Origin of the sequence: Leifsonia sp. EB34 (assembly GCF_041260585.1) — a bacterium.
In the GTDB taxonomy this organism is placed as follows: domain Bacteria; phylum Actinomycetota; class Actinomycetes; order Actinomycetales; family Microbacteriaceae; genus Leifsonia.
The window spans coordinates 786,840-842,616 of sequence record NZ_JBGCCV010000001.1 but is presented as its reverse complement, the minus strand read 5'-3'; the positions used below and the strand labels follow the sequence as shown (position 1 = coordinate 842,616).

Below are 55,777 nucleotides of genomic sequence, written 5' to 3'. Positions count from 1 at the left end.
GAGCCCGCTCGCGAAAGGCCGGCTGACCAGGCCGTGGGGCGAGCAGACGCTGCGCGCGGAGACCGACCCGCTGCAGGCGCGCTACACCGAGGAGCACGACCGGCCCATCGCCGAGGCCGTGCAGCGCGTGGCCGAGGCGCGCGGCGTCCCGATGGCGCAGGTCGCGCTGGCCTGGGTGCTGCGCAACCCCGTCGTGGACGCGCCGATCGTCGGAGCGACGAAGCCGCACCACCTCCCGGACGCGGTCGCGGCCGTGCACCTGGAACTGACCGACGACGAGGTGCGCGCGCTCGAGGAGCCGTACAGGGTGACGATGCCGACGGGGTTCTGAGCGGAGTCATCCACCTGGCAGAACACGCCGTCTCGCTCATGCGCGAGACGGCGTGTTCTGTCAGTTCGTCGGGGCTTACGCCTCCGGGGCGGGCTCGGCGGCCTTGGCCTCGGCGATCGACGCGCGCACCGCGTCCATGTCGAGGGACTTCACCTGGCCGATGAGGTCTTCGAAGGTCGGCGCGGGCAGTGCGCCGGGCTGGGAGAACACCAGGATGCCGTCGCGGAACGCCATCAGCGTCGGGATGGAGGTGATGCCGGCCGAGGCCGCGAGGGCCTGCTCGGCCTCGGTGTCGACCTTGCCGAACACGACGTCGGTGTGCTCCTGCGACGCCTTCTCGAAGACCGGGCCGAACATGCGGCACGGGCCGCACCATTCCGCCCAGAAGTCGACGAAGACGATGTCGTTCTCGGTGATCTGGGACTCGATGTTCTGAGCGGTGAGCTCGACGGTTGCCATGATGTCTCCTGCGGGTCGAGGGAAGTGCTGGGGGCGGGTCTCCGGGAGACACCGCCTTCAGTTGAACGGTACGCCCGCCTCCCGCATTCCGCTCGCCCGGCGGGGATTGGCGGCGGATTCGCGATCGCTGGCCGCCGATGGGCGGCAGACGTCGGCGGTCCGCGCCAGGATGGTCCCGTGACCGATAGCCTGCCCGCCGCCACACGTGTGCCCGCCGCGGGTGCCGGCACGGCGGAGCCCGCCGAGCACCGCGGCCAACTCGGCGTCGCCGGTGGCACGGCGCTCTACGTCGCGGCCGTCCTCGGCACCGGCATCCTCGTCCTCCCCGCGCTCGCCGCGGCGGCGGCCGGCCCGGGTGCGATCCTCGCGGTGGGTGCCCTCGCGCTCATCTCGGTGCCGCTGGCCGCGACGTTCGCCGCGCTGGCCCGCCGCCACCCCGACGCGGGCGGCGTCGCGACGTTCGCCCGCCGCGCCTTCGGCCCGACCTCCGCCCGGATCGTGAGCTACTGGTTCTTCTTCGGCACCCCGATCGGCGCCCCCATCGCCGCGCTGATGACCGCACGCTACGTCGTGGCGGTGACCGGCGGCGACGGCGCGCGGACGATCGTCATCGCGATCGCGCTGATGGTCGTGCCCGTCGCGGTGACCGCGTTCGGCGTCCGGTTCGCCGCGTCCGTCCAGCTCGTGCTCTCCGGGGCGCTCATCGCGGTGCTCGTCTTCGTCCTCGCCGCCGCCGCACCGCACGCGAGCGCCGCGAACCTGCAGCCGATGCTCCCGCACGGCTGGTCGGGCGTCGGACTCGCGATGAGCCTCTACATCTGGGCGTTCGCCGGCTGGGAGGCCGTGGCCGGGATCGGCGGCGAGTTCCGCAACCCGCGCCGCGACATCCCGCGCGCGACCGCCCTGGCGCTGGTGATCGTGTCGGTCGCCTACCTGGCGATCCAGACCGTCACGGTCGCCGTGCTGGGCGGTCGGGCCGCCACGTCGGCGGTGCCGCTGCTCGACCTGGTCTCGGTCGCGACCGGTTCCGGCGGCGGGATCGTGGTCGCGGTCATCGCCGCCATCGTGGTCACGGGCGTCTTCAACGCCTACCTCGCCGCCTTCAGCAAGCTGGGCGCCGCGATGGGCCGCGACGGCGACCTGCCGGCCTGGTTCGGCCGCGGCGCCGAGAACGGCGCCGTCGCCCGGCGCGGGCTGCTGCTGTCGGCGGTCGTCATGGCGCTGTACTCGGTGGTGGTGCTGGCCAGCGGCGACCTCCAGCCGTTCATCCTCGTGCACACCAGCATCGCGGCCGCGGTCTACGGCCTGGGCGTCGCCAGCGCGATCGTCCTGCTGCCGACGCGCTCGCTCGGCTGGTGGATGGCGGTGCTGTCGGTCGTGTTCGCGGCGGGGCTGCTGGTGCTGGCGGGCTGGCACCTGGTGTTCCCGGTCGGGATCGCGGTCGTCGCGGTGCTGGTGGGAGCGGTCGGCCGGTGGAGGTCGCGCCGGAAGACGGCCGCTCCGGCCTCCGCGAACTGAGGCCGCCCTGCGCGCCGGACGCACCCCGTCCCGGATAATAGGCGCGTGACCCACGACCCAGCAGCGCGCGCCGCGAGCATCCGCGACGTCGCGCAGCTCGCCGGCGTCTCGCACCAGACCGTCTCCCGGGTCATCAACGGCCACCCCAGCCTCCGGGAGTCCACGCGGCAGCGGGTCCTCGACGCGATGGAGCAGCTCCAGTACCGGCCGAACCGCGCCGCGCGAGCCCTCGTCACCGCGCGCTCCCGCACCCTCGGCGTGCTCTCCACGACCGCCGCGGCGCTCTACGGGCCGGTGTCGAGCATCAACGCGGTGCAGGGCGCCGCGCGGGAGGCCGGCTACTACCTCGCGGTCGCCCAGATCCCCGAGCTGACCGACGCGGGGATCGCGGCTGCGCTCGACCACCTGCTCGCCCAGGCGGTCGAAGGCATCATCGTGATCGCCCCGCAAGAACTGGTGCTGGCGCACATCTCGAGCGCTCGCCTCGCCGTCCCCTACGTGACGCTGCAGGGCGGACCCGAGTACGTGGCGCGCGAGCTCACCGTCGACCAGGCGGCCGGCGCCCGCGCCGCGACCGCCCACCTGATCGGCCTCGGCCACCGCGGGATCGTCCACGTGACCGGGCCGCTGGCGTGGTTCGAGGCCCAGGCGCGCGCGGCGGGCTACGCGGGCGAACTGGAGGCCGCCGGCCTCCCGGTGCCCGCCCTGCTGGAGGGCGACTGGTCGGCCGAGTCCGGCTACCGCGCCGCGCAGTCGTTCGTCCGCGACGCGGGGACGACCGCCGTCTTCGCGTCCAACGACCAGATGGCGCTCGGGGTGTACCACGCCGCGCGGGAGGCCGGCCGCCGCATCCCGGAGGACCTGAGCGTCGTCGGCTTCGACGACATCCCGGAGGCGGCCCACTTCTGGCCGCCGCTGACGACCGTCCTGCAAGACTTCACCGAGCTCGGCCGCCGCAGCGTCGACCGCCTCGTCGCGGAGATCGAGGGCGGCGAGGAGCCGGTGCCCGCCAGCCTCCTGCCCGAGCTCGTCGTCCGCGACTCCACCGCCCCCGCCCCCGCCTGACAGCCAGCCCCCACAACCGCCGAGTACGCCGAAAATCCGCTCTCAACCGTCGAGTGCGCGGAGAATCTGCGTACTCGGCGGTCGCTCGGCCGCGGAGGTCCGCAGGTCGTAGGCTCGGAGGATGAGCACGGACGGGGGACCGACGGTCGCGGCCGGGCGCCTCGCCAAGCCGGAGGGGGTGCTGGCGCCGCGCTACCGCTGGGTGAGCATCGGGATGTGCCTGCTCGTCACGCTGGCGGCCTTCGAGGCGCTGGCGGTGACGACGATCATGCCCACCGTCAGCCGGCAGCTCGACGGAGCAGGGCTGTACGCCTTCGCGTTCGCGGGGCCGCTCGCCGTCGGCGTCGTCGGCATGGTCGTCGCCGGGACCTGGTGCGACCGGGGCAACCCCCGCACCGTCCTGTTCGCATCCGTCGGGCTGTTCGCCACCGGCCTCATCCTGGCCGGCCTCGCCCCGACGATGGAACTGTTCGTCACCGGCCGGCTCGTCCACGGGCTCGGCGGCGGCGCGCTCACCGTCGCGCTGTACGTGATCGTCGCGCGCGTGTACCCGCCGCGGCTGCACGCCCGCATCTTCGCCGGCTTCGCCGCCGCCTGGGTGATCCCGTCGCTGATCGGACCGGTGATCGCGGGCGCCGTCGCCGAGACGGTCGGCTGGCGCTGGGTGTTCCTCGGCGTCGTGGCGCTGGTGGTCTTGGCGATGCTGATGGTCGTGCCGGCGATGCGCGGCCTGCACGGGCCCGACCATCGAACGACAGGAGGCCGGCGCGAGCTGGCGCGCGCCGGGCTGGCCACGCTCGTGGCGGTCGCCGTCCTCGCGCTCACGCTCGCCGCCGAGGCGCGTGGACCCGTCCAGTGGCTGGTCCCGGTCTTCGCCGCCGTCGGCGCGATCGCCGCGCTCCGGCCGCTGATCCCGGCGGGCACGCTGCTCGCGCGCCGCGGCCTGCCGAGCGTTGTCCTGCTGCGAGCGATCGTCGCAGGGACGTTCTTCTCGGCGGAGGTCTACGTCCCGCTGCTGATGGTCACCCAGTACGGCGCGTCGCCGGCCGTCGCGGGCCTCGCGCTGACCGCGGCCGGGCTGAGCTGGGCCGCGGCCTCCTGGGCGCAGGGCCGCTTCCCTGCGATCGGCCACCGCCTGGCCGCCCGACTCGGCGCGCTCGGCCTGACCATCGCGATCGCGTCGCTGCTCGTGACGGCGCTGACCGGCGCCTCCCCGGTGCTCGTGGTGGTCGGCTGGGCGTTCGCCGGCGGCGGGATGGGAATCCTCTACCCACGCCTCGGCGTCCTCACCCTGGAGTACTCGACGCCCGCCGACCAGGGCTTCAACAGCTCGGCCCTCTCGATCGCGGACTCCACCGGCTCGGCCATCGCCCTGGCGACGACGGCGATCGCGTTCTCGGCGCTCGGCGGGGCGGCGTCGCCGGTCGCGTTCGCGGGGGTGTTCGCCGTGAACGGCGTGCTCTGCCTCGCTGCCTGGGTGTGCGGCGGCCGGATCGTGCGGGGCTGACGCCCGTCCTCCCACCGCGACCGCGCTACAGGGGTCGCAACGCGCCGCTACGGCCTGCGCATAGCGGCGTGTTGCGACCCCGCTGCGGGACGCCGTGGAGGGGACGGTGCTCTGGGGACGGTCGTCAGGGGGTGCTGGGCGCGGGGGCGCCGGCCTCCCCGGGCACCCCCGCGGAGTCCGCGGGGTCGTGCTGCCGCCGGCTCGCCAGCAGGAACGGGATCCCGATGAGCTCGATGGCCCCGCCGATGACCAGCGACGTCCCGTACCCCCACAGGTCGGCCGCGCGTCCGAGCGCAGGCTGGAAGACCACGCCGCCGAGGCTCCCGAACAGCGAGTCGAACGACAGCACGGTGGCGCGCTGCTTCGAGGGGATCATGTCGTTCAGGTAGGCCTGTCGCACCGGGCCGGCCACCGCGAAGACGACGCCCCAGATCACCAGCAGCACCACCGCGAACCAGAACAACGTCGTCAGTCCCATGACCACCAGCACGACCACGCTGCCCAGCGAGGCGCCGACGATCGTCGTCGTCCGCTTGGCGAACAGGCGCCGGAGCCGCGGCGCCAGGATGCCGCCCGCCACCTGCGCGAGCGACAGGACGGCCGCGGCGAGCCCGGCGACCGAGTACGCCTTCGGGTCCCCGTACAGTTCGAGCAGGTAGGGCTGGAGGGCGTAGAAGGCGTAGATCCCGACGCCGGACGCGAACGGCGCCGAGAGGATGACGTAGCGCACCGAGCGCTTCCGCATCCCGTGCTCGATCGACTGGGTGAGGACGTTCCTGGTCGCCCGCCAGGGGCCCATCGACCTGTCGGGAGTGAAGCCGACGTCGCGCATCGCGATGAAGGCGAACACGAACATGAACACGAGGATCCCGGCGCGCAACAGGAACGGCACCCCCAGGTTCGTCACCTGAGCGATCACCCCGCCCAGCACCGACCCGGCGAACATCGCCGCCCCGGTGACGACGAGCGCGCGACCGAAGACGGACTCCAGGCTCCCCGAGTACCCGGTCACCGCGAGCGCGTCGACCAGCCACGCGTCGGTCGCGCCGGAGAAGAAGGTGAAGCCGAGCCCGAGCAGCATGGAGGCCACCGCCCACCAGAAGAACGGCGCATGCCACAGCCAGAGCAGCCAGTACAGCACGGTCGACAGCGACAGGGTGACCGTGCCGAGCAGATACGAGGCGCGGCGCCCGATGGTGTCGGCAACGACGCCGGTGGGGATCTCGAAGAGGACCATCCCGGCGGTGAAAAACGCGTTCGCGGCGAACGCCTCGAAGTTGGTCAGCCCGGCGTCGAGCAGGAAGAGCGTGTTGATGCCCCAGATGAACGACGCGGCCAGGGTGTTGCCGAGAAGGAGGGTGAAGTAGACGACCTGGACCCGGCGGGGTGACGGGTTCATGGTCGGGGGCCGAGTGGTGCGTTCATGGGGGACATGATCGTCCGGTCGGGGGCGTGGTGCCAGTGCGGAGTGGGGTGCGGTGCAGGGGTGGGGCGGTTGGGTCAGGTCGGGTAGGTGCGGGGCCGGGCCGGGGTGGGTGTGCGGTCGGGCCCGGTCGGGCCGGGTTGGGTGTGGTGTCGGGTCGGCCCGGGCTGGGTGTGGGGCCGGATCGCGCCGGGTCGAGTGTGCTGCCGGGCCGGGCCGGGCCGGCTCGTCCGCGAGCGGCGGCCCGCTGCGATCTGTGCCAGCCTGTGGGGATGAGCACCGTCGTCTTCGCCCCCGACTCCTTCAAGGGCTCCGCGACGGCGGCGGAGGTCGCGGCGGCGCTCGCCGCGGGCTGGTCGTCGGTGCGTCCGGACGACCGCGTCGTCCTCGCGCCGATGGCGGACGGGGGCGAGGGCACGCTCGACGCATTCGAGGTCGCCGTGCCTGGATCCACCCGCCGGCCCGTCCGCGTGACCGGACCGGACGGCGTCCCGCGCGACGCGAGCTGGCTGCTGCTGCCCGACGGGACCGCCGTCGTCGAGCTGGCCGAGACCAGCGGGATCGGGCTGATGCGGGCGCTCGCTCCTTTCGACGCGCAGACGACCGGGTTCGGCGAGGCGATCGCGGCCGCGCTCGACGCGGGCGCGACGGGGCTGCTGCTCGCGATCGGCGGCAGCGCCTCCACGGACGGGGGAGCGGGGATGCTGACCGCGCTCGGGGCGCGGCTGCTCGACGCGGATGGGCGCGCCGTCGTCCCGGGGAACCGCGGGCTGGCCGGCATCGACCGCGCCGAGCTTGCGCTTCGGGCGCTCCCCGCACGCGGCGCGCGCGTTCTGAGCGACGTGACGAGCCCGCTGCTCGGACCGGCCGGCGCTGCCGCGGTCTTCGGGCCGCAGAAGGGCGCCGCCCCGGCGGATGTGCCCGTGCTGGAGGCCGGACTCGCCCGGTTCGCGGACGCGCTGCGCGAGGCCGGCGTGGAGGTCGACCCCGCGACGCCGGGCGCCGGCGCGGCGGGCGGGACCGGGTTCGGACTGCTCGCCTGGGGCGCGACCATCGCGCCCGGCTCGGCCGCGGTCGGGGAGTCGCTGGGTCTGCCCGTGGTGGTCGCCTCCGCCAATGCCGTGGTGACGGGTGAGGGCCGCTACGACGACCAGTCGGCGGCGGGAAAGGTCCCGGAGTACGTTGCCGGCCTGGCGCGGGCGGCCGGGATCCCCGCGCTGCTGGCCGCCGGGTCGATCGCTGCGGAGCCGCGTGGCTTCGCCGGCGCGGCATCGCTGTCGGAGCTCGCGGGCGGCTCTGCGGCCGCCATCGCGGACCCGCTCCATTGGGCGTCGGCCGCCGGCGCTGCGCTCGCCCGCGGCTTCGGCCCGGCCTGAGCGCTGTCGGCAACGGAGGCGACCGGGGCGCTTTGCGCGCCGATCTCCTCCGGTGACTGACTTTTCGTGCCGGAGGGGGACGGATGTCCTCCGTGGGCGACGACCTACAGGTACTGCGTCCGCTGCTCCCGGATCACCCCGCGCGTGTCCACCGCCAGCGGCGGCGCCGCCTCCACGGTCCACGCCGGCCGCTCACCCGTCAGCGCCCACGCCGCCTGCACGGCTCCGCCGTCGGCGACGTACTCGCCCGGCGCCGGCACGACGACCGGCGCGTCGAAGACCTGCGCGGCGATGGCCGCTACCGCCCGGTTCTGCGCTGCCCCGCCGATCAGCAGGATGCGCTTCTCGCGCACGCCGACCGCGCGCACGGCGTCGAGTCCGTCGGCGAGTCCGCACAGCATCCCCTCGATGGCCGCGCGCGCGAACGTCGCCGGGCGGGTGGTCGCGATGGTGAGCCCGTGGAGGCTGGCCTTCGCGTCGGGGAGGTTCGGCGTGCGCTCGCCCTCGAAGTACGGGACGAGCACGACGCCCTCCGCGCCGGGCTCCACCGACAGGGCGAGCTCGGCGAGGGCGTCGAAGTCCACCGAGAGCAGGTCGGCGATGGAGCTCAGGACGCGGGCCGCGTTCAGCGTCGCGATGAGTGGGAGGTTGAGGCCGCCTGCGTCGGCGAAGCCGGCGACGGTGCCTGTCGCGTCCGCGACGGGCGCGTCGGTCACGGCGAAGACGGTTCCGCTGGTGCCGATGGACACGACCACGTCGCCGTCCGCGGCGCCGAGGCCGAGCGCCGCGCCCGCGTTGTCGCCGGCGCCGGGTCCGACGAGCACGCCGTCCGGGGTGCGGCCGGCGGCGTCCGCCGGGCCGAGCACGCGGGGGAGGACCACCGCGTCGGCCGACGAGCCCGGAGTCCCGGCCTCCCGGCCCGCACGCCCCAGCGCCCGCTCGAACAGCTCGAAGTCGTACGCCCCGGTCCCAGCGCTCCAGTACGCCGTCCCGCTCGCGTCCGACCGGTCGGTGGTCAGGGCCTCCAGGTCGGGCCCGAGCGGGCTCTCGTCCGCCGGGCCGTAGCCGAGCAGCCGCCAGGTCAGCCAGTCGTGGGGGAGCGCGACGGCCGCGACGCGGGCGGCGTTCGCGGGCTCGGCATCCCGCAGCCAGCGCAGCTTGGTCGCGGTGAAGGAGGCCACCGGCACCACTCCGACGCGCTGGGCGTACGCCTCCGCGCCGACCTCATCGATCAGGTCGCGCGCCGCCTGGGCGCTGCGGGTGTCGTTCCAGAGCAGGGCGTCACGGATGATGCGGCCGTCGGCGTCCAGCACCACCATGCCATGCTGCTGGCCGGCGATGGAGATCGCGGCCACATCGGAGAGGCCGCCCGCGGCCTCCAGCGCCGACTGAAGCGCGCTCCACCAGGCGGCCGGGTCGACCTCCGTGCCGTCCGGGTGCGCGGCCCGGCCGGAGCGCACCAGCGCACCGGTCTCCAGGTCGCGCACGACCACCTTGCAGCTCTGCGTCGACGAGTCGACTCCGGCGACCAGCGTCACGTGCGGTCCTCACTTCTCAGATCGTTGCGAAGGGGCGCGCGGACGACCAGTCGTCCGCGCGCCCCGGGAACAGCACAGGTCAGCCGCGGGCCCCGATGAGGTGCTCCAGGGCGAGCTGCTGCAGGCGGACGAAGCCGAAGCCCTTGCCGCCGAAGTAGGCGCTCGGGTCGAAGTCCTCGTAGGCGCTGCGGTCGGCCAGCAGGTCGTCGTAGCTCTCGCCCGCGCCGAGCGTCGGCTGGGACAGCTCGGTGACGCGCGACGCCCGCAGCGCCTCCTGCACCTCGGGGTCGGCGCGGAACGCGGCCGCGCGCTCCTTCAGCAGCAGGTAGGTGCGCATGTTGGCGGCGGCCGAGTCCCACACGCCGGTGATGTCCTCGGTGCGCGACGGCTTGTAGTCGAAGTGGCGGGGGCCGTCGTAGGCCTGGCCGCCGTTCGGGCCGCCGTTCTCGAGCAGGTCGACGAGGGCGAAGGCGTTCTGGAGGTCGCCGTGGCCGAACACGAGGTCCTGGTCGTACTTGATGCCGCGCTGGCCGTTGAGGTCGATGTGGTAGAGCTTGCCGTGGTAGAGCGCCTGGGCGATGCCGGCGGCGAAGTTCAGGCCCGCCATCTGCTCGTGGCCGACCTCGGGGTTGAGGCCGACGAGCTCCGGGCGCTCCAGCGAGTTGATGAACGCGAGGGCGTGGCCCACGGTCGGCAGCAGGATGTCGCCGCGCGGCTCGTTCGGCTTCGGCTCGATCGCGAAGCGGATGTCGTAGCCCTTGTCGGTGACGTAGTCGCCGAGCAGGTTGACGGCCTCCCGGTAGCGCTCGAGCGCCGCCTGGATGTTCTTGGCCGAGTCGTACTCTGCGCCCTCGCGGCCGCCCCACATGACGAACGTCTTGGCGCCGAGCTCGGCGGCCAGGTCGAGGTTGCGGAGCACCTTGCGCAGCGCGAAGCGGCGGACGGCGCGGTCGTTGGAGGTGAAGCCGCCGTCCTTGAAGACCGGGGCGCTGAACAGGTTAGTGGTGACCATCGGCACGATGACGCCGGTGTCGGCGAGCACCTGCTTGAGGCGGTCGATCTGCTTCTGGCGCTCGGCGTCGGTCGAGCCGAACGCGAACAGGTCGTCGTCGTGGAAGGTGAGGCCGTAGGCGCCGAGCTCGCTGAGCTTGGTCACCGCCTCCACCACGTCGAGCTGGGGGCGGGTCGGGCCGCCGAACGGGTCGGTGCCGTTGTAGCCGATGGTCCACAGACCGAACGAGAACTTGTCGGCGCGGGTGGGGGTGAGGCTCATGGAAGGTTCCTTCAGCGTCGTCGGTGATTTGTTGTTTTGATAAACTTATACCAGCCGAAACGCCCGAGCGCCACTCCGGAAGGGCACTCCCAGACTCCGATCTGCTCCGACTCAGATCGGCGCAGCCTCAGATCCGCTCCGCCAGCCACGCCGCCTGCTTGTGCCAGTGCGCCGCCTGCCCGCCCTCGTGGTCGTTGAACGGGTACACCTCGATCGCGCGGTCCGCCGCGGCCAGGTGGTTGTACGCCGCGAACGTCGTGGACGGCGGGACCACCGAGTCCATCAGCGCCACCGAGAACAGCGACGGCGCGTGGATGCGGCGGGCGAAGTTCACCCCGTCGAGGTAGGAGAGCGTGCGGAAGGCCGTGTCCACCTCGTCGCGGTGCACCGACAGGTAGGTGGCCAGCTCCTGGAACGGTCCGCCGCCGGCGACCTCCGTGCCGCGGCGGTACGCGCACAGGAACGCGACGTCCGGCAGCACCGCCTGGACGTCCGCCAGTGCGCCGGCGGCCAGCGCGATCCCGCCGCCCTGGCTGCCGCCGGTCACGGCGATCCGCGACGGGTCGACGAACGGCAGCGCGCGGGCCGCGTCCACCGCGCGCACCGCGTCGGTGAACACCCGGCGGTAGTAGTGCTCGCGCGGGTCGTGGATGCCGCGGGTCATGAAGCCGGGAGTCGCAGGTCCCGAGCCGTGCGGGTCGGCCGTGTCGCCTCCGGTGCCCCAGCCGCTGCCCTGGCCGCGGGTGTCCATGAAGACGTGCACGTAGCCGGCGAGCGCCCAGTCGACGTTCTCGCCGGCGAGGCCGCGGCCGCCGCCGTAGCCCTGGTACTGCACGACCGCGGGCAGCGGCCCGTCGGCGTGCAGCGGGCGGGACACCCAGGCGCGCACCGGCTCTCCCCCGAAGCCGGGGAAGGTCAGGTCCTCCACGATGAGCTGCGTGACCGGTGTGGTCGCGGGTGCGAGCACGACGTCGCCGCCGGCGGCGCGGGACTCCGCGAGGGTCGCCTCCCAGAAGGCGTCGAAGTCGGCGGGCTCCTCGACCTCCGGGCGGAAGTCGGTCAGTTCGGCGAGGGTGAGGTCGGTGAGCGGCATTGGTCTCCTCGTGCTGGCGGGTATTGCGGGCGGGTACGGCGGGCGGGTAGGGAGGGCGGGTTCGGAAGTTTCGCGGAACGGCGCGAAAGCCTGGCCGACATTGTGGCACAGTGTCTGCATGTCCGAACCGACCGCGGGGCCGAGCCGTCCGACGCTGGAGGCGATTGCGCAGCAGGCCGCGGTGTCGCTCTCCACGGTGTCGAAGGTCCTCAACGGGCGCCCCGGCGTTTCGGCGCCGACCCGGGCACGGGTCGAGGAGCTGCTGCGCGACTCCGGCTACGCGCGCCGCGGTCCGGAACCGGAGCGCGGCGGCCTGGTCGAGCTCGTGGTGACCGACCTGGTGAGCGAGTGGTCGGTGGAGATCATCCGCGGCGTCGAGCGGATCACGCGCGAAGCCGGCTTCGTGCTCGCGCTCTCCACGCTGGACGACGGCCACGAGCCGGGACGCGACTGGATCACCGGCGTGCTCAGCCGGAAGCCGGTCGCGGTCATCCTGCAGTTCTCGAACCTGACCGCCGAGCACCGGCAGAAGCTCCGCACCCGCAACATCCCGTTCGTGGTCGTGGACCCGGCAGGGGATCCGCCGCCGGACGTCCCGGCGATCGGGGCGACCAACTGGGCGGGCGGCGTCGCGGCGACCCGGCACCTGCTCGAGCTCGGCCACACCCGGATCGCAGTCGTCTCCGGGCCGCCCGACCTGATGTGCTCGCGCGCCCGCGTCGCCGGCTACCAGTCGGCGCTGGCGGAGGCCGGCCTCCCGTTCGACAAGCGGCTGGTCGGCGTCGGCGACTTCCGCCGTGCCGACGGGGAGCGCGAGGCACGCCGGCTGCTCGAGCGGGCCGACCGCCCCACCGCGATCGTCTGCGGCAACGACCTGCAGGCGCTGGGGGCTATGGACGCGGTGTTCGCGCTCGGGCTGGACGTGCCGCGGGATGTGTCGATCGTCGGCTTCGACGACGTCGCGCCCGCCTCCTGGGCGCGGCCGGCCCTCACGACCGTCCGCCAGCCGCTGCTGGAGATGGCGGAGGTCGCGACGCTGACCGCGCTGCGCCTGCGCGCCGGGTCCGTCGAGAACACCCGCCTGGAGCTGGCGACCTCCCTCGTCGTGCGCGACTCCACGGCAGCGCCCGCCGCGCGCTGACGCACCGAATCCACGAAAGTTTTCCAAGCTCGACGAGAAACTTGCGCGCTCGAAAACCGTCCCGTTAGCGTCCTGCCCAGGCAGCAACATCACGGCGACACGCGAAGGAGCGGGACGGATGACTTCAGCGGCACGCGAGCTGCGGGTGGCGATGGTCGGCTACGGATTCATGGGCGCGGCACACTCCCAGGGCTGGCGGGTCGCTCCGCGGTTCTTCGACCTGGCCGCCGAGCCGGTCATGGCCACCATCGTCGGCCGCGACGCCGACCGCGTGGAGGCCGCCCGCGCGAAGTTCGGCTGGCAGCGCGCCGAGACCGACTGGCGCCGCGTCGTCGAAGACCCGGACATCGACATCGTCGACATCTGCTCGCCCGGCGCCTCGCACGCCGAGATCGCCATCGCCGCCCTGGACGCGGGCAAGCACGTACTCTGCGAGAAGCCGCTCGCCAACACCGTCGCGGAGGCGGAGGCGATGGTCGCCGCCGCCGAGCGCGCGGCCGCCCGCGGCATCCGCTCGATGGTGGGCTTCAGCTACCGCCGCGTCCCGGCGATCGGCTACGCGCGCCGCCTGGTGCAGGAGGGCCGCCTCGGCGCGATCCGCCAGGTGTGCGCGCTCTACCTGCAGGACTGGTTGAGCGACGAGAACGGCCCGATGACGTGGCGGCTCGACAAGGAGGCCGCCGGCTCCGGCTCGCTCGGCGACATCGGCGCGCACGCCATCGACCTGGTCGAGCACTTGACCGGCTCCCGGCTGGAGTCCGTCTCCGGCACGCTCGCCACCTTCGTGGAGGAGCGGCCGCTGCTCGGCGAGACGGTCGGGCTGTCCGGCACGGCCTCCACCGAGCGCGGCCGGGTGACCGTGGACGACGCCGCCTGGTTCACCGCGCGCCTCTCCGGGGGAGCGGCGGCGGGCGCCATCGGCGCGTTCGAGGCGACCCGCTACGCGACCGGCCGCAAGAACGCCCTGCGGATCGAGCTGAGCGGGTCCCGCGGCGCGATCGCGTTCGACCTGGAGGCGATGAACGAGCTCCAGTTCTACGACGCCACCGCGCCGGCCGGGGAGCAGGGCTTCACCCGGATCATCGTGACCGAGCCCGAGCACCCGTACATGGCCAATTGGTGGCCGACCGGGCACGCGATCGGCTACGAGCACGCCTTCAGCCACCAGATCACCGACTTCGTCGACGCCGTCACGAGCGGCCACGACCCCGAGCCGTCCTTCGCGGACGGTCTGCACATCCAGCGCGTGCTGGCCGCTGTCGAACACAGCGCCGCCGCCGGCAGTGCGTGGACGGCCTCCGCCTAGCGCGCCCCCACGCCTTTCATCACCAGTCCCACCACCTACCGAGGAGAAAGACCGCAATGACGCACCCTTCGCCCTCCCGCCGTCGCGCCCGGCTCGCCGCCGTCGCGCTCGGCGTCGCCGCCCTGCTGCTCGGGGCCACCGCCTGCTCGTCCGGCTCCGGAAGCTCCGGCGACAAGGCCACCCTCTGGGGCCTCTCCAGCACCGACCAGGACACCGTGATCGGCCCGTCGCTGAAGGAGTGGAACGCCGCCAACGCCAAGGACCAGGTGGCGCCCACCTATTTCCAGAACGACGCCTACAAGACCAAGATCCGCACCGCGATCGGGGCCGGCTCCGCGCCGACCATCCTCTACAGCTGGGCCGGCGGCACGCTCGACCAGTACGTCAAAGCGGGCAAGGTCGCCGACCTGACCGCCGACACCGCCGACGCCAAGTCCAAGTACCTCGACTCGGTCTGGAACCAGGGTGTGGTCGACGGCAAGGTGTACGCGGTGCCGATGAACGCGACGACGCCGATCATGTTCTATTACAACAAGGACGTCCTGAAGAAGGCGGGCGTCGCCGTCCCGAAGACCTGGGACGAGATCCTCGCCGCCGTGCCCAAGCTGAAGGCCGCGGGCGTCGCGCCGTTCTCCCTCGCCGGCGCCTCCAAGTGGCCGTCGCTGATGTGGGAGGAGTACCTGGTCGACCGCGTCGCCGGACCCGGCGCGTTCGCGAAGGTCATGTCCGGTGAGAAGGACGCCTGGAGCGACCCGGGGATCATCAAGGCCAACGAGATGATCCAGCAGCTCGTGGACGCCGGCGCGTTCGTCGACGGCTTCTCATCCGTCACCGCCGACTCCAATGCCGACGTCGCCCTCCTCTACACCGGCAAGGCCGCGATGATGCTGCAGGGCGCCTGGGTGATGACCACCTTCCGGCAGCAGGCACCGGACTTCGTGAAGTCGGGCCTCGGCTTCGGCACGTTCCCGTCGGTCCCCGGCGGCAAGGGCGACCCCTCCGACATCGTGGGCAACCCCTCCGGCTACTTCTCCGTCTCGGCCAACGCCTCGGCGGCGCAGAAGGCCTCGGCGGTCAAGTACCTGACGCAGGGCGTCTTCGACACGGCCTACACCGACCGGATGGTGAAGAACGGCCAGGTGCCGCCGATCAAGGACATCGACGCGAAGATCCAGGCGAGCGGAGGCGACTTCGGCTCGACCGTCTACGGGATGACGAAGAACGCGAAGAGCTTCCAGCAGTCCTGGGACCAGGCCCTCCCGCCGGCGCAGGCGACCGCGCTGCTGACGAACCTCGACCAGTTGTTCAACAAGCAGATCACGCCCAAGCAGTTCAGCGACAACATGAACAAGACGATCGGGCAGTAGCGATGACCACCGCCATCCGCGATGCGGGTGCCACGGTCCGCCCGGCCCGCAACGGGCCGGGCGGGTGGATGGTTCTGCCCGCGCTGCTGTTCTTCGTCGTGTTCGCGATCGTGCCGCTCGCCGTCGCGCTCTGGCTGAGCTTCACCCGCTGGGACGCCATCAGCGATCCGGTCTGGGTCGGGCTGACCAACTGGACGAGCGTCCTGGCCGACCCGGTGACGATCGACGCGCTGCTGCTGAGCCTGAAGGTGATCGTCATCTCCTGGATCGTGCAGACCCCGATCAGCCTGCTGCTCGGCGCCTGGACCGCAGGACGTCAGCGCAATCGCGCCGTGCTCGCGGCGATCTTCTTCCTGCCGCTGATCCTCTCGTCGGCGGCCATCGCGATCGCGTTCAAGGCCATCCTCGATCCGAACTTCGGCCTGGCCGCCTCGACCGGGATCCCGTTCCTCAAGCAGGACTGGCTGGGCAACCAGCAGCTCATCCTCTACGTGGTGATCTTCATCATCGCGTGGCAGTTCGTGCCGTTCCACACGCTGCTCTACCAGGGCGGCGTGCGGCAGATCCCGGCGTCGCTGTACGAGGCGGCGGAGATCGACGGCGCCGGCCGGGTGAAGCAGTTCTTCCACATCACGGTGCCGCAGCTCCGCTACACGATCGTCACCTCGTCCACGCTGATGGTGGTGGGCTCGCTGACCTACTTCGATGTGGTGTTCGTGCTGACGGGCGGCGTGCCGAGCTCCGGCGTGCGCATCCTGCCGATCCTGATGTACGTCACCGGCTTCTCGGGCAACCAGTTCGGTCAGGCCAGCGTGATGGCGATGATCCTGGTCGTGATCGGCCTGGTGATCGCGATGCTGATGACGAAGCTCAGCGGCTTCACGAAGATGACGAGCCAGCAGGAGGGCGTGTGATGACGCAGCTCATCGACGAGGTGGAGCGGGATGTCGCAGTCGCGCTCCACGAGCGGCCTCCGGCATCGCGCCGGCGCGGCTCCGGCCGCCCTTCCCGTCGTCCGGGGAGCCGACCCAACTGGCTCGGCGGCCTCGGAGCCTGGATCTGGCTGGCCGTGATCGTGGTCCCGATCTACTACATCGTGATCACGAGCGTGCGCCCGCAGGCCGGGTTCTTCGCCAGCAACCAGCTCCTCCCGCCGGCCGATCCCACGCTCGAGGGCTACGCGCTGGTGCTGCAGAGCGACTTCTTCCGCTACCTCGCGAACTCGGTGATCGTCACCGTGGCGAGTGTGGTGGTGACCGTTTTCGTCTGCGTCATGGCGGCGTACGCGATCGTGCGGACCAACTCCCGGTTCACGCGCGCGACGTTCTCGTTCTTCCTGCTCGGGCTCGCCATCCCGCTGCAGGCGACGATCATCCCGCTGTTCTACATGCTCTCGAAGGCCGGCCTGTACGACTCGCTCGGGGCGCTGATCCTGCCCTCGATCGGCTTCGCGGTGCCGGTGACGGTGCTCATCCTCGCGAACTTCATCCGGGACATCCCGAAGGAGCTGTTCGAGTCGATGCGCGTCGACGGCTCCGGGCACTGGCGGGTGCTGTTCTCGCTCGTGCTGCCGCTGTCGCGGCCGGCGGTGGTGACCGTCGCGCTCTACAACGCCCTGAACGTGTGGAACGGCTTCCTCTTCCCGCTCGTGCTCACGCAGAGCCCGGAGACCCGCGTCCTCCCTTTGTCGCTGTGGACGTTCATGGGATCGTTCACCGTGAACGTGCCGGCCATCCTCGCGGCGGTCGTGCTCTCCACGCTGCCGATCTTCCTGCTCTACCTGTTCGGCCGCCGCCAGCTCGTCAGCGGGATGACGGCCGGATTCTCGAAGTGACCCGCACCACCCGCACCACCCACATCACCCGATCCACCGAGTCCCGTACCACCCGGAAGGAACCATGACCAGACAAGCCCTCGTCGTCCGCGGCGGCTGGGACGGGCACATGCCCGTCGAGACCACGAACCTCTTCATCCCGTTCCTGGAGGAGAACGGCTTCGCCGTGCGGGTGGAGGAGAGCCCGGCCGTCTACACGGACGAGGCGTTCATGGACACCGTCGACCTCGTCCTGCAGATCAACACCATGAGCACCATCGAGCAGGAGGAGTTCGCCGGGCTGCAGCGCGCGGTCCTCAACGGGAGCGGGATGGCGGGCTGGCACGGCGGCATCGCGGACTCCTACCGGAACAACGCCGACTACCTGCACATGATCGGCGGCCAGTTCGCCCACCACGCGGGCAAGGACCCGGCCGAGCGCATCGGTGAGCAGTCGGACAACTACATCCCGTACACCGTGAAGATCACCGACTACGGCAAGGCGCACCCGATCACGGAGGGGATCGCGGACTTCGACCTGGAGACCGAGCAGTACTGGGTGCTGAGCGACGAGTACAACGACGTCCTGGCCACGACCACGCAGGGTGTGCGGCCGTGGGACGCGTGGAACCGTCCGGTCACCGCGCCCGCGATCTGGACGCGGCAGTGGGGCAAGGGGCGGATCTTCGTCTCTGCGCCCGGCCACCGGCTGGAGATCGTCGAGTCCCAGCCCGTGCGCACGATCATCGAGAGGGGGCTGCTGTGGGCGGCACGCTGAACGTCGGAGTGGTCGGCGTCGGCGTCATCTCGGCGCAGTACTTCGCCGAGTTCCCGGAACTGCCGAACCTGCGCCTGCGCGCGGTCGCCGACCTCGACCTCGACCGGGCCCGGGCTGTCGCCGCCGAGCAGGGCGTGGAGGCGATGACCGTGGACGAGCTGCTGGCGCATCCCGAGGTGGATGTGGTGCTCAACCTGACCATCCCGCTCGCCCACGCGGACGTCGCGCTGCGCGCGCTCGCCGCGGGCAAGCACGTCTACGGCGAGAAGCCCCTGGCGCTGACGACCGCGGAGGCGGCGCCGGTGCTGGAGCGCGCGGCGGCAGTCGGGTTGCGGGTGGGCTGCGCGCCGGACACGGTGCTCGGCACTGGCATCCAGACCGCGCGCGCGGTGCTCGACGAGGGCCGGATCGGCGTGCCGCTCGGCGCCGCAGTGGCGTGGACGGCGCCCGGGCACGAGCTGTGGCATCCGGCGCCCGCGTTCTACTACCAGCCGGGCGGCGGTCCGCTGCTCGACATGGGGCCGTACTATCTAACCTCGCTCGTGACCTTCTTCGGGCCGGTCGTGCGGGTGTCCGGGGCGACCCGGCGCTCGGAACGCGCGCGCACGGTCGCGACGGGGCCGAACGCGGGAGCCGCGCTGCCGGTGGACGTGGAGACGCACGTGACCGCCATCCTGGAGCACGCGTCCGGAGTGGTGTCCACGGTGACGGTCTCGTTCGAGGTCTGGGCGTCGCGGGTGCCGCTGTTCGAGGTGTACGGGACGGCGGGGACGCTCGCGGTGCCCGACCCGAACCGGTTCTCGGAGCCGGTGCTGGTGGCGACCGCGGACGACCGGGAGTTCCGGGAGGTGGCGGTCGCGGGCGGGTACGCCGACGCGGGCCGCGGGTACGGGCTGGCCGACCTGGCGCGTGCGGTCGAGACGGACCGGCCGCACCGGGCCTCCGGCGAGCTCGCTTTCCATGTGCTGGAGACCATGGAGGCGGTGCTGGCGGCCGGAGCGCGGCACGAGGTCGTGACGCTGACCTCCACCGTCGAGCGGCCCGAGGCGGTGCCGGTGGGAGCGCGGCCAGAGACGTGGTGAGACGCCGGGCGTCCGCCGCACCCCGCGACCTGTAATACAGTGACCGGGACCATGAACGGCAGGACGACGGCGGGGACGAACCTCGACACGGTGCGGCGGCACAACCTCTCCGCCGTGCTCGGGATGGTGCACCGCGAGGGTCCGCTGGCGCGCTCGGCGCTCACCCAGGCGACCGGCCTCAACCGCTCGACCATCGGCGCCCTCGTCGCCGAGCTGGGCGAGTTCGGGCTGGTCCGCGAGCGCGAACCTGAGACCAGCAACCGGGTCGGCAGGCCGTCCCCGGTCGTCGCCGCCGACGGCCGGGTCGTCGCACTCGCGGTGAACCCCGAGGTCGACGCCGTCACCGTCGGCGTGGTCGGGCTCGACGCGCACGTGCACCGCCGGGTGCGCTATCCCACCGGGCACGTGCCGACCGCCGCGGAGGCCGCCGCCATCGCCGCCGCCGTGATCGACGGGCTGCGGCCCGAGCTGGCCGCGGCCTCCCGGGTCGTCGGCGTCGGCGTCGCGGTGCCGGGACTGGTGCGGGAGGAGGACGGCGTCGTGCGCCTCGCCCCGCACCTGGAGTGGGCGGAGGAGCCGTTCGCGGCCGAGCTCGCGGAGGCGACCGGCTACCCGGTCGCGGCGGCCAACGACGCCAGCCTGGGCGCGAACGCGGAACGGCTGTTCGGCGCGGGCCAGGGCGCGGCCGACCTCGTCTACGTCAACGGCGGCGCGTCCGGCATCGGCGCGGGCGTCATCGTCGGCGGGAGGCCGCTCACCGGCATCAGCGGTTACGCCGGCGAGCTCGGCCACACGCTGGTGAACTCGGCCGGAGTGCGCTGCCACTGCGGGGCGATCGGCTGCCTGGAGACCGAGGTCAGCCAGCGTGCGCTGCTGCGCGTGCTCGGCCTCGCGTCCGCCGACCCCGACGAGCTCTCGCGGGCGCTCGTCGCGGCCGTCGCATCGGGCGACGCGGCGGTGCTCGCGGAGGTGGACCGCCAGCTCGGCTTCCTCGCGACGGCGCTGCGCAACGCCACCAACGTCTTCGACCCGGAGCGGATCGTGCTCGGCGGGTTCCTCGGCGCGCTGCACGAGCTCGCGCCAGAGCGGTTGCCCGTGCTCGTCGCGTCGCAGGCGCTCGCCGCCTCCGTCGAGACGCTCACCATCACCCGCGCCGCCCTCGGCAGCGACATCCTCATGATCGGCGCCGCCGAACTCGCCTTCGCCCCGCTCCTCGCGTCCCCCTCCGCCGCCTAAGCGGCCATCGCTTCCTCACTTTCTCCCGCAACACGCCGGGTGGGAGCGGGAGAAAGTGAGGAAGCGATGGCGGGTCAGGCGGTGGGGGCGTCGCCGAAGTCGGGGATGGGGAGGCGGGCGCCGTTTTGGAGGGCGCTCTCGTGGGCGATGATGCCGGGGAGCGTGTAGCGGGCGGCCTGCCAGGCGTTCACCGGCGGGAGGGCGCGCTCGTTCACGGCGCGCACGAAGTCGTCGGCGAGGAAGTGGTGGCTGCCCTCGTGCCCGTTCGCGACGTGGTCGAACTCGCGCGGCAGCCGCGAGCGGTCGTGGATGGGCGCGCTGCCGGAGGTGAAAGCGTCGCGGAGTGCCGGCGAGACGTGCGCGAGCGACGGGTCGTCCGGCGAGAGCGTCGGCTTCGGCTGCAACAGCTCGGTGACGTCCGTCACGCCCTCCTTGGACATCTGGTGCGAGACGGTCGCCAGCTGCTCGAAGCTGCCCTCCGTCCCGAAGAAGCGGAACCGCGACTCCCGGATGTGCGACGGATAGCCGACCCGGCGGAACTCGTTCGTGCGGAACGACCCACCGCCCGCGACCTCGAACAGGGCGGTGGCGTTGGAGAAGTCGTTGCCGAACATGCTCACCTCGCGGTCGAAGACCCCGTCGCCGCGGTCGTCCGTGACGCCGATCGCCGAGACGCTGACCGCGTGCGTGTTCCACGCGCCGAGGATGCCGCCGATGGAGTGCGTCGGGTAGAGCAGCGGGGGATAGCTGGCCGTCGCCTTCCACTGCTCGCCGCCGGAGTAGCGGTAGGCGTCGTAGAAGCCGAGGTCCATGTCGTGCACGTAGTCGCCCTCCGCGTAGAACACCCGGCCGAAGGCGCCCTCCGCGATCTGCGACCGAGCGTAGACGGTGGCGGGGTTGTAGTGGCTGGTCTCGCCCATCATGTACGTGAGGCCGGTGCGGCGGACCGCGTCGATGATCGCGGCGATCTCGTCGGCGCTGATCGCCATCGGGACGGCCGAGTAGACATGCTTGCCGGCCTCCAGCGCGCGCACGACGAGCGGGCCGTGCGTCCAGCGCTGGGTGAAGATCGCGACGGCGTCGACGCGCGGGTCCTCGAGCGCGGCCTCGAACGACGGGAGGGCGCCGTCGAGACCGTAGTCGGCGACGAGCCGCTCGGCGCGCTCCGGCAGCAGGTCGGTCGCGTACACCGCGCTCACGCCGGGGTGCAGCGCGAAGAGCTTGGCGAACTGCCCGGCGAACTGCCCGGCGCCGATCATGGCGATGGAGAAGGTCATGTCACTCGCTTCCGCTGTCGTGCCCCACCCCACGAAAACGGGCGATGCGCACGTTCACATTCTGTCGCGAATGACGGTAGTATAGGTACGCGCCCGCGGTCGAATCGATTCGAACGGGCGGCCTCCAGCACCGCGACCCGCCGCGGTGCTGTCGTTTTGCGTCCAGAGCCGGGCGCCTCCCTCCTCCCCGCACGCCCTCCAGCAGAAGGACTCTTTTCGTGACCACCGTCGTGCATCCCGGCGACTCGCTCACCGGCCGCCAGCGCTTGGCGTACATCCTGATCCTCGGCGCGCTCACCGCACTCGGGCCGTTCACGATCGACACGTACCTGCCTGCGCTGCCGACGCTGGAGAGCGACTTCCACGTCTCCACCGCGATGATCCAGCTCACGCTGACGGCGACCACGATCGGTTTCGGACTCGGCCAGCTCCTGGTCGGCCCGTGGTCCGACAAGATCGGCCGCCGGATCCCGCTCATCGCCGCGACCGGCGTGCACATCTTCGCGTGCCTCGCCGCGGCGATCGCGCCCAACGTCGAGCTGCTCGGCATCGCCCGCGCGCTGATGGGCATCGGCGCCGCGGCCGGCGGTGTCGTCGCGATGGCGATGGTCCGCGACCTGTTCGGCGGCCGTCCGCTCGTGCGGATGCTCAGCCGCCTCGCGCTCGTCAACGGGCTCGCGCCGGTGCTCGCGCCGGTGCTCGGGTCGTGGCTGCTGCTGGTCATGCCGTGGCGGGGGATCTTCGTCGTGCTCGCCTGCTACGGCGTGTTCGTGATCGCATGCGTCTCGCTCTGGATCGTCGAGACCCTCCCGAAGGCACGACGCCACGACGCGGGCCACTCGACGGTGCGGCAGCGCTACCGCTCGGTGCTCAGCGACCGGGTGTTCGTCGGCATCGCGATCGTGGGAGCCGCGAACTTCACCGGACTGTTCTCGTATCTGTCGGCCAGCCCATTCATCTTCCAGGGCCTCTACGCGTTCACGCCGCAGGAGTACGGCCTCCTGTTCGCGGTCAACTCCGTCGGCATCATCATCGGCGTCCAGTCGGCGTCGCGCCTGACCAAGTACGTGGGTCCGCAGTGGATCCTCGCCGCCTCGACGGCCGTGATGTTCCTGGCGTCGGTCGCCATCGTCGTGCTCGACCAGTCCCATGCCGGGATCTGGGGCGTGGCGATCCCGCTCTGGTTCTTCATCGCGGCCTGCGGCTTCGGCTTCCCGTGCGTGCAGGTGCTGGCCCTCAACAACCACGGGCACGAGGCGGGCACGGCGGCGAGCCTGCTCGGCGCCCTCAACTTCGGCGCGGCCGGCGTGTTCTCGCCGATCGTGGGCCTGCTCGGCACCGGCAGCGCGGTGCCGATGGGCTCCATGATGGCGATCTGCGCGGCGGTGTCCATCGCGTCGCTCTGGCTGGTCGTGCGGCCGCGGACGGTGCCGGAGCTCGCGCACTAGCGCGTACGCAGTCGTACCGGTCTGGGCGCCGCAGCGCACCGCGGGCCGGGCCGGAATGGGCGGCGTCGCGCGGTACCGTGATCCCATGACCGCCACGCCTCCGCTGCACGTCGCCCGGCGCATCCAGCGCCGCTGGCCGCTGATCTCGGCGTCCGTCGCCGTCGGCCTGGTGCTGGTGCTCGGCGCGCTCATCGCCTTCCGGCCGAACGAGCCGTTCGCGATCGACCTCCGGTGGATGGCCGAGGTCATCGAGCACCGGTCGCCGGTGTGGACCGTGCCGGCCCTGTTCTTCAACTACGTCGGCGGCGGCATCATCGGCTCCGTCGTGATCCCGGTGGTGATCTTCCTGCTCCTCCTCGCGTTCCGAAGGCCGTGGGGCGCCACCTTCTTCGCGGTCGCGAGCATCCTGTCGGTGATCTGCGTGCAGATCCTGAAGCACACGGTCGGGCGGGCACGTCCGTCGGAGATCCTGGTGGTGGCCGATCCCGGTTCATTCCCGTCCGGGCATACGGCCAACGCGGCGACGATGGCGGTCGTCTTCGGGATCCTGTTCCCGCGCGTGTGGGTGTGGTCCGTCGGCGCGGCGTGGGCGATCCTGATGGCGATCAGCCGCACCTACCTCGGCGCGCACTGGCTGAGCGACACGATCGGCGGCCTGCTCCTCGGGGCCGGCGTCGCGGTCATCGTCTGGGCGCCGCTGGCGTACAAGCTCGCGGCGGAGAGCACCCGGCCCCATCCGTTCTTCCTCAGCAGGACCGGCAGGGCGAAGACCTAGCCGGTGGCAGCGGACGCCCGCATCGCCCGGAGCCCCACCCCGACCGTGAGCGAGGCGTCCTCAGCGGCGCGCTCGGACCACGCGGCCGAGAGCCCGGCCCAGGCGAGCGCCCAGCGCAGCATCCGCCGCTCCCCGACCCCGGTCTCGGCGGCGATCACGGCCAGGGTGCGCTCGAAGCGACCCGGGGCCAGCGCCACCTCCGCCGACGGGTTGCAGAGGATGTTGGCGAAGTCGAAGGCCGGATCGCCGTGGAGGTGCTTGGGGTCGATCGCCAGCCAGCCGTCCTCCGCGAAGTCGAGCACGTTCCCATGATGGACGTCGCCGTGCAGCACGACGTCGCCCGCCGGCGCGGCGAGGAGGGCGCCGGCTTCGGCCGCGGCGTGGGCGAACATGCCGTCATGGGCATGCGGGCGGGCGGCGGCGTGCTCGAACAGCTCGGCGAACCAGCGGGGGAGGCCGACCAGGCCATCCGGCCGGGGGTGGTCGGAGACCGCGTGCAGGCGGAGCGCCGCCCGGCAGAGGATCCGCGTGGCCTCGTCATCGCCGTCCGGCCCGGAGGCGGCCAGCGCCGCCAGCGACCGGTCACCCGTGGCGCGCGCCAGCACGACGGCGTCGCCGTCGGCGGCGAGCACGGGTGCCGAGCCGCGGCCGGCCCACCAGCGCAGGACGCGCCCGCCGGCGGCCTCCTCGGGGTGCGTGGCCAGCTTGAGGAACGCCGGACGGCCCGCGAGGAGGACCGGCTGGAGCACGCTCGACGGCGTGGCGAACGCCGGGCCGTCCGGGGTCAGCGCCCAACGCGTCCGCCAGGGGGCGAGCAGCGCGTCGCCGGTGGACGAGGTCACGCTGACATACTGTCACGGTGACTTCGATCCGCCCGTACCGTCCCGCCGACCGTCACGACGTCTACGACATCTGCGTGAAGACCGGGGCGAGCGGCGGGGATGCGCGCGGCCTGTACTCCAGCGACGACCTCCTGCCCGACGTCTTCGCCGGGCCTTACGTCGAGTACCAGCCCGACCTCGCGTTCGTGGTCGACACCGGCGACCGGGTCGCGGGCTATGTGATCGCGGTGGCGGACAGTCACGCCTTCGCCGACTGGTACGAGAAGCACTGGCTGCCGGGGTTCCGCGAGCGCTACCCGCTGGAGGAGGCGCCCTCCGCGAAGGAGCGGGAGGCGATCGGCTTCGGGCTCGACCCGCACGAGGCGATCGTGCCGGAGGCCGACCGGTACCCCGCGCACCTGCACATCGACCTGCTGCCCGAGCTGCAGGGTCAGGGCTTCGGCCGCCGGCTCATCCGCGAACTCCTGGCCGCGCTGCGCGACCGCGGTGTGCCGGGCGTCTTCCTGCGGATGTCGCCCACCAACACCGGGGCGATGGCGTTCTACCGGCGGCTCGGCTTCCGGGAGCTGCCCTCCAGCCGCCCCGACGCGCCCGTGCTGGCGATCGCGACCGACGCGGTCGTCTGAGTGGGCGACCGGCTCTAGTGGAACCGCGGCACCCGCTCGAACCAGTACAGCAGTTCGGGTGACCGGCGCCGGAGCTGCGTCATGGTCAGGAAGTCCTCGGGCCGTGTCACGGGGACGTCGAGCTCCTCCGCGACCCGCTCCATGTCCTCCACCGACCAGAAGTGCCCGCGCATCCGGATGAGGACCCGGCCGTCGTGCCCCGTGACGAAGAGCTGGGGGAGGGTGTCGAGCGTGCTGCCGTCGTAGAGGCGCACCAGCACGATCGAGCCGACATCGGCCGGGCGCACGAACCGGGTGCCGCCGAAGAAGCCGCGCTCCCGCACGCCGTCCGGCTGGAGCGTGATCGTGGCGCTGAAGAACGCGTACACGCCGAGGACCGTCGCCAGCACGACCAGCACGTGGGCTAGCAGGACGACCCTCCACTCGCCGTTCGGGATGGTGAGCCAGTACAGGACGGCGAACACGGGCGTGGTCAGGGCCAGGACGGCGGTGAGCCCGCGCGCGAACAGGTCGCGGTGCGGGCGGAGGGGAGTCCCCTTCGCCACGTCCGTGCCGACCCCCGATTGCTGATGGCTGCTCATCAGGTCGAGCCTGACGGATTCTCCGGGTCGTCGGTAGCGGCATTTTGGGGGACACGGCGTACCCCCTCGGCGAGGTGCTTGACGCGCAGCGCGCGCACCCGGAAGGCGGACAGGATGGTCGCCAGCACGCCGACGGCGAAGAGGATCACCGTGGTGAGGTCGTGCATCGAGCGGCCGAACAGCAGGGTCACCACAGCCAGCGCCACGGTGGCGCAGAGCTGGGAGAACATCGCGCCGGTCATCGTACATATCTAACATACACACGACGCCGACGCGAATCCGTCAGCCCAATCCGTCAACCCAGGGCGACCGCCGTCCAGGAGACGGGAGGCAGCTCGACGGTCAGCACGCCGTCCGCGAGCGTCGCTGTGGCGTTCGCCCGCAGCCCGACCCGCTCGGGCTCGGCGAGCGTGTTCTTCGCGTACACGTCGTCGTCGAACAGGCTGAGCGCCTCCCGCACCGTCGCCGCGCCGAGGTCGCGGACGTCGACCGTGACCCGCTCCGCCTCGGTGAGGCTGCGGTTGACCAGGAAGACCGCGGACGCTCCGGTCGACGCGTCGTGCGTCGCGACCGCGTCCACGACATCCGCCGTCCCGTGCACCGCGGTCTCGTAGCCGCCGGTGCGGACGGCCGGGCGCAACACCTCGCCGCGCGCGAGCCGGCTGGTGACCGAGAACGGGAAGAACGTGGTCTGCCGCCAGGCGGCGCCGCCCGGCTCGGTCATGATCGGGGCGATCACGTTGACGAGCTGGGCGAGGGAGGCGCTGCGCACGCGGTCGTGGTTCTTCAGCAGCGTGATGAGGAGGTTGCCGACGACCACCGCGTCGGCGACCGAGTAGACGTCCTCCAGCTGGCGCGGGGCGACCCGCCACTCGTCGTCGACCTCCTGGGACGCCTGGTGCTCGTCGAGGTACCAGACGTTCCACTCGTCGAAGGAGATCGCGATCTTCTTGGCGCTCTTGCGCTTGCTGCCGACGTGGTCGGCCGCGGCGACGACCGTGTCGATGAAGTACTGCATGTCGACCGAGGAGGCCAGGAACGACCCGAGGTCGCCGCCGCGCTCCTGGTAATAGGCGTGCGCGGAGATGAACTCGACATGGTCGTAGGCGTGCTCCAGCACGGTGCGCTCCCAGTCGCCGAAGGTCGGCATCCCGGAGCCGGACGACCCGCACACGACGAGCTCCAGGTCCTTGTCGGCCGTCTTCATCGCGGCCGCCGTGCGGGCGGCGAGCTTGCCGTAGTCGTCGGCGGTCATGTACCCGGTCTGCCAGGGGCCGTCCATCTCGTTGCCGAGGCACCACATCCGGATGCCGTGCGGCTGAGGCGTGCCGTTGGCGATGCGCTGGTCGCTGAGTGCGGTGCCGGACGGGTGGTTCGCGTATTCGAGCAGGTCGAGCGCCTCCTGGATGCCGCGGGTGCCGAGGTTGACCGCGAGCATCAGCTCGGAGCCGGTCAGCTTCAGCCAGCGGGAGAACTCGTCCAGGCCGACCTGGTTGGTCTCCAGCGAGTGCCAGGCCAGGTCGCGGCGCACCGGCCGCTGCTCGCGCGGACCGACGCTGTCCTCCCAGCGGAACCCGGAGACGAAGTTGCCGCCCGGGTAGCGGATGGTGGTCGAGCCGAGCTCCTTCACCAGCTCCACCACGTCGAGGCGGAAGCCGTCCTCGTTCGCGGTCGGGTGGCCCGGCTCATAGATGCCGTCGTAGACGCAGCGGCCGAGGTGCTCGACGAAGGAGCCGAAGATGCGGCGGTCGATGGTGGCGACGCGGGCGGAGCGGTCGAGGGCGATGTGGGTTTCAGGCATGTCTGCTTCCTCGTTCTACAACGTTGTAGAGAACATGATCGCGGCCGGGATGTGACCGTGTCAAACGAGCCGGCGGCGTCAGTGGGCGGGGAGTGCGGTGGACTCGCGGGGGATGAGGCGGTACGGGACCAGGATCTGCTCCGGTGCGAACGGCTCGGCGCCTGACTCGATCCGGCGGGCCAGCAGGTCGACGGCGGTCCGCGCGATCTCCTCGCGGCCGGGGTCGATCGTGGAGAGGGTCGGCATCGAGTACTGCGTCTCGTCGATGTCGTCGAAGCCGATCACGGCGACGTCCTCCGGCACGCGGAGACCGGCCTCCTGCAGCGCGCGCAGCGCCCCGAGAGCGATGACGTCGTTGAACGCCACGACCGCGTCGAAGTCCACCCCGCGGGCGAGTAGGTCGCGCATCGCCTCCGCCCCGTTGCGCCGGTGCCAGGAGCCGACCGGCACGACGAGCTCCTCGTCGAAGGGAAGATCCGCCGCCGTCAAAGCCTCCCGGTAGCCCTCCAGGCGCAGCGCCGCCGAGCCGATCGCCTCGCCGGGATGCGCGCCGAACGCGACGACGCGGCGTCGGCCGAGCCCGAGGAGGTGCTCGGTGGCGGCGCGGGCGCCCTCGCCGTTGCGCATGGTGACGTGGTCGCGCGGCCCGGTGAAGATCCGCTCGCCGAGCAGCACGACGGGGACGGGGATCCCGGCGATGATGTCGGCGTCGTCCTGGTCGAGCGCGAGCACGCTGTAGAGCACGCCGTCGACGAGTTGCGACCGCGGTCTCCGCAGCGTGTCGATCTCTCGCTCGCGGTCGCCCCCGAACTGCTCGATCAGGACCGACAGCCCGCGTTCGGCCGCCGCGCGCATGACGGAGTCGGCGAGCTCGGCGAAGTAGGCGTTCCGCAGGTCTGGGATCATCAGGGAGATCACGTTGGTGCGGCCGGAGCGCAGGCTGCGGGCGGAGAGGTTGGGTGTGTAGCCGAGCGTCGCGATGGCGTCGAGCACCCGCCGACGGGTCTCCTCGCGCACGTACGGGTAGTCGTTGATGACGTTCGACACCGTCTTGACCGAGACTCCGGCGAGCCGGGCGACGTCGTGCATCGTCGCGGCCACGCGCGCTCCTGTCTCTCGCCTGCCCGGCTCACTTTACAACGTTGCACGCCCCACGATTCGTGCCGAATGTCCGAGGCCGTCGGCGCTCAGGCGTCGTGCACGTACGAGGCCAGCTCGGGGCCGGGGTGCAGCGCCCCGTTCACGATCGCCTCGATGGCGAATTCGCTGGCCCCGGCCAGATCGATCGCCGCCGGGTCGAGCAGCCACTGGAGCTGGAGCCCGTCCATCACCGCGAGGATCGACGCCGCGGCGCGGTCGATCGTGTCCGGGGCGGTCACGCCCTCCTGGGCGCAGAGCGCGCGGAAGGCGGCGTCGACCTCGGCCCGGAGGTTGCGGTACCGCTCCTGGAAGTAGGCCGTCGCGGGGTGGCCCTCGGTGACCGACTCCGCGGAGAGCACGGTGAAGACCTGGACGATTCCCGGCCGCAGCGCGTTGCGCTGGGCGGTGGCGACGAGGTGTGCGAAGAGCGCTGGGCCAGCGGGGATGTGCTGGTCGGCGAGGTGGGCGACGTCGTCTCTGTCGCGGAACTCCAGCACCTCCAGGAGCAGGTTGTGCTTGGACCCGAAGTGGTGGAGGACGCCGGCGTGCGTCATCCCGACCTGCTCGGCGATGTCGGCCAGCGTCCCGTTGGTGGACCCCTTGGTGCCGAACGTCTCGATCGCCGCGCGCAGGATGTCGATGCGCTTCTGCTCGGTCTCCGGACGCGTACTGGTGCCGCTGCCGTTGATGCTCATTTCCGTCGCTCCCACCTGCTTCTTGCGGCCGAGCTTACCAGCCAGTAACCTCACCTCAACCAGCTTGCTTTCTGACCAGTAAGCAAGTTATTGTCAGCCGACATTCCGCAGCATCAGGGCACAACGGATGTGCCCGCCATGAAGGAGAAGCAATGAGGCTTAGCAAGTACCTGATCACGGCATCGGCGATCGCCGCCGTCGGCGCACTCGCGCTGACCGGTTGCTCGTCCGACGGCAAGACCGGTTCCAGCACCGCCAGCACCGGCTCGCTCACCGTCGCCAAGCCGGATGGCGCGGCCATCCTGGCGACTCAGATCAACAACCCGTTCATTACCACCGGCTCGGGCATGTCGCTCGGCTACGACCGGATGATCTACGAGCCCCTCGCGATCGTCAACCCGGTCGGCAAGAACGAGACCACCCCGTGGCTCGCCTCGAAGGTGCAGTGGAACGCGGACTACACGCAGCTCACCGTCACCCCGCGCTCGAACGTCAAGTGGAGCGACGGCAAGGCGTTCACCGCCGACGACATCGTCTTCACCTACAACCTGATCAAGAACACCCCCGCCCTCGACCTGGGCGGCCTCAAGCTGACGGACGTCAAGAAGGACGGGAACAACGTCGTCCTGAACTTCAGCGAGTCCAAGTTCGTCAAGCAGGGCGACGTGCTGCAGGTCCCGATCGTGCCCGAGCACCAGTGGAAGTCCGTCGCCGACGCGACGAAGGACCCGGTGACCAACGCGGTCGGCACCGGCCCGTACACGATCAAGACCTTCTCCTCGCAGGGCGTCGTCCTCCAGGCGCGCAAGGACTACTGGGGCGGCACGGTCCCGGTGGCCCAGCTCAAGTACCTCGAGTACAACGACAACACCGGCCTCCTCCGCGCGCTGCAGAGCGGCGAGACCGACTGGGCGCAGATCTTCATCACGGACTATCAGAAGAACTACGTGGACAAGGACCCGAAGCACAACGTGTTCTGGGGCGCCAACGTCCTGAGCCCGGACATGATCGTGGTCAACACGGCGAAGGCCCCGTTCAACGACGTCGCCCTCCGCAAGGCCGTCAACATGGTCGTCGACCGCAAGGCGCACGCCACGACGGCGCGCAGCAATGCCGGTCCCGAGCTGACCAACGTGTCCGGCATCCCGCAGCCGACCGGTGACCAGTACATCGCGCCCGACTACAAGGACCAGACCTTCAAGATCGACGTCGACGGCGCCAAGAAGGTCCTCACCGACGCCGGCTACACCTGGAAGTCCGGCGCGCTGACCGACCCGTCCGGCAAGCCGGTCTCCTTCACCCTGCAGGACCCGCAGGGCTGGAACGACTACGTCACGGGCATCCAGCTCGTCGCCACGCAGCTCAAGACGACGCTCGGCATCGACGCGAAGGTCGCCACCCCCGACGCCGACACCTGGTTCGCCAACGTCGCGTCCGGCAACTTCGACGCCGTGCTGCACTGGACGGGCTCCGGCTCGAACCCGTGGCACATCTACGACGACGTCATGAACAGCAGCTACCTCGACCAGGCCGCCGGCGGCAAGGTCTCGGACAACTTCGGCCGCTACAGCAACCCGGAGGCGACCGCCCTCCTGAAGGAGTACGCGCAGGCGTCCGACGACAGCGCCCGCACCACGGCGCTGAACAAGCTGCAGAAGATCTTCGTGGACGACGTCCCGGCGATCCCGATCGGCACCCACCCGCAGCTCGCCGAGTACAACACCCGGAAGTTCGTCGGCTGGCCGAGCGAGAAGGACCAGTACGCGACCGCCGACCCGACCCAGCCGTCGGCCGTCCAGGTGCTGATGAACCTGAAGCCCGCGGGCAAGTAGTCGCCCCGCGCGACCTCACCCAACCCGTCCGGGGTGGACGACGGCCTCGAGCCGCCGTCCGCCCCGGGCGACCCGTGGACAGCATGAAAGCGACGCCATGACAGATTCCCTTCTCTCCGTGCGCGACTTCTCGGTCGTGTACGACGTCGACCCGCCGGTCGCGGCGGTCAAGAACGTCTCCCTCGACATCAAGCGCGGCGAGATCGTCGGCCTCGCCGGCGAGAGCGGCTGCGGCAAGACCACCCTCGCGTACGGGGTGCAGCGCCTCCTCAAGCCCCCGGCCGTCATCACGAGCGGCAGCGTCGTCTTCCACGACGAGGGCGGCGAGGACATCGACATCAACGCCCTGGACGCGGAGGAGATGCGCCGCTTCCGCTGGGACAAGACCTCGATGGTCTTCCAGGGGGCGATGAACGCCCTCAACCCGGTGGCCACCATCGGCTCGCAGCTCGACGACGTCTTCCAGGTGCACCGGCCGGGCATGAGCCGGGCCGAGCGCAAGGCGGCGGTGATCGAGCTGCTGGAGATCGTCAAGGTCGGCGGCCAGCGGATGCGCTCCTACCCGCACGAGCTCTCCGGCGGCATGCGCCAGCGCGTGATGATCGCGATGGCGCTCGCCCTCCGCCCGCAGCTCATGGTCATGGACGAGCCGACGACCGCGCTGGACGTGCTCGTGCAGCGCGAGATCCTCAAGCAGATCTCCCAGCTGCGCCACGACTTCGGGTTCTCCGTCGTCTTCATCACCCACGACCTCCCGCTGCTGCTGGAGATCAGCGACCGGATCGCGATCATGCGCGACGGCGAGATCGTGGAGCTCGCCACCGCCGAGCAGATCTGGACGAACCCGCAGCACGAGTACACGCAGAAGCTGCTGCAGTCGTTCCCGCGCCTCACCGGCGAGAGAGGAGTGGTCGTCCGATGACCACGCTCGAATTCCGAAACGTCACCAAGATCTACAACGTCCGCGGCTCTGGCCAGCTCAAGGCCCTGGACGACGTCAGCTTCACGCTGGGCCAGCGGCAGACGATCGGCCTGGTCGGCCAGTCCGGCAGCGGCAAGTCCACGATCGCGAAGATCCTCACCCAGCTCGAGACGCCCACCCGCGGCGAGGTGCTGCTGGACGGCGCCCCGATTCCGCGCTCGGGCAAGCGGCTGCGGCAGTACCGCCAGCAGCTCCGGATGGTGTTCCAGGACCCGTTCGCCTCGCTCAACCCCTCGCACACGATCCGGCACCACATCGAGCGCCCGCTCCGGCTGGACCACGTCGTGCCGAAGGGCGAGGTGGACGACGAGGTACGGCGCCTGCTGCGGCGGGTGCAGCTCGACGCGGACGCGGTGATCGACCGCCGTCCGCACGAGCTCTCCGGCGGGCAGCGCCAGCGCGTGGCCATCGCGCGTGCACTGGCCTCCCGGCCGACGCTGCTGGTGGCCGACGAGCCGGTGTCGATGCTCGACGTGTCGCTGCGCGTCGGCGTGCTCAACCTGCTCGCCGACCTGCAGCGCGAGGAGGGCCTCGGCGTGCTCTACATCACCCACGACCTGGCGACCGCCCGGCACTTCAGCGACGAGATCATCGTGCTCAACCAGGGCAGGATCGTCGAACACGGCGCCGCTGACGACGTGATCCTGCGCCCGCAGGACCCCTACACGCGCGAGCTCCGCGCCGCGTCCCCCGACCCGGAGAAGCACTTCGGTGCCCTGACCGCACAGACTGCAGGAGGTGCGCTGTGAGTACTGAGACTGTGAGCACTGAGACTGTAAGCGCCGAGACGACGACGTCCGCCGGCCTGGCCCACGCCGGATCCGCCCCCGTCGACCCGACCCTGGTCGGCACGACCGCCACGAAGGCGGAGCGCCGTGGCGTCCGCGTCCCGTGGCGGTTCATCGGCGGCCGTGTCGCCTTCTACGTGTTCACGCTGTGGGCGGCGATCACGATCAACTTCTTCATCCCGCGCCTGATGAAGGGCGACGCCGTCTCCTCCTATATGGCGCGCAGCCAGGGGCAGCTCACCCCGGACGCCGAGAAGGCACTGCGGCTGCTGTTCGGCGTCGACAAGTCGGTGCCGCTCTGGCAGCAGTACCTCGACTACTGGAACATGCTGCTGCACGGCAACCTCGGCGTCTCGATCTCGACGGGCATGGCCCCGGTCGGCGACGCGATCGCCTCCGCCCTGCCCTGGACGCTCGGCCTGGTGGGCTTCGCCACGGTGGTCTCCTTCGTCATCGGCACCGGCCTCGGCGCGGTGATCGGCTGGAGGCGCGGCGGCAAGCTGGACGTCTTCATCCCGATCACGACGTTCCTCGGCACGATCCCGTACTTCTGGCTCGGCCTGATCTTCATCGCGATCTTCTCCACGACGCTCGGCTGGTTCCCCGCGGGGCACGCGTACGAGCTTGGCGTCGACCCGGGCTGGAACGCCGACTTCATCAGCCAGGTGCTCTCGCACGGCGCCCTCCCGATGGCCACCATCGTCGTCGTCTCGGTCGGCGGCTGGGTGCTCGGCATGCGCAACATGATGCTCACCGTGCTCGACGAGGACTACATCACCGTTGCGCAGGCGAAGGGCATGCCCGACCGGCGTGTGCTGTGGCGCTACGCCGCCCGCAACGCCGTGCTGCCGCAGATCCAGAGCTTCGCGCTGGCGCTCGGCTTCATCGTCAGCGGCACGATCGTGATGGAGATGGTGTTCTCCTATCCCGGCATCGGCCTGCTGCTGCTGAACGCGACCAACGCCAAGGACTACGCGCTCATGCAGGGCATCTTCCTTGTGCTCGTGCTCGCCGTCCTGATCGCGAACATCATCGCCGATATCGCGTACGCCATCCTCGACCCGCGCACCCGCCAGACGGAGGCCTGAACATGACCATGCCGCAGACCGCCTATATCCAGGCGGTGACTCCCGAGCCGCCCGCGCCGAAGAAGACCACCTTCTGGTCGCAGCTCAAGGCCTCGCTGGCCATGTTCAGCAACCCGAAGTCGGCCACCGGCCTGATCATCCTGGGCGTGTTCGTGCTCGTCGCGATCTTCGCCCCGCTGCTCGCCCCGTACGACCCGAACGCGCAGAACCTGAAGGAGACGCTGCAGCCGCCGTCGTTCACGCACCTGCTCGGCACGACGCACATCGGCCAGGACGTCTTCAGCCAGCTCGTCTACGGCACCCGCGGCGTCCTCGTCGTCGGCTTCCTGGCGACGATCATGGCCACCGTCGTGGCGATCGTCGTCGGCGTGACCGCCGGCTACCTGCGCGGCTGGAAGAGCGAGTCGCTGTCGGCGCTGTCGAACGTCTTCCTCGTCATCCCGGGCCTGCCGCTGATGATCATCGTCGCCTCCCAGTTCCAGGACCCGCCGCTGCCGCTCATCGCCGCCGTGCTCGGCCTCACCGGCTGGGCGTGGGGCGCCCGCGTGCTGCGTGCCCAGACCATGTCGCTGCGCAACCGCGACTTCATCCAGGCCGCCCGGGCGAACGGCGAGCCGCTGCACCGGGTGATCCTGGTGGAGATGCTGCCGAACCTCCTGGCGATCATCGCCTCCAGCTTCGTCGGCACCATGACGGCCGCGGTGCTCGGCCTGACCACCCTCGCGTTCATCGGCGTCATCCCGGTGTCCAACCTGAACTGGGGCACCATCCTGTTCTGGGCGCAGCAGAACAACGCGTTCCCGGACTACTGGTGGTGGTACGTCCCCGCCGGCCTGTGCATCGCGCTGCTCGGCGTCTCCCTGGCGCTCATCAACTTCGGGATCGACGAGTACGTCAACCCGCGCCTGCGTTCGGCGGGCGAGCGGGCCCGGGCGATGAAGCGCAAGGGCATGAACGTCAACGCCGCCGTCACTCAGGTGCGCACGAACTCCACCACGGCCTCGGCCGCAGCGACCCCGGAAAGCAACACCGTATGACTTCGATCCTCCCGTCCACCACCACCGCACATGTTGAGGAGGCCCTTCCGTACCAGGACCCGTCGCTGAGGACCGCCGAGCGCGTCCGCGACCTCCTCGGCCGCATGACGGTGGAGGAGAAGGTCGGCCAGATGCTCCAGCTCGACGCGCGCGACGACCTGGAGGACCACGTCCTGCGCCGTCACGTCGGCTCCATCCTGCATACCTCCCCGGAGCGCATCCTGGAGGCCAACCGGCTCACCGCGCAGACCCGGCTGCGGATCCCGCTGCTGGTCGGCGAGGACTGCATCCACGGGCACTCGTTCTGGCCCGGCGCCACGATCTACCCGACGCAGCTCGGCATGGCCGCCTCGTGGGACGCCGAGCTGATCGAGCGCGTCGCCCGCGCCAGCGCGGAGGAGGTCGCCGTCACCGGTGTGCACTGGACCTTCTCACCGGTGCTGTGCATCGCCCGCGACCTCCGCTGGGGCCGGATCAGCGAGACGTTCGGCGAGGACCCGTTCCTCATCGGCGAGCTCGCCAGCGCGATGGTCCGCGGCTACCAGGGCACCGGGCTGGACGACCCGACCGCGATCCTCGCGACCGCCAAGCACTTCGCCGGCTACTCGGAGACCCAGGGCGGCCGGGACGCGAGCGAGGCCGACATCTCGCGGCGGAAGCTCCGGAGCTGGTTCCTGCCGCCGTTCGAGCGGGTGGCCCGGGAGGGCTGCCGCACGTTCATGCTCGGCTACCAGAGCACCGACGGCGTGCCGATCACCGTCAACGACTGGCTGCTCAGCGAGGTGCTGCGCGGCGAGTGGGGCTACACCGGCACGCTCATCACGGACTGGGACAACGTCGGCCGGATGGTCTGGGAGCAGAAGGTCCAGCCCGACTACGCCCACGCCGCTGCCGCCGCGGTGAAGGCCGGCAACGACATGGTGATGACCACCCCGCGGTTCTACGAAGGCGCGCTGGAGGCCGTCGAGCAGGGACTGCTGGCCGCGGACGCCTTCGACGCCGCCGTCGCCCGCATCCTCACGCTGAAGTTCGACCTCGGCCTGTTCGAGGACCCGCGCCTCCCGTCGCCCGACCTCGACCTCGTGGTCGGCAGCGCCGCGCACGCCGAGCTCAATCTGGAGATGGCGCGCCGCTCGATCGTGCTGCTGGAGAACGACGGGACCCTGCCGCTGCCGGCCGCCTCCCCGCTGCGCGTCGCGCTGGTCGGCCCCCTCGCCGACGACGCACAGACCCAGCTCGGCGACTGGGCCGGCGGCTCCGGCCAGGCCGGCTGGCTGGACGGCCAGCCGCGCGAGATGATCACCACGGTCCTCGACGGACTGAACGCGATCGACGGCTGGGAGGTCGCCCACGCCCGCGGCGCCGACATCCTCACCCTGGAGTCCGACCCGCGCGGCTCGACGTTCCCGGACGGCCAGCCCCGGCCACCCGTGGTCGTGCCGTGCGCACCGGATGAGCGCCTGATCGCGGAGGCCGTCGCCGCCGCGGAGGCGTCCGACGTGGTGGTCGCCGTCGTCGGCGACCGCATCGAACTCGTCGGCGAAGGCCGCTCGACCGCCACGCTGGAGCTGATCGGCGGCCAGAACGCGCTGCTGGACGCGGTGATCGCGACCGGCAAGCCGGTGATCGTGGTGTTGCTCGCCTCCAAGCCGCTGGTGCTGCCGTCGTCGGTCGCCCGGGCCGCGGCGGTCCTGTGGGCGGCGAACCCCGGCATGAAGGGCGGCCAGGCCCTCGCGGAGATCATCGCGGGCCAGGTCGAGCCGTCCGGCCGCCTCCCCATCTCGTTCGCCAGGCACGTCGGCCAGCAGCCCACCTACTACAACCAGATCCGCGGGCAGCACGGCGACCGCTACGCCGACCTCACCCAGTCGCCCACGTGGGCGTTCGGCGAGGGCCTGTCGTACACGACCGTGTCGTACAGCGACCTGACGCTCGCCGCGACCGCGCTCGGCGTGGCCGACACCATCGACGCGACGGTGACGGTGACGAACACGGGCTCCCGCCCGGTGCGGGAGACCGTGCAGGTCTACGTGCGCGACCTGGTCACAAGCGTGAGCTGGGCCGACAAGGTGCTGAAGACGTACCGCCAGGTGGAGCTGGCGCCGGGGGAGACGGCGCGGGTGCGCCTGACGCTGCCGGTGGCGGAGTGCACGATCGTGGACGCGGCGGGGGAGCGGCGCGTGGAGGCCGGAGGGTTCGAGCTGCTGGTGGGGTCGTCGTCGCGGGACGGGGACCTGCTGGGGGCGGGGTTCGAGGTGCGGTGAGGCGCGGCGCCGGCCGTCAGACGCCTATGGAGGTGCCGGACGGGTCGGCGTCGGGCTCGCCGTCCGGCTCGCCGTCGTACTCGTCGCCGACGCGGAGCTCGTCGAACACCCCCTGCGGCACCACCGCGTGACCGTGGTGCCGACCGTCGTCGATGTCGAGCACCCAGCTGTCCGGGGTGACGACGACACGCTCGCCGCGGCCGCCGTTCGCGGCGTAGCTGCCGTGCGAGGGCGAGAACCGCTTGGCCGTGATGATCCCGTGCATCCGCGTCGACCGGCTGATGTTGCGCTGAATGAGCCAGAAGACGATGACGCAGAACACCGCGAAGGCTCCGAACGGGATGAGCACCATGGTCACGATGCTCACCCTAGCGACGGCTGGCCCGCGCGCTTCCGTGCCGGGCGGGATGGTGTTAGCGTACGTTTAGTAAGCACGCTGATTACCTGCTTGGGAAGGAAACGCAGGTGCAGAACCACACGACGCGTCGGGAGCAGACCGCATGAGCGCGGAACGTTCGGAGGTCGCGGAGACCCGGCCAGCGACTCGGCTCGCGATCGCCCGGCAGCAGCACACCGCCGACGACATCGCATTCGCGCTGGAGGGCCTGCTCGACCGGATGGACCGCGCGCCGACGCTCGCGGAGATCGAGGCCCTCACCGCCGCGCTCGGCCGGCGCGAGCGTTCGGTGCTCGCGCGGTTCTTCACCCGGCTGGCCGCCGCGGCCTAGCCTGGAGGCGGACGAAGGGAGGGCGGCCGGCATGGCCGAGCTGGAGCGGTTCACCGCGACCGACAGGCCCGCGCTGAGGGAGTGGCTGGCGGAGCACGCGCGCACCTCGCCCGGCGTCTGGGTGGTCTACGCGAAGGGCGACGATCGCACTCTCGGCTACGACGACATCGTGGAGGAGGCGCTGTGCGTCGGCTGGGTGGACAGCCTCCCGCGCCGCCTCGACGACCAGCACGCGATGCTCCGGCTCACGCCGCGGAACCCGCGGAGCAACTGGTCCCGGCGCAACAAGGAGCGGATCGCCTCGCTCCGTGAGCGCGGGCTGATGACCGCAGAGGGGGAGGCCGTGGTGGCGGCCGCCGTCGCCAGCGGCACGTGGTCGGCGCTCGACCAGGTCGAAGAGCTCACCGAACCGCCCGGGCTCCGTTCCGCACTGGACGCCGACCCGGTCGCGCGGGCCAACTGGGACGCCTTCCCGCGCTCGGCGCGCCGCGCGATCCTCGAGTGGCTGCTCTCCGCCAAGACCGAGGCCACCCGCGACCGCCGCGTCGAGACCATCGTGGCGGAGGCGCACCAGAACCGGCGGGCGAATCAGTGGCGTCAGCCCGGATCGCCGCCACCGGCCCGGTGACCGGCTGGCCGGGGCTCCGTCGTCAGTCCCGCGCCTCCTGCACGTCGCGCGCCTTCAGGGTCCGGTAGGTCGTCACCGGGTGGGTGCCCAGCACGATCTTGCCGCGCGCGTGGAGGTGCTGGAGGTCGTCGTAGGCGGAGCCGAGCTCCTCCAGCGGGTAGTAGCCGGAGATGAGCAGGGTGAACGCGCGCTCGTCCGCCAGCTCGGCCAGGCGTTCGAGCAGGGCGGTGGCGTGCGCGACGGACTCGGGATCGTCCCGCAGCAGCCGCAGCTCCGTCTCGCGGCGGTCGTCGCTCGACCGGTAGCGCGATGACGGCACTCCGAGCGCCTCGGCGAGGGCGCGGCCGTCCTGCCCGAAGTTGTCGATCAGGACGGTGACGCCCTCGGGCGCCAGCTCCCGGATCCGCTCCTCGATCCCGTCGCCGTACGTGACCGGCCGGATGCCGAGCTGGCGCAGGTAGTCGAAGTTGCGCTCGCCGCAGGTCCCGATGACGCGGGCGCCCCGATGCTTCGCCAACTGCGCCTCGATGCTGCCCACCCCGCCCGCCGCGGCGGAGATCACCACTGTGTCGCCCGGGCCGACGCGGAGGTCGTCCAGGGTGTCGAGGGCGGTGGCGCCGGCGAGGAACAGCCCGCCCGCGGTCTCCCAGGTCACCCGCGGCGGTTTGCGGACGAGCGCGCCGACGGGAGCGATGACGTGCGAGGCGTGGGCGCCCTGGCGCAGATGCCCGATCACCTCGTCGCCGCGCCGGAACCGCCCGTCGCCGTCGCCGGTCACGACGATGCCGGCGAAATCGCTGCCCGAGCCGCGCGGGAACGGCTCGTCGGCCCAGGCCTCCTCCCGCCCGGTGCGGATGAACCCGTCGATGTGGTTGACGCCGGCCGTGACCACCTCGACAAGCACCTCGCCGGCGGCGAGCGGGCGGACGGGTCTGGTCCGTTTCTGGAGGACGTCGACGCCTCCGTTCCGGTCGTATTCGAAGGTCGTCATCTCATCGTGCTTGGTCACCGTCGCCCTCCTTCGCCGCGGTCGGTCCGTGCACTGCCGAGAATATCCCTAGCCAGGTAAGAATCTATACAATCTACATTTTCTTCCCAGCTACGGGCGCACCCTAGCGACGCAGCGTCGCCGAGGGCCGCTCGCCGTACGCGCGGGAATAGGCTGCGGCGAATCGCCCGAGGTGCAGGAAGCCCCAGCGCGCGGCGACTTCCGTGACCGTGACGGTGCCGGGCTCGGCTGCGGAGAGTTCGTCGTGGACCTTCTCCAGCCTGATCCCGCGGAGGTACGCCATCGGGGTCGTGTCGAGCGAGGTGCGGAACGCGTCCTGCAGGCTTCGGACGCTCGTCGACACCGCTGCCGCCACCTCGGCGACCGTCCAGGGGCGGCCGGGGTCCGCGCGCAGGAGTTCCGCGGCCTTCGAGACCGGGCGGGCTCCTGCGTCGGGGGCGGGCGCGGCGAGCGCGGCGGAGTAGTTGTGCGGCTGCCCGAAAAGGAGGCTGTGGAGCAGCATCTGTTCCAGCCGCTGCGCGGCCAGCGGGTGCGCGAGCGCGGCGCTCTTCTGGGCCGCCGCGCGGTCGATCAGGCGGAGGGCGTGCATGATCGTGTGGCCGCCCGCGCCCCGCATGTCCAGGTCGGAGGCGAACTCCAGCGGGCGGTCCGCGGGTCGGCCGAGGAGGTCCTCGAGCTCGAGCCGCGCGACATCCCGCGGGACCATGACGGAGAGCAGGGAGAAGCGGCTGCTGAAGTCGAGCGTCACCGGCCGTCCTGGCATGAAGACGCCGGCCGTCTGAGACGTCGCGTGGACCGGCGACATCAGGGCCGCCTGCATGGTCGCGCGGCCGGTCGTGGGGATGTCGATGTGGTAATTCTCAGCCTCGGCGGTGTCGATGCGCACGGCGTCCCTGAATCGCATGAAACCGCACGTGATCCGACCCGCCATGACGGCGTTCAGGGTGAGACCGACCGTGGTCGAGGCGCGGGCGGAGGGGAAGTCCACCGGGAGGAAGGCGCGAGACAGCGCATGGCGCGCCTCCTCGATACCGGGTGCCGAGGCGATGCGTCGGCTCCCGAACATCTCGATCTCTGGTTGCACGCGGAAACTGTAAGTGCCCAAACTGTGAGCGCACTAACAATGCGCGCAGGTCTCCCGCGAATCGGACGTTTTCCCGCGTTGTCCGGATAGTTCGCGCCCGTGGCCCATTCCTAACGTGGATGCCGTCAGTCCACGAATGCGTGTTTTCGACAAGCGGGCAGCGGGCATTTACAAGCCGCCGCCTCCCTCCGCCGCTTTGACTGGACGCAACGATTCCATGCGCGACAAAGGTGTTACACAATGCAGCCAAAGCTTTCTTTCGGTAGTTGGGCCTTCTCGTTCGGCCCCTTCGAGAGCGCTCCCTGGAGCTTCGAACGACTGTGCCGCTACGCGGCCGAGGCCGGCTACGACGGCGTCGAGATCAACGGCTTCCGACCGCACGCCTACTTCCGTGACTTCACGGGGGCGGACGACTTCCGCGAGCTCGTCGCCCTGCGCGACGACCTGGGGCTCGAGTACTCGGGTTACGCTCCCGACTTCCACGACGTCCCGCCGGGGGTCGTCGACCAGGCGACCTACCTCGAGGCGTTCGAGGCGGCGCTCCGCTTCTGCGACCGCCTGGGCATCTCGATCCTGCGGGTGGACACGGTCAGCCCGCCGTCGGACCTGCCGCCGGCCGAGTACGAGGAGCGCTTCGCCCGCCTCGCCCGCACCTGGAACGCGGCGGCAGAGCTCGCAGCGAAGTCGTCCGTGCTCCTGGTCTGGGAGTTCGAGCCGGGCTTCTGGCTCAGCCGGCCGTCCGAGGTCGTGCGGCTGCTGGAAGCGGTCGCCCACCCGAACTTCACGGTCCTGTTCGACACGAGCCACGCCTACACCAGCGGTGTGGCCGGCGCCCGGCAGGGAGCGCATCCCGAACTGCTCGCCGGCGGCGTCACCGAGTACGCCCGTCTGATCGAGCCGTACCTGGGTCACCTGCACCTGATCGACTCGGACGGCAGTCTCCACGACGAGGAGACCAGCGCGCACCTTCCGTTCGGGGCCGGTCGCGTCGACTTCCCGTCCGCGCTCCGCGCCCTCCAGCCGTCGCTGGACACGCTGCCGTGGTGGACGGTCGACTTCTGCTTCTGCCCGACCACGGAGCGGGACGCCCGGACGGCGGTGCCGTTCGTGCGCAGCCTGATGGAGCAGTTCGCCCCCACTTCGGCGGAGGGACGTGGTGACAGTGTCGCTGTTTAGCACAACCGGCGCGCGCGTTCTGACAAACGGCGTGGAGCTCGCCTACAGCCGTTCCGGCGACGGCCAGCCGCTCGTCCTGATCATGGGTCTCGGCGCCGACAGCACCGCCTGGGCGCGCCACGTCGACGCCTGGCAGCGGAGCTTCACCTGCTACGCCGTCGACAACCGCGGCGCGGGCGAATCGGACCGCCCGGCCGGGCCGTACAGCACGGCCGACCTGGCCGACGACTATGCCGGCCTGATCACCGAGCTCGGTCTCGGCCCGGTCCCCGTCGTCGGCATCTCGATGGGCGGTGCGATCGCGCAGGAGCTGGCGCTGCGTCATCCCGAGCTCGTCAGCAGGCTCGTCCTCGTCTCGTCCTGGGCCGCCGTGGACGGCTTCGCCGAGGACGCCTTCCGGCAGCTCGGCGAGGCCCGCGGCGTGCTCTCCGACGAGGCGTTCGCGCGGATGCTGCAGCTCATGATCTGGGCGCCGCCGTACTTCAGCGCCAACCGGCAGGAGCTCGCCGCCGGTCGCGCGGACGCCCCGGCGACCTCGGTCGACTCGTTCCGGGCGCAGGTCGAGGCCTGCGTCGGACACGACAGCCGCGCACGCCTGGGGAAGCTCTCCGTGCCCGTCCTCGTCACGGCGGGCGACGCCGACGCCTTCATCCCGGTCGGTCTCCAGCGGGAGCTGGCCGCCGCCATCCCGCAGGCGCGCCTCCGGGTGTTCGACGGCGCGGGGCACGCGCACCACTGGGAGCGGCTGGACGAGTTCAACGCCGAGATCGAGGAGTGGCTCCGTGAGCACTGAGCAGGCATCCGCTATCCGCTTCAGCTGCCAGACCTACGCCTGGCAGATGAGCGGCACGACATACACCGGCCAGCTCCCGCGCTTCGTGGAGGTCGCTTCCTCCGCCGGGTTCGCCGGCCTCGAGGCCGAGCCGTTCATGCTGGGCGACTACTCCGACATCGACCGGGCGCACGGTGTGATCGACCCGAGTGACCTGGAGCTGTCCTCCGTGGCGTTCGTGGCCGACTGGCGTTCGGCCCGCGAGACCGACGCCGAGCGCGACGCGGCGGACCACTTCATCCGCTTCGTCTCCAGCTTCCCCGGGGCGCTCCTGCTGCTCGTGCAGGCGCCGGGGCCCGACCGGGAGGATCTGGGGGAGCGGCAGCAGAACGCCATCTCCTCGATCCGGGCGATCGGGGAGCGCGCCGCCGACGCCGGCGTGCGCACCAGCTTCCACGCCAACTCCCCGGCGGGCTCGGTGTTCCGGACCCGCGACGACTACGGCGTCCTCCTCGACGGACTCGAGGGAGGGGTCGTCGGATTCACGCCGGACGCCGGTCACCTGGCGAAGGGCGGCATGGACCCGCTGGAGGTCATCCGCACCTACCGCAGCCGCGTCGACCACATCCACCTCAAGGACTACTCGGCGTCGGCCGGCTGGCAGCTCACCGGGCACGGGTCGGTCGACTTCCCGGGGATCGTCGGCTACCTGCGCGACACCGGCTACGACGGCTGGGTCGTCGTCGAGGACGAGTCGGCGGACGCCGTGAGCGACCCCGACGCCGTCACCCGTGCGGCCGGCGAGTACGTCCGCACCGTTCTGCAGCCCCTGGTCGGGGCCGCCACCGACAATCGAGAGGCATGACACCATGAAGCGACCGATCGCCCTGTTCAGCGGGCAGTTCGCAGACCTCCCCATCGAGGTCTTCGCCGACAAGACGGCGGCCTGGGGCTACGACGGCGTCGAGCTCGCCTGCTGGGGGAGCCACCTCAACGTCCCCCGCGTCCTGCGGGATGCGGACTACGGACAGTCCATCCTCGAGACACTGTCCAGCCGTGGCCTCGCCCTCACCGCGCTGAGCACCCACCTGGTCTCGCAGGCCGTCGGCGACCGCGTCGACGCGCGGCACCAGCGCCTCCTCTCGCCCAGCATCTGGGGCGACGGCGAGCCCGAAGGCGTGTCGCTGCGCGCCGAGGAGCGGATGAAGGACACGGCCCGAGCGGCGGCGGAACTGGGGGTGGAGACCGTCGTGGGCTTCACCGGGTCCCGCATCTTCCACATGTTCAACGGCTGGCCGCCCTTCAGCGACGCCGAGCTCGACGGCGGCTACGACGACTTCGCCGAGCGCTGGAACCGCATCCTCGACGTGTTCGAGGCGGAGGGAGTGCGATTCGCCCTCGAGGTGATGCCCGGGCAGATCGCCTACGACATCTCCACCATGCACCGTGCCCTGGAGGCGATCGGCCACCGGAAGTCCTTCGGGATCAACTTCGACCCCTCCCACTTCCACTGGCAGCTTCTCGACGAGGTGGCGTTCATCCGCGAGTTCGGCGAGGTCATCTACAACGTCCACATCAAGGACGCCCGGCTGTCCCTGAACGGACGGCGGAGCATCCTCGGCAGCCACCTCCCGTCCGGGCACGGCGACAAGGCCTGGGACTTCGTGTCCGTGGGCCACGGCGACGTCCCGTTCGAGTCCATCATCCGCGCCCTCAACGAGGTCGACTACCGCGGCCCGCTCGCGGTCGAGTGGGAGGACTCGCTCATGGACCGCGAGCTCGGCGCGGCCGAGAGCGTCGACTACCTCCGGCGCCTGAGTTTCGACGAGCCGTCCGCCACCTGGTTCAGCTCGTTCAGCACTCCCGAGTAACCGCTCGGGCCCAACCGCAACAAGAGATTCACCCGAAAACAGGAGAAACAACGTGAAGATCACATCAAGGAAGATGTCCTGGCGCACCGTCATCGGCGCAGCGCTGACCGTGGCCGCCGTGGCGACCCTCGCCGGCTGCGCCGGCGGCGGCGGAGCCGACGCCGGCGCGGGAAACAGCAAGAAGATCGTGGCCTTCCTGCCGCCGGCGAGCGACCCCTACGTGGCCAACTGGCTGAAGGCGGGGACGGCTGAGGCGGCCAAGGCGGGGTACAGCATCCGCGTGGTCACCGAGAACAGCGCCTCGGCGACCGCCACCCAGGTGCAGCAGGTGCTCGGCGGCGGAGACCTCCCCGCCCTGTTCGTCTGGTGGCCGGTGGACCCGGCGTCGCAGGTCGGCAGCCTCGCCCAGCTCCACGGAAGCAAGGTGCCCGTCTTCCAGGTCAACCAGCTCCCGGTCACGGGAAGCGAGAAGTACCTCACGGCCTACGCCGGCGTCTCCGACCTGGAGATCGGCAAGGTCGCAGGCAAGGCCGCCATCGAGGCCCGGGACGCGCTCCGCAAGTCCGGCGCCATCGCCGCGGACGCGGGCGGGACGGCCATCGTGCCCAACCTCCCGGTCGGCTACGGTGCGACGGTGAACCGCCTGGGCGGCTTCAAGGAGGCCATCAAGGGCTCCGGGATCACGGTCGTCGACGTGGGCAACGCCACGGGCTTCGCCGCCCAGGACGCGTTCACCCTCACCAGCCAGATGATCGCGGCGGACCGCTCGAAGAACTTCAACCTGGTCTACGCCCCTGAGGACGACTTCGCCGTCGGCGCGATCCGTGCGCTGTCCCAGGCGGGCTACACGCCCGGCAAGGACGTCCAGGTCATCGGCGGTTCGTGCCACGGCGACGAGTCGCAGGTCGCGAACGGCAAGCAGTTCAACACGATCATCCAGGGCGCGGGACTCGAGGGGCAGTTCGCGGTCAACCGCATGCTCCAGTACCTGAAGAACCACAAGGTCGCGAACGGCACCTACATCGCGCCCAGCACCCCCGACGCGGTCCCGACCTTCCCGTCGACGATCAGCACGTCGAACATCATCCCCACCCCGGTCGTCCAGTCCGCGGACTACGCGTCGGCCAAGCTCTGGGGCACCCCGGTCACCCAGTGGTGCACCTACTGAACCACCGAATCAACGAGTCATAAGGCAGAACCATGTCGGACACAGTGACTCCCGCCCTCCTCGAGGCGCGGAACGTCAGCAAACACTACGGGGCCGTCACCGCCGTCGCCGATGCGAGCATCGTGCTTCGTCGCGGCGAGGTGATGGCCCTGCTGGGCCAGAACGGCGCAGGCAAGAGCACCCTGGTCTCGCTCCTCTGCGGGCAGCAACGGATCGACAGCGGTGAGCTGCTGTACGACGGCCGTCCCATCTCCGCCGCCGAGCTCGCCCGGATCGGCTCCCCGGTGGCCGTCGTCCAGCAGGAGATCAGCCTCGTACCGACCATGTCGGTCGGCGAGAACGTCTTCCTCGGCAACGCCTCCATCGGCTCGCTGTACAGCGCGAAGACCGCGGCCCGCCGGGCTCGTCCCTTCCTGGAGCTGGCGGGGGTCGGCGATGTCGACCCCCGCATCCCGGCCGGACGACTGTCGGTCGGAGAGCAGCAGCTCGTGGAGCTCGCCAGGGCCCTGGCCCGCGACGCCCAGGTCGTCATCCTCGACGAGCCGACGGCCGCGCTCTCCGACCCGGAGATCGAGCGCGTGCTGGCGGTGGTCGAAGACCTGAAGCGGCAGAACCGGTCGATCGTCTACATCAGCCACCGGCTGGACGAGGTCGTGCGGATCGCCGACCGGGTCACCATCGTCCGGGACGGGCGCTCGCTGGAGCCCCTGGTCGGCGACGAGGTGCGGCTGGAGCGGATCATCGAGCTGATGCTCGGGCGCAAGCTCGAAGCGCTCTACCCGAGCGCCGACCGCGCCCCGCGCAGCGGTGAGCTGCTCCGCCTGGAGAACGTCACCGCCGAGGGCATCGACGAGCCCGTCTCGCTGGTCGTGCCGCACGGGGAGATCCACGGTCTCGCCGGGCAGCTCGGCAGCGCGGCCGCCGTGCTCCTGGAGGTCATCGCGGGTGTCCGCCCGCTGACCTCCGGCGCGATCTACCTGGACGGCAAGCGCCTGTCCACCTCCAATCCCCGGCAGGCCAAGCGGGCCGGCATCGCCTACTGCTCGGGCGACCGGAAGCTCGACGGCATCTTCGGCGTCCGGAGCGTCCAGGAGAACCTCTCGGCGCCGGGTCTCTCCAGCGTGGCGAAGGCGGGCTGGATCCTCAAGAACGCGGAGCGGAAGCTCTCCCAGTCCCTGGCGGAGACCTTCGGGGTCACCTCCGGGCGCATGGAGTACCACGTCGAGTCCCTCAGCGGCGGCAATCAGCAGAAAGTCGTCCTGGCGAAGTGGCTCGGCATCGAACCGGCCCTCCTGCTCATCAACGAGCCCACCCGGGGTGTGGATGTGGGGGCGCGCTCCGACATCTACACCTATCTGCAGCAGCTGGCCGACGCAGGCCTGACCATCGTCTTCACCGCCTCCGAGGCGGAAGAGGTCATCGGTCTGGCCGACGTCGTCTCCAGCTTCTACCGCGGCACCTACCTCGGAACGGACCGCGCGTCCAACATCGAGTCGGAGCAGCTCGAGCACCTGCTGAGCAACCCTCCGGCAACTCCCGTATTGGAGTCCCTGTGACAACCACTCCTCAAGCCGACGGCGTCATCACCGCCCCGGCGCCGCGGGCGGCCGCCGGCCGCCCTGCGGCCAAGCAGTACCTCGGCGTCATCGTGGCTGTCGTCGTCGTGGTCATCCTCCTCGTGCTCGGCGCACTGACGGCGCCGAACTTCCTCACCGTCTCGAACCTCCTGAACGTTCTGCGGGCCGCGTCCATCACGGGCATCGTCGCACTGGGGCTGACCTTCGTCACGATCTCCGGGCACTACTTCTCGCTGAGCGTCCTGCAGACCGCTGTGCTCTCGAGCGTGGTGTACGCCGCCACCGCGTCCGTCGCGGGATTCTGGGGCGGACTGGCCGCCATGGTGGTGACCGCGCTCGTCGTGGGCGCCGTCCAGGGTCTGGTCATCAGCGTCGGCGGCAACCCGGTCGTCGTCACGTTCGCCGCGGGAGCCGCGATCCTCGGCTTCGTGCTGTGGGTGACCGACAGCACCCGGGTGCTCCTCCACGCACCCGCCGACAGCCTCGCCGTCCAGATCGGAGGGGCCACGCCGCTCGGCATCCCGATGGCCACCTGGACCTTCGTCGTCCTCGCCGTGGTCAGCCACCTCGTCCTCCAGAAGACGACCCTCGGGCGCCGGACCATCCTCGTCGGGGCGAACAAGGCCACGGCGCGGGCGGTCGGCGTCAATGTCCGGCTCGTCATCGTGGCGGCGTTCGTCATCTCGGCGCTCGCCGCCGGCATCGCCGGAATGCTCAGCGCGGCCGAGTTCGGCGTCGCGGACACGGCCCAGTTCCCCAACCTCGACATCGACGCGGTCGCGGCGGTCCTCGTCGGTGGGACGGCGATCAAGGGCGGTCAGGGCTCCGCGCTGCAGACGGTCGTCGGCGCGATCTTCATCTCCCTTCTCCGGAACTACCTGCAGATCATGGGCCTCTCCACGGGCATCCAGTTGCTCTGCGTCGGAGGTGCGGTCGTGCTCGCCGTCGCCGGCTACACACTCATGAAGGGACGTGGAAAGTGACCACCGCAACCACCAGCGCCCGTCGCCGCACGCGCGGCACGGCCTCGCGCTTCGTCGACCGCGACCTGACGGCGCGCATCGCGCTCTCGGTCGTCATCGTCGTCGTCGCCGCCTTCCTCATCCCGGGATTCGGCAGCCTCAACAACGTCGCCGCCCTCCTGCAGGTGCTCGCCCCGATCGGCATCGCCGCCCTGGGCGTCGGGCTCACGATGATCGCCGGCGAGTTCGATCTGTCCATCGGGTCCTCCGCCGTGCTCGGGGGTGTGCTCGCGATCCGCTTCGCGGACGCCGGCCCGGTCGCCGCCCTCCTCATCCCGCTGGTCGTCGGCGGAGTGCTCGGTGCGCTGCAGGGCCTCTTGATCAGCTGGCTCAAGATCAGCTCGCTCGTCGTCACGATCGGCACGCTCATCCTGTTCCAGGGCGCGGCGTACATCATCGCGAACGAGAGCTCGGTGTCGCTCACGAACTTCGACCTCGGAGTCGCCCTGAGCACCCGGTACTGGATCTTCACGCCGATGAGCCTGATCTTCCTGGTGCTCGCCGTCCTGGTGTGGCTGTTCCTGCACTACACGCGCCTCGGCCACGAAATGTACGCCATCGGCGGCGGCCGCCGGGAGGCCACCGCATCCGGCGTCTCGGCACGCCGACCGCTGGTCGTCGCGTTCGCGTTCTCGGCCTGCATGGGCGCACTGACCGGGGCGCTCGTCTCCCTCTCCGCCGGCGGTGCCACCCCGACCGGGTTCAGCGACGTGCTGCTGACCTCCATCGCCGCGGCCGTCATCGGCGGCGTCGCGCTGAGCGGCGGCCGGGGCAACACCTGGGGCATCGTCCTCGGCGCGCTGGCGCTGGCGGTCATCTCCAACGCGATCACGGTCCTCGGCGCGCCGGTCTTCGTGACCGACTTCCTGACCGGGGCGCTGCTGCTCGCCGCGCTCGCCGCCGAGATGCTGTCGGGGCGCCCGCTCCGTCGCACGTCGGCCTCTTCTTCCCTCCCCTCGAACAGAAAGGAGACGCAGCGATGAAGGCTGTCGTTCTTCCCGGTGACATGACGGTGCGGCTCCAGGAGCTCCCGGACCCGGTCCCCCAGTCGGGCGAGGTGCTCGTCCGCGTGCACGCGTCCGCGGTGTGCGGCAGCGACATGAGCGCCCTGCGCGGAGACCAGGTCGTCGGCCAGAAGCCAGAGCACCTGGTTCCCGGCCACGAGATCGCCGGCGTTGTCGAGGCGGTCGGACCGGGCGCCACTGGGCTGAAGGTGGGGGACCGGGTCGCGGTCTACCTCGCCGTCGGCTGCATGCGCTGCACGTTCTGCCGCCAGGGCAACCTCATGGCGTGCGCGAACGCCAAGATCATCGGCTTCGACCGCTGGGGCGGGGATGCCGAACTGGTCGTCGTGCCTGCCGTCAACTGCATGCCCCTCCCGGACGGCCTCGGCTTCGTCGAGGCAGCCGTCTCGACCGACATGTTCGGGACGCAGTTCAGCGCGCAGCACCGGCTCGGCGTCTCCGGCGCCGACACGGTATTCGTCTCGGGTCTCGGCCCGATGGGCGCCGCGGCGGTCGCCGTCGCGAAGGCCCGCGGCGCCCGCGTCGTGGCGATCGACCCCATGGAGCACCGCCGAGAGCTGGGGACCAGGATGGGCGCGGACGACGTGCTGCCGGCCATCGACGAGTCCGTCCTGGGATCCTCCTCGCGGCCGGATGTGGTCATCGAGTGCTCCGGCAACGCGATGGCGCAGAGTGCCGCCCTGGACGCCGTCCGGTCGTTCGGCCGGGTCGCCTTCGTCGGCGAGAGCCGCCGGGCGGAGATCGACCCGAGCAACCAGTTCCTGCGCAAGCTGATCACCGTGATCGGCGCCTGGTACTTCCCGATCTACCAGTACGACGCGATCACGAGCTTCCTGCTCGACCGGAAGGTCCCCGTGCTCGAACTCGTGAGCCACCAGCTGACGCTCGACGACGCGCCTCGCGCCTTCGAGATGCTGGCCGCCCGATCCGCGGAGAAGATGGTGTTCACCGCATGACCGAGACCGAGGCCGACACCGACACGCGGCCCCTCCTCGGGGTCAACACGTTCGTCTGGTGCTCCCCGCTGGATGACGCGTGGCTGCAGGAGCTCGCACCGAAGATCGCGGACTGGGGCTTCCGGGCGATCGAGCTGCCCCTCGAGTCCATCGGCGATTTCGATCCGAAGGAAGCCGGCGAGCTTCTGGGCTCGCACCGGCTGACTCCCGTGCTGTGCGCGGTGATGCCTCCGGGCCGGAACCTGGTCGCGCCTCAGGGCGATGAGCTGGCGACGACGACGGAGTACCTCCTCCGGTGCATCGACGCGGCGGTCGACCTGGGCGCCAAAGCGGTCGTCGGCCCGATCTACGCCGCCGTCGGGCGGACGTGGCGCCTGGCGCCCGACGAGCGGCGGGCCATGGTCCGCGAGCTGCGGGAGGCCCTCCGTCCGATCGCCGCGCACGCGGGAGAACGCGGGATCATGCTCGGCATCGAGCCCCTCAACCGCTACGAGACGAGCGTGTTCAACACGACGGCGCAGCTTCTCGACCTGATCGACGGCCTCCCGGCGGAGTCGGTCGGTCTGAACCTCGACGGCTACCACATGAACATCGAGGAGAAGGACCCGGCTGCGGCGATCCGGGCCGCGGGCGATCGCCTGGTGCACTACCAGGTGGCCGGCAACGACCGCGGAACGCCCGGGGAGGACCACCTCGACTGGGCGGGCATCCGGGACGCGCTGCGCGACGTCGACTACCGCGGCGTGATCGGCATCGAGTCGTTCACGGCGGACAACAAGACCATCGCGACCGCGGCCTCGATCTGGCGTCCGCTCGCCCCGACGCAGGACCGCCTCGCCACCGACGGGCTGCGCTTCCTGCAGGACTGGCTGCGGGGGTGGTGAGTGAAGCCGGCGGGTTCACTCGTGACGGCTGACTTCCTCGAGCGGGCCGGGATCCCGTTCCTGCTCGAGGCGGTCGACCGGATGGACGACGTCTACCTCTGGGTGAAGGATGTCGAGAGGCGCTTCGTCTACTACAGCCAGCCGTTCGCCGTGCTGATGGGGTACGGGAAGGCCGACCTGATCGGACTGCGCGACGAGGACGTCTCCCCGGAGTACCTGGTCGAGAAGTACCGGTCGGACGACCTGCGCGTCCTCGAGACGGGCGAGCCCATCGCGGAGATGATCGAGCTGGTGCACAACGAGGACGGGTCGTACGACTGGTTCAGCACCACCAAGTTCCCGGTCGACGTCACCGGGGAGGGGATCATCGGGGTCGCCGGGATCACCAGGAACGTCAGTCGCCGGCACCACGCGTCGAGCCGGTTCCTCGGCCTGGCGCCGGCGATCGAGCTGATCATGACCGAGTTCGCGAGCGACCTGTCCGTCGGCCAGCTCGCGCGCAGCGTCAACCTGTCGGCGAGCCAGTTCAACCGCCAGTTCAAGGCGCGCTTCGGCATCACGCCGCACGCGTACCTCAAGCAGGTCCGGCTGGCCGCCGCGTGCAACCTGCTGTCCGCCTCGGAGCTCCCCATCTCCGAGGTGGCCACGCAGTGCGGCTACTCCGATCAGAGCCACCTCACCCACGATTTCGTGGCGCGGAAGGGCATGAGCCCCGGACGCTACCGCATCACGTTCGGCGGCAGCGCCGCTCCGTCATCACTCAAACTGCCGGTCTGAGCCGGCCGAAGGAGGTCCGCTTCCATGTTCCGTTACACGGCAGAGATCCTGCCGTACCACGACATCCCGTTCGAGACCGCCGTCCGTGACCTGGCGGCCATGGGCTTCACCGAGATCAACCTGTGGTCGGCGGCGCCTCCGCTGGGCCACCATGTGAACCCGGGGGACGACGTGTCGTCGATCCTGGAGACGCTCGACCGCTACGGCGTGAAGCCGTGCGGTCTCACGGTCTACGGCAAGAGCCAGGCCGAGATCCTGGAGCGCGTGGACTTCGCCGCCGAGCTCGGCATCGACACCGTGATCTTCGACTGCGAGGCCTCCTACTCCGATTTCGTCACGAGCTTTTTGCCCCCGATCGTGGAGGCCGGCCGTCGCCGGGGCGTGCGGATCGCGGTGGAGAACCACCTGACGGTGCCCTTCTCCGCCGACTTCGAGACCGGCGTCAACGAGTCGAATCGGTGGGACGAGGGCGTCGACACGTTCGCCCAGATCAAGCGCCTCATCACGGACATCGACGACCCGTACCTGGGCGTCTGCGTCGCGCCCCCGCACCTGTGGGTGATGCAGGAGACGATCAGCGAGGTGCTCACGTATCTGGCCGAGCGCAAGCGGCTCTTCTACTACTACGTGTGGGACGTCGATCGTCGGTACCGCCGTGGCGTCGACGGCCTGAACTTCGGGCCGGGCGAGCGCCAGCTCCCGCGGCCGGACGGCACGCTCGATCACGCCGTGCTGCTGCAGACGCTGCACCGGCTCGGCTACACGGGCCCGGCGAGCCTCAAATGCCACGGCACGCAGGGCTGGTCGGCGGAGCGGATCACCCGAGAGCTCGCGGCTGCCGACGACTACATCCGCCCTCTCGTCCGGTCGCTCGCCGCTCTCTGACTGTTCCGACTGAAGCCCTTCTGGCAGTAACTGCATGATATGGTGCAGTTACTGCAACAGAAGGGAAAGCTGATGGAATCCATCCTGAGCGTGCGCGACCTCGCGAAGTCGTACGGCCGCGGCGAGAGCCGGTTCGATGCCCTCAAGGGGGTGACGATGGAGGTGCGCCGAGGGGAGTCGTTGGCGATCGTCGGCAAGAGCGGGTCGGGCAAGTCGACGCTGATGCACCTGCTCGCCCTGCTCGACAAGCCCGACGCGGGGGAGCTGTCCGTGGACGGCCGTTCGGCCGGTGCGCTCTCCAAGCGCACCGTCGACCTGTTGCGGAACGAGCGCTTCGGCTTCGTGTTCCAGCAGTTCTTCCTCACCCCGTCCGCGTCGGTGCTGGAGAACGTGGTCCTCCCGCTGACGATCCGCGGCGTTCCGCGCGCCGAGCGGCGCAGGCGCGGGATGGCCGCGCTGGAGCAGCTCGGCCTGGCCGACAAGGCGAAGAATCCAGCGACGGCGCTGTCCGGCGGCCAGAAGCAGCGGGTGGTCATCGCCCGAGCGCTGGTGGGGGACCCGGAGGTGATCTTCGCCGACGAGCCGACCGGGAACCTGGACAGTGTGACCGGCACGCACGTGGAGGATCTGTTGTTCTGGCTCAACAAGGAGAAGGGCATCACCCTGGTGGTGGTCACCCACGACGCCGACCTGGCCGCGCGCTGCGACCGGCAGATCACGATCGCCGACGGCCTCCTGGTCGAGGAGGTGGCGGCATGAAGACCACCGACCTGCTGCGCGCGGGAACGCGCAACGCGTTCCGCAGCAAGACCCGCACCATCCTGACCGTGCTCTCGCTCTTCGTCGGCGCGTTCACCCTCACGCTGACCACCGCCCTCGGCGCGGGCGTCTCGGACTATGTCACCAAACAGGTCTCCAGCCTCGGGTCGCAGGATGTGCTGCTCGTGCAGCGCGCCGCGACCGCCACGGGGTCGGGGCCGCAGAAGTACGACCCGTCCGCCGGCGGCACCGCCGCTGGGAGCGTGGGCGCGCCGAGCCCGCTCGGAGCCAGCGGCGGCACACTCTCCGAGGCGGATCTGGAGACGATCCGCGGCCTCCAGGGCGTCGACAGGGTCGCGCCGGTCCAGCAGGTCGCGGTCGACTGGATCGCGCACGACAGCGGCGACAAGTACCGCGTGACGATCAACGCCACCTCCTCGATCACCAAATCCGACCTCGCCGCCGGCGCGCAGCTCGACCAGCAGTCGAACGAGAAGCAGCTCGTGCTCCCGCAGGACTACGTCCAGCCCCTCGGCTTCGCCTCCGACGATGCGGCGGTCGGAGCGCCCGTGACCCTCGGGCTGACCGACGCGAAGGGCCAGGCCCAGACCGTCACCGCGCACGTCGTCGGCGTGGCCCGCACCAGCCTGCTCGCGACCGGCGCCGGAGCCAATAACGCCCTGATCGACGCTCTCTCGACCACCCAGCGTGCCGGGCTGGACAGCCGCGCCGGATACCAGGTCGCGATCGCCTACGTGGCCGGCGATCCGACCGCGCAGCGCATCGACGACCTCAAGGGCGCCCTCACCAAGGCGGGGTTCACCGGCCAGACGGTTCAGGACCAGCTCGGCACCATTCAGACGGTCATCAACGGCATCATCGGCATCCTCAACGCGTTCGCCATCGTCGCCCTGATCGCCGCCGCCTTCGGCATCGTGAACACCCTGTTCATGAGCGTGCAGGAGCGCACCAGGGAGATCGGGCTGATGAAGGCGATGGGAATGTCCAGCCGCAAGGTGTTCGCACTTTTCAGCACCGAGGCGATCGTGATCGGCTTCCTCGGGAGTGTGCTCGGCGTGGTCGTCGCGATGCTCTTGGGCACCGGGATCAGCTCGGTCGCGGCCGCCGGCCCGCTCGCCTCGCTCCCCGGATTGACGCTGCTGCTGTTCCAGCCGCAGGCGATCGTGTTCGTGATCCTGGCGATCATGCTCATCGCGTTCCTGGCCGGGGTGCTGCCGGCCCGACGCGCGGCCCGGCAGAACCCGATCGACTCGCTACGCTACGAGTAGTCACTTCAGGAGGATCATGTCGACCGTCGACGGCGCCTCGCGCCGCACCCGCTCCCAGACCACCGCGGCCATCGAGTCCGCCGCCGTGGCCCTGGTCAACGAGGTCGGCTACGACGCTGTCACGGTCGACATGATCTGCGAACGCGCCGGGATCTCCCAGCGCACCTTCTTCAACCACTTCAAGACCAAGGACGCCGCCGTGATCGGCAGCGCAGGCCCCGGCGTCGACCAGCAGTTCGCACGGGAGTTCATCGTCGCGCGCGGCCCCTTCCTCCCCGACGCGTTCCGCCTGGTGGAACTGCCCCCGGTCGCGGCAGCGGAGGACATGGCGGCCCGGCTCCGCGCCGTCGGCAGCCATCCAGAGCTGATGGCCCGTCAGATGCAGCGCTTCACGCTGATCGAAGCCGAGATCACCGACATCCTCCGGCTTCGGCTCCTCAACGAGACCCCGGAGACCGACGAGGCGACGCGGCAGGAGCAGGCCAGGCTCCTCGCAGCGATCCTCGCCGGCCTCTTCCGCTACCTCGCGGAGTCGACGACACGAACCGCCGGGAAGGCGGCGCCCATCTCACCCGCCCGCATCGCAGAACTGCTCCGCGATCTCGGCCTCCCCCTCACCTGAGCGACGCTGGATCGCCGCTCGGGCCGCGACCGGTTACCCTCCGCTCCGGGGCCGCGTACCGTG

Annotated in this window: 54 protein-coding genes (1 of these 54 running past the window's edge); 39 read left to right on the top strand and 15 right to left on the bottom strand. The window is 70.9% G+C overall.

Features of this window, described 5'->3' with window-relative positions; translation table 11 throughout:
- Positions 1-331, top strand: the final stretch of a protein-coding gene (locus tag ABIA36_RS03990) for an aldo/keto reductase (RefSeq protein ID WP_369960972.1). Its footprint begins 638 nt before the window's first position; 331 of the gene's 969 nt are visible here — the last part of the coding sequence; the start codon falls outside the window, past its left edge; its stop codon occupies positions 329-331.
- Positions 332-406: 75 nt separating this feature from the next.
- Here ABIA36_RS03990 and trxA read toward each other — a convergent pair whose 3' ends face one another.
- Positions 407-790, bottom strand: coding sequence for a thioredoxin (gene trxA / locus ABIA36_RS03985; protein ID WP_369960971.1), 384 nt, complete (start codon positions 788-790; stop codon positions 407-409).
- Positions 791-967: 177 nt separating this feature from the next.
- On the opposite strand from trxA, the gene ABIA36_RS03980 reads away from it, so the two are divergent.
- From ABIA36_RS03980 to ABIA36_RS03970, 3 genes are all read left to right on the top strand, one after another.
- Positions 968-2,308, top strand: coding sequence for an APC family permease (locus ABIA36_RS03980; RefSeq protein WP_369960970.1), 1,341 nt, complete (start codon positions 968-970; stop codon positions 2,306-2,308).
- Between the two features lie 45 nt (positions 2,309-2,353).
- Positions 2,354-3,373, top strand: coding sequence for a LacI family DNA-binding transcriptional regulator (locus ABIA36_RS03975; RefSeq protein ID WP_369960969.1), 1,020 nt, complete (start codon positions 2,354-2,356; stop codon positions 3,371-3,373).
- Between the two features lie 121 nt (positions 3,374-3,494).
- Positions 3,495-4,880 (top strand): MFS transporter, encoded by a 1,386-nt coding sequence (locus ABIA36_RS03970; protein WP_369960968.1) that lies wholly within the window; start codon positions 3,495-3,497, stop codon positions 4,878-4,880.
- A 124-nt stretch (positions 4,881-5,004) separates the two neighbouring features.
- Here ABIA36_RS03970 and ABIA36_RS03965 read toward each other — a convergent pair whose 3' ends face one another.
- A complete protein-coding gene (locus ABIA36_RS03965) occupies positions 5,005-6,279 on the bottom strand; it encodes an MFS transporter (protein WP_369960967.1) in 1,275 nt (424 codons plus the stop codon).
- A 296-nt stretch (positions 6,280-6,575) separates the two neighbouring features.
- On the opposite strand from ABIA36_RS03965, the gene ABIA36_RS03960 reads away from it, so the two are divergent.
- The gene (locus tag ABIA36_RS03960) at positions 6,576-7,679 is read left to right on the top strand and encodes a glycerate kinase (protein ID WP_369960966.1); all 1,104 of its coding nucleotides are present in this window, start codon (positions 6,576-6,578) and stop codon (positions 7,677-7,679) included.
- A gap of 104 nt (positions 7,680-7,783) precedes the next feature.
- Here the strand turns inward: ABIA36_RS03960 and xylB are convergent, their stop codons facing one another.
- The 3 genes from xylB to ABIA36_RS03945 all read right to left on the bottom strand — a co-directional run bounded on the left by xylB (position 7,784) and on the right by ABIA36_RS03945 (position 11,583).
- Positions 7,784-9,217, bottom strand: a complete 1,434-nt coding sequence (xylB, locus tag ABIA36_RS03955) for a xylulokinase (RefSeq protein ID WP_369960965.1) — start codon at positions 9,215-9,217, stop codon at positions 7,784-7,786.
- A gap of 79 nt (positions 9,218-9,296) precedes the next feature.
- Positions 9,297-10,490 (bottom strand): xylose isomerase, encoded by a 1,194-nt coding sequence (gene xylA / locus ABIA36_RS03950; protein WP_369960964.1) that lies wholly within the window; start codon positions 10,488-10,490, stop codon positions 9,297-9,299.
- A gap of 127 nt (positions 10,491-10,617) precedes the next feature.
- Complete coding sequence (locus tag ABIA36_RS03945; protein WP_369960963.1) at positions 10,618-11,583, bottom strand: acetylxylan esterase; 966 nt, start codon at positions 11,581-11,583, stop codon at positions 10,618-10,620.
- Positions 11,584-11,701: 118 nt separating this feature from the next.
- Between ABIA36_RS03945 and ABIA36_RS03940 the strand changes: the two genes are divergently transcribed.
- From ABIA36_RS03940 to ABIA36_RS03905, 8 genes are all read left to right on the top strand, one after another.
- Positions 11,702-12,724, top strand: coding sequence for a LacI family DNA-binding transcriptional regulator (locus ABIA36_RS03940; RefSeq protein WP_369960962.1), 1,023 nt, complete (start codon positions 11,702-11,704; stop codon positions 12,722-12,724).
- A gap of 118 nt (positions 12,725-12,842) precedes the next feature.
- The gene (locus ABIA36_RS03935) at positions 12,843-14,030 is read left to right on the top strand and encodes a Gfo/Idh/MocA family protein (protein WP_369960961.1); all 1,188 of its coding nucleotides are present in this window, start codon (positions 12,843-12,845) and stop codon (positions 14,028-14,030) included.
- 56 nt (positions 14,031-14,086) lie between these two features.
- Complete coding sequence (locus ABIA36_RS03930) at positions 14,087-15,397, top strand: extracellular solute-binding protein (RefSeq protein ID WP_369960960.1); 1,311 nt, start codon at positions 14,087-14,089, stop codon at positions 15,395-15,397.
- 2 nt (positions 15,398-15,399) lie between these two features.
- Positions 15,400-16,311, top strand: a complete 912-nt coding sequence (locus tag ABIA36_RS03925) for a carbohydrate ABC transporter permease (protein WP_369960959.1) — start codon at positions 15,400-15,402, stop codon at positions 16,309-16,311.
- Positions 16,311-17,231 carry a carbohydrate ABC transporter permease gene (locus tag ABIA36_RS03920; protein WP_369960958.1) on the top strand — a complete coding sequence of 307 codons (921 nt, stop codon included), beginning with the start codon at positions 16,311-16,313 and terminating at the stop codon, positions 17,229-17,231. Before ABIA36_RS03925 ends, ABIA36_RS03920 begins: the two co-directional genes overlap by 1 nt.
- 64 nt (positions 17,232-17,295) lie before the next feature.
- Complete coding sequence (locus tag ABIA36_RS03915) at positions 17,296-17,988, top strand: ThuA domain-containing protein (protein ID WP_369960957.1); 693 nt, start codon at positions 17,296-17,298, stop codon at positions 17,986-17,988.
- Positions 17,973-19,070: a Gfo/Idh/MocA family protein gene (locus ABIA36_RS03910; RefSeq protein WP_369960956.1), complete on the top strand. Its 1,098-nt coding sequence runs from the start codon at positions 17,973-17,975 to the stop codon at positions 19,068-19,070. The genes ABIA36_RS03915 and ABIA36_RS03910 overlap by 16 nt, the downstream gene beginning before the upstream one ends.
- A gap of 51 nt (positions 19,071-19,121) precedes the next feature.
- The gene (locus ABIA36_RS03905) at positions 19,122-20,306 is read left to right on the top strand and encodes an ROK family protein (RefSeq protein WP_369960955.1); all 1,185 of its coding nucleotides are present in this window, start codon (positions 19,122-19,124) and stop codon (positions 20,304-20,306) included.
- 74 nt (positions 20,307-20,380) lie between these two features.
- On the opposite strand, the gene ABIA36_RS03900 is transcribed toward ABIA36_RS03905, so the two are convergent.
- On the bottom strand, positions 20,381-21,583 hold the full coding sequence (locus ABIA36_RS03900) for a Gfo/Idh/MocA family protein (protein WP_369960954.1): 1,203 nt from the start codon (positions 21,581-21,583) through the stop codon (positions 20,381-20,383).
- A 218-nt stretch (positions 21,584-21,801) separates the two neighbouring features.
- On the opposite strand from ABIA36_RS03900, the gene ABIA36_RS03895 reads away from it, so the two are divergent.
- Positions 21,802-23,031 (top strand): multidrug effflux MFS transporter, encoded by a 1,230-nt coding sequence (locus tag ABIA36_RS03895; protein WP_369960953.1) that lies wholly within the window; start codon positions 21,802-21,804, stop codon positions 23,029-23,031.
- A gap of 85 nt (positions 23,032-23,116) precedes the next feature.
- Entirely contained in the window at positions 23,117-23,806 is a 690-nt protein-coding gene (locus ABIA36_RS03890; RefSeq protein WP_369960952.1) for a phosphatase PAP2 family protein, read from the top strand.
- Here ABIA36_RS03890 and ABIA36_RS03885 read toward each other — a convergent pair.
- Positions 23,803-24,648, bottom strand: coding sequence for an aminoglycoside phosphotransferase family protein (locus tag ABIA36_RS03885; protein WP_369960951.1), 846 nt, complete (start codon positions 24,646-24,648; stop codon positions 23,803-23,805). The two genes, ABIA36_RS03890 and ABIA36_RS03885, sit on opposite strands and share 4 nt — an antisense overlap.
- Positions 24,649-24,665: 17 nt before the next feature.
- Between ABIA36_RS03885 and ABIA36_RS03880 the strand changes: the two genes are divergently transcribed.
- The gene (locus ABIA36_RS03880; RefSeq protein WP_369960950.1) at positions 24,666-25,274 is read left to right on the top strand and encodes a GNAT family N-acetyltransferase; all 609 of its coding nucleotides are present in this window, start codon (positions 24,666-24,668) and stop codon (positions 25,272-25,274) included.
- A gap of 14 nt (positions 25,275-25,288) precedes the next feature.
- Here ABIA36_RS03880 and ABIA36_RS03875 read toward each other — a convergent pair whose 3' ends face one another.
- From ABIA36_RS03875 to ABIA36_RS03855, 5 genes are all read right to left on the bottom strand, one after another.
- The gene (locus ABIA36_RS03875; RefSeq protein WP_369960949.1) at positions 25,289-25,855 is read right to left on the bottom strand and encodes a hypothetical protein; all 567 of its coding nucleotides are present in this window, start codon (positions 25,853-25,855) and stop codon (positions 25,289-25,291) included.
- The gene (locus ABIA36_RS03870) at positions 25,855-26,097 is read right to left on the bottom strand and encodes a hypothetical protein (protein ID WP_369960948.1); all 243 of its coding nucleotides are present in this window, start codon (positions 26,095-26,097) and stop codon (positions 25,855-25,857) included. The genes ABIA36_RS03875 and ABIA36_RS03870 overlap by 1 nt, the downstream gene beginning before the upstream one ends.
- A gap of 53 nt (positions 26,098-26,150) precedes the next feature.
- Complete coding sequence (locus tag ABIA36_RS03865) at positions 26,151-27,656, bottom strand: alpha-N-arabinofuranosidase (protein WP_369960947.1); 1,506 nt, start codon at positions 27,654-27,656, stop codon at positions 26,151-26,153.
- A 78-nt stretch (positions 27,657-27,734) separates the two neighbouring features.
- Entirely contained in the window at positions 27,735-28,757 is a 1,023-nt protein-coding gene (locus ABIA36_RS03860; RefSeq protein WP_369960946.1) for a LacI family DNA-binding transcriptional regulator, read from the bottom strand.
- Between the two features lie 86 nt (positions 28,758-28,843).
- Positions 28,844-29,491 (bottom strand): TetR/AcrR family transcriptional regulator, encoded by a 648-nt coding sequence (locus ABIA36_RS03855; protein ID WP_369960945.1) that lies wholly within the window; start codon positions 29,489-29,491, stop codon positions 28,844-28,846.
- Positions 29,492-29,643: 152 nt separating this feature from the next.
- Here ABIA36_RS03855 and ABIA36_RS03850 point away from each other — a divergent pair, with 152 nt between their 5' ends.
- From ABIA36_RS03850 to ABIA36_RS03825, 6 genes are all read left to right on the top strand, one after another.
- Positions 29,644-31,323 (top strand): ABC transporter substrate-binding protein, encoded by a 1,680-nt coding sequence (locus tag ABIA36_RS03850; protein ID WP_369960944.1) that lies wholly within the window; start codon positions 29,644-29,646, stop codon positions 31,321-31,323.
- A gap of 97 nt (positions 31,324-31,420) precedes the next feature.
- Positions 31,421-32,245 carry an ABC transporter ATP-binding protein gene (locus ABIA36_RS03845; RefSeq protein WP_369960943.1) on the top strand — a complete coding sequence of 275 codons (825 nt, stop codon included), beginning with the start codon at positions 31,421-31,423 and terminating at the stop codon, positions 32,243-32,245.
- Positions 32,242-33,054 (top strand): ABC transporter ATP-binding protein, encoded by an 813-nt coding sequence (locus tag ABIA36_RS03840; RefSeq protein ID WP_369960942.1) that lies wholly within the window; start codon positions 32,242-32,244, stop codon positions 33,052-33,054. Before ABIA36_RS03845 ends, ABIA36_RS03840 begins: the two co-directional genes overlap by 4 nt.
- A gap of 92 nt (positions 33,055-33,146) precedes the next feature.
- A complete protein-coding gene (locus ABIA36_RS03835; protein ID WP_369962074.1) occupies positions 33,147-34,181 on the top strand; it encodes an ABC transporter permease in 1,035 nt (344 codons plus the stop codon).
- A gap of 8 nt (positions 34,182-34,189) precedes the next feature.
- Complete coding sequence (locus ABIA36_RS03830) at positions 34,190-35,218, top strand: ABC transporter permease (protein WP_369962073.1); 1,029 nt, start codon at positions 34,190-34,192, stop codon at positions 35,216-35,218.
- The gene (locus tag ABIA36_RS03825; RefSeq protein ID WP_369960941.1) at positions 35,215-37,482 is read left to right on the top strand and encodes a glycoside hydrolase family 3 N-terminal domain-containing protein; all 2,268 of its coding nucleotides are present in this window, start codon (positions 35,215-35,217) and stop codon (positions 37,480-37,482) included. The genes ABIA36_RS03830 and ABIA36_RS03825 overlap by 4 nt, the downstream gene beginning before the upstream one ends.
- 16 nt (positions 37,483-37,498) lie before the next feature.
- Here the strand turns inward: ABIA36_RS03825 and ABIA36_RS03820 are convergent, their stop codons facing one another.
- Positions 37,499-37,840 (bottom strand): hypothetical protein, encoded by a 342-nt coding sequence (locus ABIA36_RS03820; protein WP_369960940.1) that lies wholly within the window; start codon positions 37,838-37,840, stop codon positions 37,499-37,501.
- A gap of 142 nt (positions 37,841-37,982) precedes the next feature.
- On the opposite strand from ABIA36_RS03820, the gene ABIA36_RS03815 reads away from it, so the two are divergent.
- A complete protein-coding gene (locus tag ABIA36_RS03815; protein WP_369960939.1) occupies positions 37,983-38,210 on the top strand; it encodes a hypothetical protein in 228 nt (75 codons plus the stop codon).
- A gap of 31 nt (positions 38,211-38,241) precedes the next feature.
- Positions 38,242-38,838 (top strand): YdeI family protein, encoded by a 597-nt coding sequence (locus ABIA36_RS03810; protein WP_369960938.1) that lies wholly within the window; start codon positions 38,242-38,244, stop codon positions 38,836-38,838.
- A gap of 22 nt (positions 38,839-38,860) precedes the next feature.
- On the opposite strand, the gene ABIA36_RS03805 is transcribed toward ABIA36_RS03810, so the two are convergent.
- Positions 38,861-39,847 (bottom strand): NADP-dependent oxidoreductase, encoded by a 987-nt coding sequence (locus tag ABIA36_RS03805; protein WP_369960937.1) that lies wholly within the window; start codon positions 39,845-39,847, stop codon positions 38,861-38,863.
- A gap of 103 nt (positions 39,848-39,950) precedes the next feature.
- Positions 39,951-40,931 carry an AraC family transcriptional regulator gene (locus ABIA36_RS03800; RefSeq protein ID WP_369960936.1) on the bottom strand — a complete coding sequence of 327 codons (981 nt, stop codon included), beginning with the start codon at positions 40,929-40,931 and terminating at the stop codon, positions 39,951-39,953.
- Between the two features lie 240 nt (positions 40,932-41,171).
- Between ABIA36_RS03800 and ABIA36_RS03795 the strand changes: the two genes are divergently transcribed.
- The 15 genes from ABIA36_RS03795 (at position 41,172) to ABIA36_RS03725 (ending at position 55,714) form a co-directional block, all read left to right on the top strand.
- Complete coding sequence (locus ABIA36_RS03795) at positions 41,172-42,107, top strand: sugar phosphate isomerase/epimerase family protein (protein ID WP_369960935.1); 936 nt, start codon at positions 41,172-41,174, stop codon at positions 42,105-42,107.
- 31 nt (positions 42,108-42,138) lie between these two features.
- The gene (locus tag ABIA36_RS03790) at positions 42,139-42,900 is read left to right on the top strand and encodes an alpha/beta fold hydrolase (RefSeq protein WP_369960934.1); all 762 of its coding nucleotides are present in this window, start codon (positions 42,139-42,141) and stop codon (positions 42,898-42,900) included.
- A complete protein-coding gene (locus tag ABIA36_RS03785; RefSeq protein ID WP_369960933.1) occupies positions 42,890-43,744 on the top strand; it encodes a sugar phosphate isomerase/epimerase family protein in 855 nt (284 codons plus the stop codon). The genes ABIA36_RS03790 and ABIA36_RS03785 overlap by 11 nt, the downstream gene beginning before the upstream one ends.
- Positions 43,745-43,748: 4 nt before the next feature.
- Positions 43,749-44,750: a sugar phosphate isomerase/epimerase family protein gene (locus tag ABIA36_RS03780; RefSeq protein WP_369960932.1), complete on the top strand. Its 1,002-nt coding sequence runs from the start codon at positions 43,749-43,751 to the stop codon at positions 44,748-44,750.
- A gap of 52 nt (positions 44,751-44,802) precedes the next feature.
- Complete coding sequence (locus tag ABIA36_RS03775; RefSeq protein WP_369960931.1) at positions 44,803-45,918, top strand: sugar ABC transporter substrate-binding protein; 1,116 nt, start codon at positions 44,803-44,805, stop codon at positions 45,916-45,918.
- Positions 45,919-45,950: 32 nt separating this feature from the next.
- Positions 45,951-47,474: a sugar ABC transporter ATP-binding protein gene (locus ABIA36_RS03770; protein WP_369960930.1), complete on the top strand. Its 1,524-nt coding sequence runs from the start codon at positions 45,951-45,953 to the stop codon at positions 47,472-47,474.
- Entirely contained in the window at positions 47,471-48,478 is a 1,008-nt protein-coding gene (locus ABIA36_RS03765; RefSeq protein WP_369960929.1) for an ABC transporter permease, read from the top strand. The genes ABIA36_RS03770 and ABIA36_RS03765 overlap by 4 nt, the downstream gene beginning before the upstream one ends.
- Positions 48,475-49,500: an ABC transporter permease gene (locus ABIA36_RS03760; RefSeq protein ID WP_369960928.1), complete on the top strand. Its 1,026-nt coding sequence runs from the start codon at positions 48,475-48,477 to the stop codon at positions 49,498-49,500. Before ABIA36_RS03765 ends, ABIA36_RS03760 begins: the two co-directional genes overlap by 4 nt.
- Positions 49,497-50,498, top strand: coding sequence for an alcohol dehydrogenase catalytic domain-containing protein (locus tag ABIA36_RS03755; RefSeq protein WP_369960927.1), 1,002 nt, complete (start codon positions 49,497-49,499; stop codon positions 50,496-50,498). The genes ABIA36_RS03760 and ABIA36_RS03755 overlap by 4 nt, the downstream gene beginning before the upstream one ends.
- Positions 50,495-51,382 carry a sugar phosphate isomerase/epimerase family protein gene (locus ABIA36_RS03750; protein ID WP_369960926.1) on the top strand — a complete coding sequence of 296 codons (888 nt, stop codon included), beginning with the start codon at positions 50,495-50,497 and terminating at the stop codon, positions 51,380-51,382. Before ABIA36_RS03755 ends, ABIA36_RS03750 begins: the two co-directional genes overlap by 4 nt.
- A gap of 21 nt (positions 51,383-51,403) precedes the next feature.
- A complete protein-coding gene (locus ABIA36_RS03745; protein ID WP_369960925.1) occupies positions 51,404-52,159 on the top strand; it encodes a helix-turn-helix domain-containing protein in 756 nt (251 codons plus the stop codon).
- A gap of 24 nt (positions 52,160-52,183) precedes the next feature.
- Positions 52,184-53,044: a sugar phosphate isomerase/epimerase family protein gene (locus tag ABIA36_RS03740; protein WP_369960924.1), complete on the top strand. Its 861-nt coding sequence runs from the start codon at positions 52,184-52,186 to the stop codon at positions 53,042-53,044.
- A 72-nt stretch (positions 53,045-53,116) separates the two neighbouring features.
- Entirely contained in the window at positions 53,117-53,803 is a 687-nt protein-coding gene (locus ABIA36_RS03735; protein WP_369960923.1) for an ABC transporter ATP-binding protein, read from the top strand.
- Complete coding sequence (locus ABIA36_RS03730) at positions 53,800-55,092, top strand: ABC transporter permease (protein ID WP_369960922.1); 1,293 nt, start codon at positions 53,800-53,802, stop codon at positions 55,090-55,092. Before ABIA36_RS03735 ends, ABIA36_RS03730 begins: the two co-directional genes overlap by 4 nt.
- Before the next feature lie 16 nt (positions 55,093-55,108).
- Positions 55,109-55,714: a TetR/AcrR family transcriptional regulator gene (locus ABIA36_RS03725; protein WP_369960921.1), complete on the top strand. Its 606-nt coding sequence runs from the start codon at positions 55,109-55,111 to the stop codon at positions 55,712-55,714.
- The last annotated feature ends 63 nt before the right edge of the window (positions 55,715-55,777 follow it).

What these genes read in the sequence shown, in the direction of transcription:
- ABIA36_RS03920 (WP_369960958.1), top strand. Translation starts at nt 16,311, where the DNA reads ATGACGCAGCTCATCGACGAGGTGGAGCGGGATGTCGCAGTCGCGCTC.
- ABIA36_RS03925 (WP_369960959.1), top strand. Translation starts at nt 15,400, where the DNA reads ATGACCACCGCCATCCGCGATGCGGGTGCCACGGTCCGCCCGGCCCGC.
- ABIA36_RS03810 (WP_369960938.1), top strand. Translation starts at nt 38,242, where the DNA reads ATGGCCGAGCTGGAGCGGTTCACCGCGACCGACAGGCCCGCGCTGAGG.
- ABIA36_RS03900 (WP_369960954.1), bottom strand. Translation starts at nt 21,583, where the DNA reads ATGACCTTCTCCATCGCCATGATCGGCGCCGGGCAGTTCGCCGGGCAG.
- ABIA36_RS03795 (WP_369960935.1), top strand. Translation starts at nt 41,172, where the DNA reads ATGCAGCCAAAGCTTTCTTTCGGTAGTTGGGCCTTCTCGTTCGGCCCC.
- ABIA36_RS03725 (WP_369960921.1), top strand. Translation starts at nt 55,109, where the DNA reads ATGTCGACCGTCGACGGCGCCTCGCGCCGCACCCGCTCCCAGACCACC.
- ABIA36_RS03780 (WP_369960932.1), top strand. Translation starts at nt 43,749, where the DNA reads ATGAAGCGACCGATCGCCCTGTTCAGCGGGCAGTTCGCAGACCTCCCC.
- ABIA36_RS03770 (WP_369960930.1), top strand. Translation starts at nt 45,951, where the DNA reads ATGTCGGACACAGTGACTCCCGCCCTCCTCGAGGCGCGGAACGTCAGC.
- ABIA36_RS03855 (WP_369960945.1), bottom strand. Translation starts at nt 29,491, where the DNA reads ATGAGCATCAACGGCAGCGGCACCAGTACGCGTCCGGAGACCGAGCAG.
- ABIA36_RS03865 (WP_369960947.1), bottom strand. Translation starts at nt 27,656, where the DNA reads ATGCCTGAAACCCACATCGCCCTCGACCGCTCCGCCCGCGTCGCCACC.
- ABIA36_RS03935 (WP_369960961.1), top strand. Translation starts at nt 12,843, where the DNA reads ATGACTTCAGCGGCACGCGAGCTGCGGGTGGCGATGGTCGGCTACGGA.
- ABIA36_RS03825 (WP_369960941.1), top strand. Translation starts at nt 35,215, where the DNA reads ATGACTTCGATCCTCCCGTCCACCACCACCGCACATGTTGAGGAGGCC.
- ABIA36_RS03755 (WP_369960927.1), top strand. Translation starts at nt 49,497, where the DNA reads ATGAAGGCTGTCGTTCTTCCCGGTGACATGACGGTGCGGCTCCAGGAG.
- ABIA36_RS03905 (WP_369960955.1), top strand. Translation starts at nt 19,122, where the DNA reads ATGAACGGCAGGACGACGGCGGGGACGAACCTCGACACGGTGCGGCGG.
- trxA (WP_369960971.1), bottom strand. Translation starts at nt 790, where the DNA reads ATGGCAACCGTCGAGCTCACCGCTCAGAACATCGAGTCCCAGATCACC.
- ABIA36_RS03850 (WP_369960944.1), top strand. Translation starts at nt 29,644, where the DNA reads ATGAGGCTTAGCAAGTACCTGATCACGGCATCGGCGATCGCCGCCGTC.
- ABIA36_RS03735 (WP_369960923.1), top strand. Translation starts at nt 53,117, where the DNA reads ATGGAATCCATCCTGAGCGTGCGCGACCTCGCGAAGTCGTACGGCCGC.
- ABIA36_RS03730 (WP_369960922.1), top strand. Translation starts at nt 53,800, where the DNA reads ATGAAGACCACCGACCTGCTGCGCGCGGGAACGCGCAACGCGTTCCGC.
- ABIA36_RS03965 (WP_369960967.1), bottom strand. Translation starts at nt 6,279, where the DNA reads ATGAACCCGTCACCCCGCCGGGTCCAGGTCGTCTACTTCACCCTCCTT.
- ABIA36_RS03830 (WP_369962073.1), top strand. Translation starts at nt 34,190, where the DNA reads ATGCCGCAGACCGCCTATATCCAGGCGGTGACTCCCGAGCCGCCCGCG.
- ABIA36_RS03740 (WP_369960924.1), top strand. Translation starts at nt 52,184, where the DNA reads ATGTTCCGTTACACGGCAGAGATCCTGCCGTACCACGACATCCCGTTC.
- ABIA36_RS03915 (WP_369960957.1), top strand. Translation starts at nt 17,296, where the DNA reads ATGACCAGACAAGCCCTCGTCGTCCGCGGCGGCTGGGACGGGCACATG.
- ABIA36_RS03960 (WP_369960966.1), top strand. Translation starts at nt 6,576, where the DNA reads ATGAGCACCGTCGTCTTCGCCCCCGACTCCTTCAAGGGCTCCGCGACG.
- xylA (WP_369960964.1), bottom strand. Translation starts at nt 10,490, where the DNA reads ATGAGCCTCACCCCCACCCGCGCCGACAAGTTCTCGTTCGGTCTGTGG.
- ABIA36_RS03930 (WP_369960960.1), top strand. Translation starts at nt 14,087, where the DNA reads ATGACGCACCCTTCGCCCTCCCGCCGTCGCGCCCGGCTCGCCGCCGTC.
- ABIA36_RS03840 (WP_369960942.1), top strand. Translation starts at nt 32,242, where the DNA reads ATGACCACGCTCGAATTCCGAAACGTCACCAAGATCTACAACGTCCGC.
- ABIA36_RS03750 (WP_369960926.1), top strand. Translation starts at nt 50,495, where the DNA reads ATGACCGAGACCGAGGCCGACACCGACACGCGGCCCCTCCTCGGGGTC.
- ABIA36_RS03945 (WP_369960963.1), bottom strand. Translation starts at nt 11,583, where the DNA reads ATGCCGCTCACCGACCTCACCCTCGCCGAACTGACCGACTTCCGCCCG.
- ABIA36_RS03890 (WP_369960952.1), top strand. Translation starts at nt 23,117, where the DNA reads ATGACCGCCACGCCTCCGCTGCACGTCGCCCGGCGCATCCAGCGCCGC.
- ABIA36_RS03815 (WP_369960939.1), top strand. Translation starts at nt 37,983, where the DNA reads ATGAGCGCGGAACGTTCGGAGGTCGCGGAGACCCGGCCAGCGACTCGG.
- ABIA36_RS03870 (WP_369960948.1), bottom strand. Translation starts at nt 26,097, where the DNA reads ATGACCGGCGCGATGTTCTCCCAGCTCTGCGCCACCGTGGCGCTGGCT.
- ABIA36_RS03845 (WP_369960943.1), top strand. Translation starts at nt 31,421, where the DNA reads ATGACAGATTCCCTTCTCTCCGTGCGCGACTTCTCGGTCGTGTACGAC.
- ABIA36_RS03875 (WP_369960949.1), bottom strand. Translation starts at nt 25,855, where the DNA reads ATGAGCAGCCATCAGCAATCGGGGGTCGGCACGGACGTGGCGAAGGGG.
- ABIA36_RS03940 (WP_369960962.1), top strand. Translation starts at nt 11,702, where the DNA reads ATGTCCGAACCGACCGCGGGGCCGAGCCGTCCGACGCTGGAGGCGATT.
- ABIA36_RS03970 (WP_369960968.1), top strand. Translation starts at nt 3,495, where the DNA reads ATGAGCACGGACGGGGGACCGACGGTCGCGGCCGGGCGCCTCGCCAAG.